The sequence below is a fragment of the Aeromonas sp. A600620 genome (genome assembly GCF_029479985.1).
Lineage (GTDB): Bacteria > Pseudomonadota > Gammaproteobacteria > Enterobacterales > Aeromonadaceae > Aeromonas > Aeromonas veronii_A.
This window is the reverse complement of sequence record NZ_JAAKXB010000016.1, coordinates 57071-112925: the sequence shown is the minus strand read 5'-3', so window position 1 is coordinate 112925 and position 55855 is coordinate 57071. Positions and strand designations below refer to the sequence as shown.

Here is a 55855-nt window from a genome sequence, read left to right as displayed (position 1 = left end):
TGCGCGACCCTTTTACTGAAAACGCGGCGTTCGATTGGCAGGCGTTTCGCAATGTAGTGGCCATCTTCACCCGCATGCTCGACAACGTGGTGGAGATCAACCAACTGCCACTGGCCAAACAGCGCGAGGAGATCACAGCCAAGCGCCGGCATGGCATGGGTTTCCTGGGTCTTGGTTCGACCCTCACCATGCTGCAGATCAAGTACGGCTCTGCGGCATCCGTAGCTTTTACCGAGCAGGTATCCCAAGAGCTGGCGATGACCGGCTGGCAGGAGTCCCTGCGTCTTGCCAAGGAGAAGGGCCCAGCCCCCATCATGGAGCAGGAGTTCGAAGTGACCGGCAAGATGCTGCGTCTGCGCCCGGAAATGGCGGCTGATGGCATCAAGGTGGGCGACAAGGTGAAGGGCAAGGTGCTGCATGCGCGTTATAGCCGCTATATGCAGCAGGTTGCCGAGGTAGATCCTGCGCTGGTCTCCGAGCTGGCGGAAGTGGGTGGGCGTTTCACCCACCACAGCAGTATTGCGCCCACCGGCACTATCTCCCTGTCACTGGCCAACAACGCCAGCAACGGCATCGAGCCGAGCTTTGCCCACCACTACAGCCGCAACGTCATCAAGCCGGGCAAGAAGAGCAAGGAGAGCGTCGATGTCTACTCCTTCGAGCTGCTGGCCTACCGCGAGCTGGTGAATCCGGCCGCCATGCCCTATGCCGATGATGAGGCGAGCAGTCTGCCGGACTATTTCATTACTGCCGATGACATCAGCCCGGCGCAGCATGTGGACATTCAGGCGGCGGCCCAGCGCTGGATTGACTCCTCCATCTCCAAGACTGCCAACGTGCCAACCGATTTCCCGTTCGAGCAGTTCAAGGACATCTACATGTATGCCTCGGACTCTGGCCTCAAGGGCTGCACCACCTTCCGCTTCAATCCGGAGGCCTTCCAGGGCGTGCTGGTGAAGGAGAAGGATCTGGAGAACACCCTGTACGATTTCACCCTAGAGGATGGCTCCATCATCTCCGTCAAGGGGAACGAAGAGATCGAATACGATGGCGAGCTGCATACGGCCGCCAACCTCTACGACGCCTTGAAAGAAGGCTATTACGGTAAATTCTGAGAACGACATTATGGTCAAGAAGATCGACAAGAAAATCGTCGCCTACAAGGTGCGTACTAAGGATGAGCCGCAAGAAGAGCTGGCCCCGCAGGATGACGTGGTGCACATGCACGAAACCGTGTTGCGTCCGGAGCGACTGATGGGCACCACCTACAAGCTGAAGACGCCGGAACATGTCTCCGAGCACTCGCTGTTCATCACCATCAACGACATCATTCTCAACGAGGGCACGGTGCACGAAACCCGCCGTCCGTTCGAGATCTTCATCAACTCAAAGAGCCTGGAACACTACCAGTGGATCGTGGCGCTGACCCGCATTATCTCCGCCGTATTCCGCAAGGGTGGGGATGTCACTTTCCTGGTGGAGGAGCTGCGCTCGGTGTTTGATCCCAAGGGCGGATACTGGAACAAGGGCAAGTACGTTCCATCGCTGATCGCCGAAATTGGCAACGTGATCGAGAGCCATCTCACCGAGATAGGCATGCTCAAGGCGCCGGGGTTGGACGAGCATCAGCAGGCGTTTCTGGCCGAGAAGCAGGCCGAGTTGAAGGCGGCTCAGGAGGCTGAAGAGCAACAGACTGGCAGTGGTTTCCCGGCCAATGCCGCGCTCTGCTACAAGTGCCACACCAAGGCGCTGGTGCTGAAGGATGGCTGCATGACCTGCCTCAACTGTGGCGACTCCAAGTGCGGCTGACAAACATGCTCAAGTAGTTGAACGATAGAAAAAAGACCGGCCACAGTGCCGGTCTTTGTATTGCTGTTTTTATGCGCAATCAAATTAGGCGGCCAAGTGATTTGTTGCGCGATAGTAAAATCGGGCGTAGCGTTGAGGGTAATAAAACTGTCACGGCCGTGTGGTTTCAATGACATCTGAGATTCACACACGTGGCCCTTCAGTGCCAAGGAGGATGCTTATGGACAATACGGACCGAAAGCTGTTTATCCTGGATACCAACGTTCTGCTTCACGAACCCCTCGCTATCTACTCCTTCAAAGAGCACGACGTGCTCATCCCCATGACGGTGCTGGAAGAGCTCGATAACATCAAGGATCGCAACAAGGATGTCAGCCGCGACGCGCGGGTGGCCATTCGTGCGCTGGAAGATGTCTTCCGCGATGCAACCCCGGATCAGATCACCCAGGGCGTGCCGCTGGCTGGCGAAGCGAGCGGCAATATCTGCATCTTCAGCGATCACCATCTGCCGCAGGATGCCGAGGTGTTTACCGACAAGGAGGCCGACAACCGCATCATCAACGCGGCCCTCTATCTGCAAAAGCACGAGTTGAAGCGTCAGGTGGTGCTGGTCACCAAAGACATCAACATGCGCCTCAAAGCCAAAGGGGCCGGGCTTGCTCACGTTGAAGATTACCGTAGTGACCAGTTGATCGATGATATCCGCCTGCTGGCCAAGGGTTTTCAGGTGGTGCCCGGCAGCTTCTGGGAGCGGGTTGGCGAGTGTGAGAGCGAGACCCACGGCCGCGACACCATCCATGTGATCGATGCCAACCTGCTGGAGGGGGTTCACGTAAACCAGTATCTGGTGGATGAAGAGAATTTCTTCGCAGCCCGGGTGCTCAGTCACGACGGCAACAAGATCCGCATCAAGGATCTGGGTCGCGAGCGACTGATGTCCCGCAAGGCGTGGGGTGTCCATCCCAAGAACGTCTATCAGGGGATGGCGCTGGATGCACTGCTCGATCCGCACATCGATCTGGTGATCCTGACCGGCCCGGCCGGTTGCGGCAAGACCTTGCTGGCAATGGCTGCTGCGCTGGAGCTGGTGATTGAGAAGGGCATTTACGAGAAGGTGATCGTCACCCGGAATACCCCGGAAATTGCTGAAAGCATCGGCTTTCTGCCCGGCACCGAAGAGGAGAAGATGATGCCCTGGTTGGCGGCGGTGACCGACACCCTGGAGGTGCTGCATAAGCAGGACGAGAACATGAGCGGCTCGCTCAGCTACATCATGGAGAAGGCCAACATCCAGTTCAAATCGGTCAACTTCATGCGCGGGCGCAGCATCCAGAACACCTTCGTGTTGCTGGATGAGTGCCAGAACCTGACCGCGTCCCAGATCAAGACCATCATCACCCGCTGCGGCGAGGGCACCAAGATCGTCTGCTCCGGTAACCTGGCCCAGATCGACTCCAACTACCTGAGCCCGGTGACCTCGGGTCTCACCTACATCGTCGAGCGCTTCAAGGATTTTGACGGCAGTGCCAACATCTTCCTCAACGGCGTGGTGCGCAGCCGACTGGCTTCGTTCGCCGAGGAAAATCTCTGATTTAACGGGAGCTCTGCATGTGAAAGGGGAAGCCATCCGGCTTCCCCTTTTTTGAGCCCGTCGCCGGTCATGAGCCCTGCGTACGACCCAGATAGCGTAGTAGCCCGGGATGATCGCTGTTTTGCAGAATATCCGGCTTTCCCTGCAGGGCGATGCGCCCCTCGTCGACAAACAGCACCTGATCGGCAATCAGCTGGGCATCTTCAGGATTGTGGGAGACCATCAGTACGGTAATGCCTTGCTCGCAGGCTAGCCTCGCCACTTCCGCCAGCATCTCCCGGCGCAGGGCGGGATCGAGGGCAGAGAAGGGCTCATCCAGCAGCAGCAGCGGTTTGCCGCGCACCAGCGCGCGAGCCAGCGCGACCCGCTGCTGCTGGCCGCCGGAGAGCTGCTCCGGCAGACGGTTTAGCATCTCGCCAAGACCAACCCGCTCGGCTGCATCGATCACCTGTGCCCGCTGGGCGGCACTCAGGCGCAGACCCGGGTGCAAGCCGATGGCGATATTGTCGAACACCGACAGGTGCAGGAACAGGTTGTGATCCTGAAACAGGGTGGTGACTGGCCGCTCGGCCGGGCCCAGCGGCAACAGATCTTCGCCATCGAAGCTGAGGCTGCCCGACTCCACCGGCACGAATCCGGCGATCATCCCGAGCAGGGTCGATTTGCCTGCGCCGCTTGGGCCAATCAGCGCGGTGATCTCCCCTTTGGGCAGCTTCGCGCTGAAGCTGACGCGCCAGTCGGGGTAGCTGGTCACCAGCGTATCAATGTTCAGCATGTTTTCCTCCAAGTCCCCGTTCCACCAGCCAGAACAGGGAGAAACAGAGTGTCAGCAGCAGCAGGGCGGTGGCGGCCGCTTCGGTCAGCCGGTAACTGCCGAGCTGCTGGTAGAGCAGCCAGGGCAGGGTGGTGAGCTCCTGGCTGCCAAACATGGCGATGGCACCAAGATCCCCCAGCGAGAGGATCATCGACAGCGCCATCGCCAGTGCCAGCGGACGGCGCAGCAGCGGCCACTCCACCAGCCGCAGGCGATGCAGGCCACGTACCCCCAGGCTGTCCGCCAGCCGGTCATACTGGCGCACCACCAGCTGCATGGGGGCGGAGAGGGTGCGAAGCACATAGGGTAGCGCCATCAGGGCGTTGACCAGCACCACCAGCCAGGGGCCGAGGGCGAACACGTCGGCAAAGGGCATAAACAGGATGAACAGGCCGGTAGAGAGCACCACTGCCGGGATCATCAGGATCACCGAGCCGCTGGCTTCCCACAGGGCGGCAGCCCGTCGCTTGCGAACCCGTACCCGCAGATGACGGCTGGTGAGCAGCAGTGCGCCACCGAGCAGGGTGGCAAGGGTGCCCGCCGCCAGCGCAATCAACAGTGACTGGCCGCTCGCCTGCCACAGCTTGCTGGACGTGAGCGCCGTCAGCAGGTCGGGTTGAAGGCCTGCCACCACGATGGCCAGCAGCGGTGGCAGAAAGATGGCGAGCCCGATGCCGAGCGAGAGGAGATCCACCACGGCCGCGCCCGGCTGATGACGGTCCGGCCGCAGACTGGGGCGATGGGGAGTCACCCGACTAGCCGGGGTAGTCTGCAGCTTGTGCTGCAGGGCGAGCAGGGCGGCGGTCAGGATGAGCTGTACCAGCGCCAGTCCGCCCGCGGTGGCGAGATCGAAGTCAAAGCGCAGCGCTTGATAGACTGCCACCTCCAGGGTGGTCGATTTCGGCCCGCCCCCCAGTGCCAGCACTGTGGTGAAGCTGGTGAAGCAGAGCATAAAGATGAGGCTGGCCAGCCCGGGCAAGATGCCGCGAATAAGCGGCCACTCCAGCAGCCGGAAGATATGGGATGAGCGCATGCCGAGCTGGCTGGCGAGGCGCCAGCTCGATTCGGGGATGCTCTCGATGCTCTGCAGGATGAGACGTGCCGCCAGCGGCATGTTGAAGAAGACATGGGCCAGCAGAATGCCGAACAGGCCGTAGAGATAGTTGCCGGGATCCAGCCCCAAGCTGCGCAGCAGTTGCGGCAGCCACCCCTGTTTGCCGTGTACCGCTACTATGCCGAAGATGGCGATGATGACCGGCAGTACCAGCGAGAGACCAAACAGCTTGATCAGCAGGGTTCGGCCAAGGAATCGCCGCCGCGCCAGCGCGCGGGCCACCGGAATGGCCAGCCCGAGACTCAGCAGGGTGGAGAGCAGTGCCTGTCCCAGACTGAAGCCCAGCACATGACGCAGATAAGGGTCTGCGAGCAGGGTGCGGGGTGCCAGCGAACCGGCCTGCCACAACAGGGCCGCGAGCGGCCCGAGGGATAACAGCAGGATCAACAGGGTGGCGGCACTGCCCGGCAGCCACCAGAGGGGACGAGCCTGTGGTTTCAGATAACGGCTCACTGGGTGACGGCTTGCAGCCACTCGCGGATCCACCCTTTGCGATTGGCGGCCACCTCATCGCTGCTGAAGGCGAGCGGCTTGGCTACGGTGATCATCTGCTCGAAGCCCTTGGGCAGCGGCGTGTCGATAACCGGATACATCCAGTTGCCGGTCGGGATTTCCTGCTGGAAGGCGGGGCTCACCATAAATTGCAGGAACTGGTCAGCCAGCTTCTCCTGTTTGGCGCTCTTCAGCTTGGCGGCCACTTCCACCTGACGGTAGTGGCCCTCTTCAAACGCCGCAGCCTGATACTGGGGCTTTTTCTCGGCAATCAGGTGATAGGCCGGAGAGGTGGTGTAGGAGAGCACCATGTCCGCTTCGCCATCGAGGAACATGCCATAGGCCTCTGACCACCCCTTGGTGACGGTGACCGTCTTCCTGGCCAGCTCGGCCCAGGCGGCAGGCGCCTTGTCGCCATAAACAGACTTCATCCACAGCATCAGCCCCTGCCCCGGGGTAGAGGTGCGGGGATCCTGATAGATCACTTTGAGGTCGGGGCGCTCCACCAGCTCTTTCAGGCTCTTGGGCGGCTGCTTGAGTTTGTCTTTGTCATAGACGAAGGCGAAGTAGCCGTAGTCGTAGGGGACGAAGGTGTCATCCTGCCAGCCGCCCGGCACCTTGATGCTTTCGAGCTTGGCGGGATGGGGGACGAACAGGCCGCTCTGCTTGGCTTCGCTGATGAGGGCATCGTCGAGCCCCAGCACCAGATCGGCCTTGCTGTGGTTGCCCTCCAGCCGCAGCCGGTTGAGGATGGCTACCCCATCTTCGAGGGGAACCAGATTGAGGGTGCAGTCGCACGCTTTCTCGAAGGCCTGTTTGATCTTGGGCCCCGGACCCCACTCGGCAGTGAAAGAGCTGTAGGTGTAGACGGTAAGGGTGTCGGCGGCGAACACATTGGCCGACAGCAGGCCGGTGGTGACCAGCAGCAGGGTCTTCATGGGTGGCACTCCCTATTACTTGTTAATAACGAGGTGCCAGCGGGTGAGGGCGCAAAAAATGAGCGCCATGCCTCAAATTCCTCCGCCAGCATTATCTGGATCAGGTACACGGGTATAATCTCAGCGGTAAACCGCACCCCGTTTGAGAAACGAACCGCATTGTATTAACGTTCTTTTGGGTAGACCAGCACAATTGTGCAATACCCATGAGATGACGCCCACCCAACAGAGGATGTTTGCGTGCTTACCAATACCAAGGAAAGGCGTGCCTTTGCGCGCATGGTCATCAATGCTCCGGTCACCGTCTATCAGCAGCAGCTGGAGCTGGAGGGGATCTGCCGGGATCTCAGTGCCAACGGCATGGGGATTGCGGTCTCTGAACACCAGCTCGACATCAATCAGCCCATCCGGATCAGTCTTGCCACCAACAACAACCTGTTGCCCCCCTTTGAAGCTCATGCGCGTATTATACGGGTACTGGAGGAGGAGAGCGGGTTGCTGCTGGCGGTAGAGTTTCTGCCTCAGGGTTAATCCTTGTTCTCCCTATCGGCAGAGGGAGTTAGCCTTTCTCCTGAACCGGCTGCACACTCAACTGCTTGCTATCGACCAGCGTTTTGCTGGTCGATGCTATTTGGCCAGCAGGCAAGGTGGCGGGACCGGTAGGTTCGAGCAGCAGGTAGTTCTGCCCCTGCCAGTTGAGGGTCACATCCCCCGGCTTGGCGGGCAGGTCAACAGCCAGCAGGGCATGGCCGGGGACGAACACCATGGCCTGTTTCAGCTCGGGAAAGAGCTGGGCCAGCATGGCGGCCATCAGGGTTACCTTGCTGTCGCAGTCACCCCGGTTCTGCTCCAGCACCTGACGGGGCGGGAGGAAGCCCTTGCCCTGTCTTCCATTCAGGCTGTCGAGCTGCTGATAGGGGATGCTCTGGATAAAGGTGAGCATATGGGCCACGGTTTTCTGGCGCGCTTCCGTTTCGGTGCTGCCCTGCTGCTTGAGTTGATCCGCCAGCGGAGCCAACCCGCTGCGACTCTCCAGCGCGATGCGCACATGATCCTGCTTCACCGCCAGCTGCCCGTCGGGGGTGTTGAAGTACTGGAAGTAGTGTTTGGTCAGCCATGCCTGCTCCTCTTTGCTCCGCTGGGACTGCAGAAAGGCCATCGCCTCGCGCGCCTTGTCCTGATTGCGGCTTTTCAGATGCAGCTCCAGCGAGGGACGGGCGAGGGTGAACTGCACCTCGGGGTAGTTCTGGCGCACCTCCCGCAGCAACACCTGCAACACCTCCTCCTGCATTCTCGCCGGGCGATAGGCGATAAGGGGCGGCAACTTGCCCTGTTCGAGCCGGTAGGTGAGCTGTTGGGGTTTACCTTCGCTATCCTGCCAGCCGACGCTGATCTGGCCGAGGCTGTTGTTGAAGCTGGTTTGGCTGGCCCCCGCAGGCAGGGCAAGCAGCAGGGCACAGAGCAGAGGAATTGCCGTCGGTCTCTTCATCATCCTTTCCTGTGGCACGGGCCAGTTCCGGTGGTCCAAAGTGGGAAGCGTCGCGGACAGTAAAACAGGGAGCCGAAGCTCCCTGTTGATTCTACTCGTTTTTTGCAACTGGCTGATTAAATCCAGCTCGGCTGCTTTGCCTCAAAGGCGCTGATGGCGGCCTCGTGCTGCAGGGTCAGGCCGATGGCATCCAAGCCGTTGAGCAGGCAATAACGGCGGAATTCGTCGATCTCGAAACCGAAGCTGAGGCTACCTGCACGTACCTGATTCGCTTCCAGATCCACTTCGATCTGGATGCCCGGCTGGGCGGCGACCAGCTGGAACAGGGCGTCGACCTCCTCCTCCTTCAGACGCACCGGCACCATGCCGTTGTTGATAGCGTTGCCGTAGAAAATATCGGCAAAGCTCGGGGCAATGATGGTTTTGAAGCCGTAGTCCGCCAGCGCCCAAGGGGCGTGCTCGCGGCTCGAGCCGCAGCCGAAGTTCTCGCGGGCCAGCAGAATGCTGGCACCGGCGAATTGCGGTTGGTTGAGCACGAACTCGGGGTTGGGCTGCTGGCCGGCATCGTCCAGGAAGCGCCAGTCGTGGAACAGGTGCTTGCCAAAACCGATGCGGTTTACTTTTTGCAAAAACTGTTTGGGAATGATGGCGTCGGTGTCGACGTTGGCGCTGTCGAGGGGGACGACGATCCCTTTATGCTGTTTGAATCCTGTCATCATTGGTTCCTCTTACAGTGCACGAATGTCGGCGAAGCGGCCGGTGACGGCGGCGGCGGCGGCCATGGCCGGGCTCACCAGATGGGTGCGGCCGGCGCGGCCCTGACGTCCTTCGAAGTTGCGGTTGCTGGTGGAGGCGCAGCGCTCCCCCGGTTGCAGCCGGTCGTTGTTCATTGCCAGACACATGGAGCAGCCGGGCAGGCGCCACTCAAAACCGGCCTCGATGAAGATCTTGTCGAGCCCCTCGGCTTCGGCTTGTGCCTTCACCTGCTCGGAGCCAGGCACCACCAGCGCCTGCACGCCAGCGGCCACCTTGCGACCGCGGGCGATGGCGGCGGCAGCACGCAGATCCTCGATGCGGCTGTTGGTGCACGATCCGATAAACACCTTGTTGATGGCGACGTCGGAGAGCTTCTGACCAGGCTGCAGATCCATGTAGGCGAGTGCCTTGCGGGCGGATTGCTGCTCCATCAGGTCGCTGAAGGATTCCGGCGCCGGAATGGGTTCATTGACGGCGATCACCTGACCCGGATTGGTGCCCCAGGTGACCTGCGGGGCGATGTCGGCGGCGTCGAGCACTACCTCGGCATCGAAGTGGGCACCTTCGTCGCTCTTGAGGCTCTGCCAGTAGGCGATGGCCTGTTCCAGCGCCTCGCCCTTGGGAGCGAACTCCTTGCCACGGATGTAGTCGATGGTGGTCTGGTCGGGGGCGATCATGCCGGCCTTGGCGCCAAGCTCGATGGCCATGTTGCACACCGTCATCCGCCCTTCCATGGTGAGGCCTTCGATGGCCTCGCCAGCGAATTCCACCACATAGCCGGTACCGCCGGCGTGGCCGACCCGGCCTATAATGGCCAGCACCACGTCCTTGGCGCTGATGCCCTCGGCCAGTTTGCCGTTAACCGAAATGCGCATGGTCTTGGCGCGGCCCTGTTTCAGGGTCTGGGTGGCCATCACATGCTCCACCTCGGAGGTGCCGATGCCGAACGCCAGCGAGCCGAAGGCGCCGTGGGTGGCAGTGTGGGAGTCACCGCAGACGATGGTAGTGCCGGGCAGGGTAATGCCGAGCTCGGGGCCCATCACATGGACGATCCCCTGATATTTGTGGTTGAGATCGTAGAGGCGAACCCCGAACTCTTTACAGTTGTCGGCCAGCGTCTCCATCTGGATGCGGGCCATCTCGCCGGAGGCGGCGATGTCCTTGGTGGTGGTGGAGACGTTGTGATCCATGGTAGCCCAAGTCAGATCCGGGCGGCGCAGCTGGCGATTCATGGCGCGCAGGCCGTCGAATGCCTGCGGGCTGGTCACTTCATGCACCAGATGGCGGTCGATGTAGATGAGGGGGGTCTCCCCTTCCACTTCCCGTACCACGTGGGCGTCGAATACTTTCTGATAGAGGGTCTTGGCCATTGCTTCTCTCTTCCTTGTTCTCTGTTATGCGGCTCAGATCCGGGCGGCGATCTGGCTACCCATCTCGGACGTGCTCTGCACCGGATGGCGGGCGCTGGCCTGATGCAGGTCGGCGGTGAAGTAACCCTCGGCCAGGGTCTGGGCCACGGCCTGCTCAATGGACTGGGCGGCAGCCTCTTGACCCAGGCTGTAGCGCAGCATCAGGGCGGCGGAGAGGATCTGGGCGATGGGGTTGGCAATCCCTTTGCCGGCGATATCCGGGGCCGAACCACCGGCCGGTTCGAACAGGCCGAAACCCGATTCGTTGAGGCTGGCGGAGGGGAGAAGTCCCATGGAGCCGGTGATCATGGCGCACTCGTCGGAGAGGATGTCACCGAACAGGTTGGAGCAGAGCAGCACGTCGAACTGGGACGGATCCTTGATGAGCTGCATAGTGGCGTTGTCGATATACATATGGTTCAGTTCGACATCGGGATAATCCTTGGCAACTTGCGTCACCACCTCACGCCACAGAATGGAGGAGGCGAGCACGTTGGCCTTGTCGATGGAGGTGACCTTGGCCTTGCGCACGCGGGCGGATTCGAAGGCTATCTTGGCGATGCGCTCGATCTCGAAGCGATGGTATACCTCGGTGTCGAATGCCTTCTCGGTGGGGCCTTCCCCTTCACGCCCCTTGGGCTGACCGAAGTAGATGCCGCCGGTCAGCTCGCGCACGCAGGCGATGTCAAAACCGCGATCGGAGATGTCGGCACGCAGCGGGGAGAACTGTTCCAGACCGGTATAGATACGGGCCGGACGCAGGTTGCAGAACAGCTTGAAGTGGGCGCGCAGGGGCAGCAGGGCGCCACGCTCAGGCTGATCGTTGGGGGGCAGATGTTCCCATTTCGGGCCGCCCACCGAGCCGAACAGCACGGCGTCGGCCGCTTCACAGCCAGCGATGGTGCTCTGCGGCAGCGGGGTGCCGTGGTTGTCGATGGCGATGCCGCCCACGTCGTGGCGATCATATTCGAAGGCAAAGCCGAACCTGGCCTGCACCTTTTCCAGCACCTTGACGGCCTCGGCCATCACTTCCGGGCCAATGCCGTCACCCGGCAATACTGCGATCCGATAACTGCTCATACTGTCTCCGTCTTGATAGTGTTATTTCGTTCCATCTGTTCGGCCACCTGATCGGCGCGCCAGATGCTGTTGATCACATGGAGCAGGGCGTGGGCCGAGGATTCGATGATGTCGGTGGCCAGCCCCATGCCGTGGAATTTGCGCCCCTTGTACTCGGCGACGATATCGACCTGACCGAGGGCATCTTCCCCTTCGCCCTTGCTCTTGAGGGCATATTTGTCGATGCGGATCTCATAGCCGGTGATGCGGTTGATGCACTGGTAGACCGCATCCACCGGACCATTGCCGGTGGCCGCTTCGCAGATCAGATCCTGCCCCACTTTCAATTTGACCGAGGCGGTGGCCAGCACCGAGCTGCCGCTCTGGACCCCGAGGTACTCCAGCTTGAAGTGCTCGGGCTCTTCGTGGATCTGGCTGAAGAAGGCGAGCGCTTCGAGGTCGTAGTCGAACACCTGCCCCTTCTTGTCGGCCAGGGTCAGGAACTTGCCGTAGAGGTGGTCGAGGTCGTAGCTGCTCTCGGCGTAGCCCATGGACTCCATCCGGTGCTTGATGACGTGACGGCCGGAGCGGGAGGTCATGTTGAGGTTGTTCTGGGTCAGGCCAATGCTCTCGGGAGTGATGATTTCGTAGGTATTTTTCGCCTTGAGCACCCCATCCTGATGGATGCCGGAGCTGTGGGAGAAGGCATTGGCCCCGACGATCGCCTTGTTGGGTTGCACCGGCATGTTGCAGAGCTGGCTGACCAGCGTGCTGGTGCGATGAATTTCGCTGTGGCGGATATTGGTTTGTACCCCGAGCAGGTCGGCGCGGGTTTTGAGGATCATCGCCACCTCTTCCAGCGAGCAGTTGCCCGCCCGTTCGCCGATGCCGTTGATGGTGCACTCGATCTGGCGGGCCCCCATCTGCACCGCGCCGATGGAGTTAGCCACCGAGAGCCCCAGATCGTCGTGGCAGTGGACCGAGATGATGGCCTTGTCGATGTTGGGCACCCGGTTGAACAGGGTGTGGATGATGCCGGAGAACTCGGTCGGTACCGTGTAGCCGACGGTGTCCGGGATATTGATGGTGCGGGCCCCCGCCTTGATGGCGGCCTCCACCATGCGGCAGAGATTATCGATCGGCGTGCGGCCCGCATCCTCGCAGGAGAACTCCACATCATCGGTGTAGCGCAGGGCGTGCTTGATGGCGCCGACCCCCATCTCCAGCACATCCTCAAAGCTCTTTTTCAGCTTGCTCTCCACATGGATGGAGGAGGTGGAGATAAAGGTGTGGATGCGAAACGCCTCGGCGACCCGCAAGGCTTCACCGGCGGCATCGATATCCTTGGGCAGGGCGCGGGCGAGGGCGCAGACCCGGCTGTTTTTGATGTGGCGGGCGATGGTTTGCACCGATTGAAAATCGCCGGGAGAAGAGACCGGGAAGCCCACCTCCATGACGTCGACACCGAGCCGCTCCAGCGCCTGGGCTATCTGCAGCTTCTCCTTGACTGTCAAACTGGCCGCCAGGGCCTGCTCACCATCACGCAAGGTGGTGTCGAATATGATGACCCGATCTGACATGTGACTTCCCTCTTCCTAAGTTCGGTAACGTGCATCCTGCGGCGGCATAAAAAAACCCGTGCAGGGTGCACGGGTTTTTGTAAATTCCGGCTATGCCTTAGCCCGGCTACAAGGATCCCGCGCGAGTTAACGCGATTAGGGAGATTAGTAGTAGCGGGGTGGCGATACGCATGACGTTGTTATTCCTTCCAGTCGATAACGCTTTTACCAATATCGAGATTTTTATGCTGTGTCAACACGGAAGGTCAGGGGCAATCTGCTGACGTATTTAATCGGATTGTAAAGGATTGCAAATTTCCTTGTCCCATATTCGGCCCATGACCGATTATCTGGTCATTCCTGCTGTGCTCTATTCTCTGCACAACCAGATCGACTTATCAGCATTGGCTGAATTATCTGAGGTGTTAAATGGAAAAACGTAGACCTGGTCGTCCGGTCGGACGTTCTGACATTCGTGACAAGTTGCTTGCTGCCGCCCGTGAGCGTTTTCTCAATACTCCCTATAGCAAGGTGACTACACGCGAAATCGCGGAGCTTGCTGGCTCCAATCTGGCAATGATCCACTACTACTTCGGCAGTAAAGAGGGTCTTTACAAAGCGGTGCTGGGCGATGTCGCCGAGCCCCTCGACCATGCCTGGCAAGATGAACACAGCAATCACAGCCTCAACGAGCTGCTCAACACCTACTATCAGGTGATGGCGCCCAACAGCGAGCTGACCTCTGCCATCTCCAGCGCATTGTCGACCGAGAAGAGCCCGGGCCGGGATTTTGTGCTGAACCGCCTGCTGGAACGTCAGTTGCCGCAGTTCGATGCCCTGCTGGAAACCATGAAGTCCAACGGTGAGCTGGGTGACAACCTGGATCCCGACATGCTGAAGATCTCCTTCCTCAGCATGATGTGGCAGCCATTCGTGATGAAAGATCTCTACGAGCAGGTGTTTGGTCTGAAAGTGGATGAGCACTTCATGGCCCGTCTGGCGGACCACAACTGCCGTCTGATGGAGACCGGTCTGCGCGGCAGCCACTGATTTTGCCGCAACATCGAGATTAAAAAGGGCCATTCGGCCCTTTTTTCATAAATCTGTTATCCCTTGTTCAACGTAACGTCATCCCGCCTTCTTACTCTGCAAGCAGAATTCAGGGAAGGAGGGGATATGAACAAGATCCAGCAATGGGACCTGCAGGTGTGCCGGGTCTGCCTGCTTCACGGCTACAACCGGCAGCAGGCGAGGGTGAGTCGTCTCATTTCCCGCACCGGTGATGGTCCGCTTTACGCCGTGCTGGCCGCCCTGCTCTGGTGGCAGGGGGAGGCAGAGCGGGAGCTGGTGCGACTGGCGCTGCTAGCCTTTGCCATCGAATTGCCCCTCTATCTGCTGCTGAAAAACAGCCTGAAACGGCAACGGCCGGTCGGCTTGCCGGTCTTTATCACTCCTTCCGATCGTTACAGTCTCCCCTCCGGCCACACCGCCGCCGCTTTTCTGATGGCCACCATACTGGCCACCGGCTTTCCGCTCTGGGCGCCCCTGCTGTTTGGCTGGGCGGCGCTGGTGGGGGCATCCCGGTTGCTGCTCGGGGTGCACTACCTGAGTGATCTGGTAGCCGGTGCCCTGCTGGGTGGCGGGTGCGCCGTGCTGGCGCTCGGCTGGAGCCACTCATGAGGATACTGTTCGGGGTGCAAGGCACCGGCAACGGCCATATCAGTCGCAGTCGCACCCTGGCTCGGGCGCTGCGCACGGCAGGGGTCGAGGTGGATTATCTCTTTAGCGGCCGCCCCGCCGACCGCTACTTCGACATGGAAGAGTTTGGCGCCTACCGCGCCTTTCCCGGCCTCACTTTTGTCAGTCACGAGGGGCGAGTTTCTCCATGGCGTACCCTGCAAGCCGCCTCGCCGCTCACCTTCTGGCGGGATCTGCGGGCTCTCGATTGCAGCGAATACGATCTGGTGGTGAGCGATTTTGAGCCGCTAACCGCCCACGCCGCCCGCCGCTATGGCAAGCCGAGCCTCACCGTCAGCCATCAGGCCAGCTTCAACTGGCCCATTCCGCGCTGGGGGGAGGATGGGGTAAGCCGTCAGCTGATGCGCCACTTTGCTCCTGTGGATCAGCCGCTCGGGCTGCACTGGTTTCACTTTGGTCACCCCTTGTTGCCGCCGGTGATCGACCCTATCGCCGCTGCGCCGGATAACGGCGAGATCCTGGTCTATCTACCGTTCGAGCAGACCGAGGCGATCGCCGCCCTGTTGTCGCGTTTTGGTCAGCAGCGCTTCGTCTGCTTTCACCCCGCCATTCGCACCCCCAGCCAATGGCGCAACCTGCGCTTCGAACCGCCGTCGCGCCACGGGTTTATCGCCGTGCTGGCCGGTTGTCGCGGCGTGATATCCAACGCGGGTTTCGAGCTGGCTTCCGAGGCGCTCACCCTCGGCAAGAAGCTGTTGGTCAAGCCCCTCGGCGGCCAGTTCGAGCAGCTGACCAATGGCAAGACCCTCGAGATGATGGGGCTGGCGACTCTGATGGATGTGCTCGATGCCAATCTGGTGCGTACCTGGCTCGACAGCGCTTCGCCAGGGGCGGTTTGCTACCCCGATGTAGCGGGGGAGCTTGCCCGCTGGCTGGCGGCGGGCGCTGACGAGAGCGTGGCCTCTCTGTCGCGGCGGCTCTGGGCGCGCACCCTGTTTCCGGAGGAGGTGAGTGATCGTCTGAGCGAGCTGGATGGCGGCGACTGTTTATCCAGTTGCTGGTTATCGCAAGTGAGCGTTGTTGACTAGACTGAAAGGCGATCCCACCAAGGAGAGGACGGAGCAAATGCGCTTTACCAATGAAAACGGCGAAGTCATGAACCTGGCTGACAATCTCACCCTGCACGAGTTGCTCGATATGGGGGTCAGCATCTCGGTCAGTGAAGAGACCGATCCGGATCAGCAGATCTGGCTGGCGGAGCCGGATCAGGAGAGCTGAGTCATCATTCGGCATCAAGCCCACCGCTGAGCGGTGGGCTTTTTTGTGGCTGTTTTTCCCCTCTGCGGAATGATCCGCTGGCCATTCCCCGACTTCCTTCCCTTTTGTCTCATGGTCGCTGCGGCAAGTCATTGAATGTTAATAGCCGGTTGAAATGTATGACTGTTATGGTCAGATAAAGCCGTGGACAAGCGTTATGAAGCGGGTTAAGTTGGTTTTTCACCCTATTTTCGGGTGAATGACGGAAAAATCCTTTTTTTCTACTGTCGACGGGGCTGAATTGGGCCGATCTGCATTCAGATAACAACAAGAAACGGATCGGGCCGTGCCGGGAAGCACGGCATCGTCGGCGGGATTCGCTAAACGGAGCAAAGCCTGGAGGGCTTTATCATGGAGATGTTATCAGGCGCCCAGATGGTGGTTAGAGCGCTGGAGGATCAGGGAGTGGAGCACGTCTTTGGCTACCCTGGTGGCTCGGTGCTCGACATCTATGACGCTCTCTTCGAAAACGGCAAGATGGAGCATGTCTTGGTGCGGCACGAGCAGGCCGCAGTGCACATGGCTGACGGTTACGCCCGTTCCACCGGCAAGGTGGGGACAGTGCTGGTTACTTCCGGCCCGGGGGCAACCAACTGCATTACCGGTATTGCTACCGCCTATATGGATTCCATTCCGCTGGTGATCCTCTCCGGTCAGGTGCCGACCAGCATGATCGGTGAGGATGCGTTTCAGGAGACCGATATGATCGGTATCTCCCGTCCGGTGGTGAAGCACAGCTTCCTGTGCAAGAAAGCCAGCGACATTCCGGCCGCCATCAAGAAGGCCTATTACATTGCCGCCAGCGGCCGCCCGGGGCCGGTGGTGGTGGATCTGCCCAAAGATGTGCAGAATCCGAAAGAGAAATTCCCCTACGAATACCCCGAGACGGTCTCCCTGCGCTCCTACAACCCGACCAAGTCGGGCCACAAGGGCCAGATCAAGCGGGCCGCCAAGCTGTTGGTGGATGCCCAGCGCCCGGTCATGTACGTGGGTGGCGGCGCCATCAACGCCAACGCGGATCATCTGGTGATCAAGCTGGCGGAGCTGCTGAACCTGCCGGTCACCACCACCCTGATGGGGTTGGGCGCCTTCCCGGGCACCCATCCGCAATCCATCGGCATGCTGGGGATGCACGGTACCTTCGAAGCCAACAAGACCATGCACAACTCGGATCTCATCTTCGCCGTGGGTGCCCGCTTCGATGACCGCGTCACCAACAACGTGGCCAAGTTCTGCCCCAATGCCACCGTGGTCCATATCGATATCGACCCCACCTCCATCTCCAAAACGGTGCAGGCCCATGTGCCTATTGTCGGCTCGGTGGAAACCGTGCTGGAGCAGATGCTGGAAGTGATCCGCGAGTGTGGCTTCGATAATGACAAGGAGGCGCTGGCGGACTGGTGGAGCCAGATCAACCAATGGCGCTCCCGTCACTGTCTGGCCTACGAAAAGTCGGCCACCCAGATCAAGCCGCAGCAGGTGATCGAGACCCTCTACAAGGTGACTCAGGGTGAGGCGTTCGTTGCCTCCGACGTGGGCCAGCACCAGATGTTTGCCGCGCTCTACTACCCGTTTGCCAAACCGCGCCAGTGGATCAACTCTGGTGGCCTCGGCACCATGGGCTTCGGTATTCCGGCCGCCATGGGGGCCCAGTTTGCCAACCCGGATGCGGTGGTCTGCTGCGTCACCGGCGATGGCTCGGTGCAGATGAATATTCAGGAGCTCTCGACCTGCATGCAGTACGGGGTGCCCATCAAGATCATCTCCATCAACAACCGTGCGCTGGGCATGGTCAAGCAGTGGCAGAAGATGTTCTACGGCGGCCGTCACAGCCACTCCTACATGGAGTCCCTGCCGGACTTCGTCAAACTGGCGGAAGCCTACGGCCACGTCGGCATCGCGGTGAGCGATCCGGCCGAGCTGGAGAGTGCCATGGAGAAGGCCTTCGCCATGAAGGATCGGCTGGTGTTCATGGATATCTCGGTCGACCCGGATGAGCACGTCTATCCGATGCAGATCAAGTTTGGCGCCATGGATGAGATGTGGCTGAGCAAGACGGAGAGGACCTGACGATGGAGCATATTATTTCGGTCGTGCTCAAGGAGCTCAAGTTTGGTTCCATCAAAGACGAGATGTGGCTGAGCAAGGCGGGAGAAATATCATGAGGCATATCATTTCGGTACTGCTGGAGAACGAATCTGGCGCCCTGAGCCGGGTGGTGGGCCTCTTCTCCCAGCGCGGCTACAACATCGAGACCCTGACGGTGGCACCGACCGAGGATCCCACTCTGTCGCGCATGACCATAGTCACCATGGGTGACGAGCGGGTGCTGGAGCAGATCCAGAAGCAACTGCACAAGCTGGTGGATGTGCTCAAAGTGTGCGATTTGAGCGAAGGGGAGCATATCGAGCGGGAGATCGCGCTAGTCAAGGCGCGCGCCGCCGGTGGGGCCCGTGACGAGCTGAAACGGCTGGCGGATATCTTCCGTGGCCAGATCGTCGACGTCACCCCCGAGCAGTACACGGTGCAGCTGGTGGGCACCAGCGAGAAGCTGGATGCCTTTATTAAGACTGCCGCCCAGACCAACGAGATCATCGAAGTGGTGCGCTCCGGCGTCTGCGGCATCTCGCGGGCGGACAAGGCGCTGCGGCCCTGATGGCTGGCGGGACAGCTGATGATGCGTCAGCTGCCGCAGAGTGAAAGGAAAGAGGGCTCTGCGGAGCCCTTTTTGTTTGGTTTTTCTTTACGAGGGGAGGGATGATGTTCGGTATTCATGATCTTGCACTGTTTATGGTCTCGGGGTTGCTGCTCAATATCATGCCGGGACCCGACTCCCTGCTGGTCATGCTGCGCAGCGGCTCGCAAGGGTGGCGTGCCGGTTCGGTCGCGACGTTGGGCATCGGCACCGGTGTCATGGTGCATGTGCTGGCGGCGGCCCTCGGTCTGTCGGCCCTGCTTAGCGCGTCGGCCGAACTGTTTGCCCTCATCAAGCTGGCTGGTGCCATCTACCTCATCTATCTGGGGTTCTCCCTGCTGCGCCAGCAGGCTACGGGTGCAATGGAGAGAGGGGCCACCCTGCCTGCCCTCTCATATGGCCAGATTTACCGGCAGGGAGTGCTGACCAATGTGCTCAACCCCAAGGTGGCGCTCTTTTTCCTCGCCTTCGTGCCCCAGTTCATCGCACCGGATGCCCCCGACAAGGCGTTCGCTTTTATCCTGCTCGGCTGCATCTTCAACCTGGGCGTTATCATCTGGTGTCACCTGCTGGTCTTTACCACCGTCTATGCCAGCCACAGGGTACGCTTGTCACAGCGTCTCGGCCGCTGGCTCAACCGGGGCATCGGCACCCTGTTTGTCGGACTCGGGATCAAGCTCGCCTGCGACTAGCGCGCGGCTTTCTGACCTGGGGCAGATTATCGTGCGCCGTGCTGTGGTATGGTCGGCAGTCAGCTGCGGGGCCAGCCCCGCTCTCTCTTTTTCAGGTCAGGCCCACTGGCCGCAGCAGCGAGATCCCTTGCCCAGATGAACATCGCCCGGCTCAAGAACTTTACCGAGATAGTGAAGAACAACTTCAACATCTCGGCGACGGCGGAGAAGCTCTACACCTCCCAGCCAACCCTCAGCAAGCAGATGAAGATGCTGGAAGATGAGCTGGGGCTCGCCCTCTTTACCCGCAAGGGGAAGAATCTGGTCGGCTTGACCAGCGCAGGCGAGCAGGTGATGGAGTTGGCCAAGGGGGTCGTGGCGCAGGTGGAGCAGATCAACCAGTTGTCGCTGGGGGAGCAGCTGGCCACCAGCGGGGTGCTGCGTATCGCCACCACCCACACCCAGGCTCGCTACAAGCTGCCAGCGGTGATTACCGAGTTCAGCCGTCGTTATCCCGATGTGGCGATCCAGCTCCATCAGGGGGCACCTGCCCAACTGGCCCAGATGGTGCAAAGCGGCGATGTGGATATGGCGATCGCCACCGAGTCCATGTATCTGTTCGACGAGCTGGCCGCGGTGCCCTGCTATCGTTGGGGGCGCAGCGTGGTGGTACCCCACGGTCATCCGCTGCTCGACTGCCAGCCGCTGTCGATGGCGGATCTGGCTCGCTATCCCCTCATCACCTATGTATTCGGCTTTACCGGCCGATCCAAGATGGACAAGGCCTTCAGCCGCCACGGCCTCTCGCCGAAAACCGTGCTGACCGCCACCGATACCGATGTGATCAAGCACTACGTCCGGCTCGGGATGGGGGTCGGGGTGATTGCCAGCGTGGCCTTCGACGAGGGGGATCGGGAGGATCTGGTGAGTCTCAATATCGACCACCTGATCGCCTCGAGCGCGACCCACATCTGCCTGCGCAAACATGCCCACCTGCGTGACTACATGTACGACTTTATCCACCTCTACGCCCCCCATATCAGCCGGGAGACGGTGCAGCTGCACCTTATCAACCAGCCGCCCGCTGCCAATATGGCGGAGTTGCCATGGCTCTAGCCGCGGGGTGTCTGCCGCGTACAGAGCAAAAATACAGAGACAAAAAAAGAGAGGCCTTGGCCTCTCTTCTGGTTTTATCGGTATGCGGGATTAAGCGCTGCGGGTCGCCAGATTGATAAAGATCTGGGCTCCGACCAGCAGGCAATCGTCATCGAGGTAGTAGGGATTCGCATGCAGGTAGTTGCAGATCCCCTTGGCCTGACAGCCGCTGCCGAGGAAGAACATGGCCCCCTTGCGGCCACGGCAGGCGTTGACCATGTAGCTGAAATCTTCGCTGCCGGTCATCGGCTGCCCCTGAGCGTTGATCCCCTCAGAGGGCAATACATCGGCGGCCGCTTGCAGCAGACGGGCGCAGGCATCGGCGTGGTTCTCGACAGCCGGATACCCGGCATAGACCATCTTGGTCTTGAAGCCGCGCAGTTCGCTCTGGGCCACAATCTCCTTGAAGCTGTTCTTCAGGATCTGGTCGGTCTCGGCATCCATGGCGCGGATGGTGCCGCGCGCCTGCACATGGTCGGCGATGGCATTGGGAATGGTGCCGCCGTTGATCATGCCGCAGCCGAATACCGCCGGACTGAACGGACTGGTGCGCTTGGCGACGATGTAGTCCATGTCCTCGATGATCCGCACCGCTTCACGGATGGCATCCAGCCCCTTGTGGGGGGTCGAGCCGTGGGCGGAGATACCGTGCACATCCAGTGTCCAGGCGGAGCCCCAGGAGGACATCACACCGTGGTTGAACTTGATGGTGCCGGTCTCCATGGCGCCGTCGTTATGGAGGGCATAGACCTCGTCCACCCCCTTCATACAGCCCAGTTCGACCATCTTCTCGGCGCCCGGCACCCGCATGTCCTCTTCCGCCATCTGGAAGATAAAGCGGACGTTGTAATGCAGGCGATCGCGGTTGGCGGCCAGAAACTTGGCTGCGGTCAAGGCGATCGCCATATGGGAGTCGTGACCGCAGTTGTGAGCCATTCCCTCGTGGGTTGACTTGAACGCAACGTCGCTCATGTCGTGCATCTCGAGGCCATCCATGTCGGCACGGAAGGCGATGGTCGGCAGCACAGGATCAACCACCAGATCGCCGTGGAAACCGGTGAAGCCCGGGTAGTCGGTGAGACGGTAGCCGAAGTTTGCCATCAGCTCGCGGCAGTAGGCCGAGGTCTTGAACTCGACACCGGAGGCCTCCGGAATGGTGTGCAGATGGTGGCGTACTTCGTGGCTGAAGTCGCGCAGGGCCAGCAGGGCCGGTTCAATGTGGATGTTGTTCATCAGATGATCCCTTGAATGGAGAAGCCGAGTTGGGCCACCAGCGAGGCGCCGAAGAAGCAGCAGGTGGAGACGATCATGAAGATCAGGATCACTTTCCAGGACATCTTCTTCAGCTCTTCCAGCTGACCGCCCACCGAGAGACCGGCGAAGGCCAGCAGCGGTACGCAGCAGGAGAGGAAGGAGATCTTGGCAACGGCGTCGATAAAGAGACCGCGCACCGGGGTCTCCGGCAGGCAGATCAGAATGCCGATGATGGTGGCATAGGCAAATGCCGGCAGGGAGGAGGGCAGGTAGCGCTTGGCAATCAGCGAGGCGAACACCACCAGCGACATGGCGATAAAGCTGTCACCCATCAGCCAGAGCGGAGTGCCGGTGGTCAGGGTCTGGGTAAACATGGCCAGCAGGATCGCCAGAAAGACGAACCGCATATCCATTACGATGCTTTTCATGCTTTCTCTCCTTTGGCAGTCAGGGTATAGATTTTTTCAGCGAGCGGCAGACCCAGATAGGTAAGGGAGAGGGCGCCGAGGGCAGACGAGAGCAGGTTCGAGGCTGCCGCGATACTCAGCACCTGCTGAGCCAGCGCTTCGTCGAGACCGTTGATCAGGGCGCCGGAGGCGGCACTCAGCATGGAGCCTGAGCCCACGCCGGAGCCGGCAGCCAGCGCCAGCGGGTGCAGGCCGGTGAGCGGGGCGATACTGCCCAGTACGCTGAACCAGAGGGTGCCGATAACGGAGCCGCACAGGTAGATAGCCAGCACGCCGATGTACTCCTGAGAGCCGGTGCCGAACTTGCCCTGAATTACCGCGACTGACGGCTCACGGCTGATGGAGGAGCAGGCCCCGATGGCGCGGCGGCCAAAGCCGAACTTCACCGCCAGCGGGATGGCGATCAGGATCGGCAGCAGGTTGCCAATCTCCTGCAGGAACAGCGGTACGCCGACGCTCAGGATCATCTTCAGGTTGGGGATGATCATCCCCGCGTACTGGGTACCCAGGATCAGCAGGCTGAAGCCCACCATCTTGCCGCAGAAGCCCTCTTCTTTCTCGGTGAAGAGACTCTTCCAGCCGGGGATGCGATCCTTGACCGGTTTGGCGGAGACAATCATGCCGATGATGACGGCAAAGAGCATTGGCAGGATCGGGATGATGGCGATGCCGATCCTGATCTCCTGCTTGCCTATCAGGTACTGGGCCACAAAGATCAGCATGGCGGTTGCCAATATGCTGACCGTGACCGTCTTGAGGGGGCTGGTTTGCTGCATAGTCTTTTCTCTTGTTATTCCCATGTGTGGCCATCGTCAGGATTGTCCAGACCGATGATGGGGGCATCATAGGGAGCTAAGAGGGGCAGGTATGTGACCTTCATCAAGCTGGCCATATGGCATTTTTTCATGGGGTATGCCCTTTAACCCTCTGGATACCAAGGGTTAAAGGCCGTTAACAGAACGTCAGCATTGGCAGGACAAGATAAGCAAACAGGAGGGAAATGGTGACACCGCCCCGCAGGGCGGTGACGCGGATCAGACGGGCGTTTTGAGCCGAGCACTGCGCAGCAGCAGGGGGAGCTGGTAGAGCACCAGTGCGCCGAGCACCAATCCGGCACCGGCCAGTTTGGCGCCGCCGAGGGGTTCGTTGTAGAAGAGGGTGCTCAGCAGCAGAGTCCAGACCGGTTCCAGCAGCATCATCAGGGCTGCGTGGGCGGTAGTCATCTTGCTCAATGCGTGGGTGAGCAGCCAGTAGCGCAATGTGGTGGCGATCAAGACGCTCGCTGCAAACCAGCCCCAGATGCCGTGGCTGACTCCAGCCTCTGGCCACTGCTCGGTCAGCAGGGAGAGCAGGGTGCCGAGCAGGCCGGTCATCGCCAGCTGGATGCAGGTGAGCCAGGTGGGGGCAATGGATTGGGCGAAGTGGCGATGGACGGCAAGCTGGATGCCGAGGGTGGTGGCTGCCGCCAGAAACCAGAACAGCGAGAGCGACACGCCCCAGTGGGTACTGCTGGAGAGCAGCAGCAAACCGGCGATGGCGATGGGCAGGGTGAGCCAGTAGTGGCGGCCGGGCTTGGCTCGAAAGGCTCCCCAGGCGGCCAGCGGGGCCATCAGGGTGGCGACGCTCATGATAAAGGCGCCGCTGCCCAGTGCATCGCTCTGGCTGATGGCGGTGACCCACAGCAGCAGGCTGGCACCGAGCAATGTGCCGCAGCCGGCGGCGCGCGCCAGCTGGGCTCGGGTCGGCGGCGGTTCACGCAGCCAGGCGAGGGGGAGCAGCAGCAGGGCGGCCAGCAGGAAGCGGCTACCAATAAAGGCGGCAGGGGGCAGTTCGCGGATCGCCTCTTTCGAGAAGAGCCAGCCAGCAGCGGCCAGCAGGGTGACCAGTACCATCAGCAGCAGGGGAGTGCGGTTCATCGGGGTCGTCATGGTGAAATGGAGGGAAGAGCATAAAGGAAAGGCGCCAGGTATTGCTACCTGGCGCCTTTCGCATCTGCCTTGAACCGCCGTCGCGGCTCGCGGCCAGCAATCAGTTCATGCCGTAACGCTTGAGCTTCTTGCGCAGGGTGCCACGGTTGATACCCATCATCACGGCAGCGCGAGTCTGGTTACCACGGGTGTACTGCATGATCACGTCCAGCATCGGCGCTTCGACTTCGGAGAGAACCATATCGTACAGATCAATCACTTCCTGACCGTTCAACTGGGCCAGGTAGTTACGCAGGGCCTGTTGCACAGAGTCACGCAGGGGGCGCTGGGTCGGCTCGGCAGCGTGATTGTGAGTAGTTGTTACCAATGCATCAGAAGTCAGGGTTTGTTCGAACATATTCGGTCGGCTCTTTAGTTATCTTGTTAACCTAATCCATCGAAATACGCTTCGAGTGCCTCAAGTTGCGCGTCTGCGCAATCCAGGGCATTGAAGTGCTTACGGAATTCTCGGCCCGTCTCTTCTTCATCCAGATACCAGCCCACGTGTTTACGGGCTATGCGCGCTCCCAGATATGCACCATAAAACCGGTGCAGGTTGGTTACATGCTCGTTCATCAGGGTGCGAACCTCTTCCCTCTCGGGAGGCGGCAGCTTGGTGCCCGTCTCAAGAAAATGACGGATTTCCCGGAAAATCCAGGGTCGTCCTTGCGCAGCTCGGCCGATCATCACGGCGTCTACACCGGTATAGTCGAGGACATACCGGGCTTTCTCCGGGCTGTTGATGTCACCATTGGCGACAACAGGAATCGATACGGCCTGCTTAATCGCCCTGATCGTGTCGTACTCCGCTTCGCCCTTGTAGAGGCATGCACGGGTACGACCATGCACGGCAAGGGCCGCGATACCGCAATCTTCGGCGATTCGGGCGATCTCCACGCCATTGCGGTTATCCGGATCCCATCCTGTGCGGATCTTCAAGGTGACAGGCACCTCCACTGCATCCACCACGGCCCGGCAAATTGCTTTGACCTGATCGGGGGCACGCAGCAGGGCAGAACCTGCCAACTTCTTATTCACTTTTTTTGCCGGACATCCCATGTTGATGTCGACGATCTGTGCGCCCTGCTCCACGTTGTAGCGGGCAGCAAACGCCATCATCTCGGGGTCGGCTCCGGCAATCTGGACCGATCGCAATCCGCCTTCTGCAGAGTGATCCATCCTCATCCGGGTTTTCTGGGTATCCCAGACATCCGGGTTGGCCAGCAGCATCTCGGAAACGGCCATGCCAGCCCCCAATCGCAAACAAAGTTCACGGAATGGTCGGTCAGTTACACCGGCCATGGGAGCCACAATCAAGGGAGTTTCAAGCGTGTGGGGACCTATCTGCATTCCACGGTTACCATCGGCTTAGGGCGGCGTATATTACGCATTTTTTAGGCAGGAGAAAAGGTTAGTATTTGAGCGTCAGCCATTTTTTTCTGAAAAAAACGTCGCGCCAAGGCTTGCAAATTCTGGAGTTATTGAAAAACGGCCAGATTGCCGGAGAGTGAGCGCTGTACCATTCGGGTCGGACGCCTGCATAATTGTCAGTCCACTTGCAGGCCCGCTTTGCGTTATGATAGCTGGCTTAAATCGAGCAAATGCTCCAAACATTTATGCAACAAAAGCGGATTGGGGATCTATGACGTCAAGGTTCATTAAATCACTCTGGCCGTGTCTGATGGGGGCCGTGCTGGGGTCGGCGCAGGCGCAAACCATCAGTTTTGGCGAAGCCTGGACCCGGGTCATCCAGCAGGATGAAGGGCTGGCTGCCGAGCAGGCCGGGGTCGATCGGGCCAAGCAGCTGCGCGAGGCGGCCAAGGATATGTATCTGCCCAAGGTGGATCTGGGGGCCAGCTATACCCATCTTGATCAGCCGATTGAACTTGATGCCCTCGATCTCAATCCGCTGGCCAAGCAGAAAGATCTGATCCTGGCACTCGGCAGCCTGTTCGGGGTCGGAGCCAACGCATTTGTCACCCCCCTGACCAAACAGAATGTGGTGACCAGCTCGGTCAAGATGCTCTGGCCGCTGTTTGCCGGTGGTCGCATCGATGCGGCGCAGGATATCCGCCAGGCGCAGGTGAGCGAGGCGCAACAGCTGCTGGTGCTCAAGGAGCAGTCCACTTTCGAGAGCCTCTCCCAGACCTATTTCGGCGTGGTGCTGGCTGCTCAGGTGGTGCAGACCAAACAGGAGATCGAAGAGGGGCTGGCCCACCATCTGGATCATGCCAAGAAGCTAGAAGCGCAGGGCCAGATAGCCAGGGTGGAGCGTCTCTCCGCCCAGTCGGCCTATGACAGAGCGCGCATCGATACCCAGAAGGCGCGCCGCAGCCTCGAGATCGCCGAACTGGCCCTCGGCCGCATGCTGAAGTTGCCAAATGCCCAGCCGGGCAGCGGCCTGTTCGTCAACAAGGAGCTGCCGCGCCTCGAGGGGTTGGTGAGCCAGACCCTGGAGGTGCACCCCGGTCTCAAGCTGCTCATTGCCAAGAAGGAGCAGGCTAAGGGGATGATCCGGGTCGAGCAGGGCAAATATGCCCCCGAGGTGTTCCTGTTCGGCAACTACAACCTCTATGAAGATGATTCGCTCGCCTCCAAGACCGCGCCGGACTGGCTGGTGGGGGTGGGTGTCAGCATGCCGCTGGTGAGTCGCGATGGCCGTTCCGAGACGGTGCAGGCAGCCAAGAGCGCCGAGCTGCAGGTCAATCTGCTGCAGGCCAAGACTCGCGATGATCTGAAGCTGCTGGTGGAGAAGACCTGGCGCGAAGCAGCGCAGGGGCTGGAGGAGTATCAATCCCTCTCTTCCACCCAGGCGTTGGCAGAGGAGAACGTGCTACTGCGGGACAAGGCCTTCGGGCAGGGACTCTCTACCTCCCTTGATGTGGTGGATGCCCAGAACCAGCTGGCGGGGGTGAAGACTCAGCGCGCGGCGGCGGCCTATCAATATGTAGTGTCGCTGGCCCGCCTGCTGGCGCTCTCCGGCCAGATGAACAGTTTCAATCAATATCAGCACGGTCAGGTGATCGAGGTGAACTCATGATCGCACTCCAGTCCGTGCCTTTTTCTATCTCTGTTTCGACCGCCAAGGGTCGCCCGTTTGTCGAGGTGAAGTGATGAGCCATCCCCCCATCAAAAAGAAGATGAGCCAGGGTAAACCGCTGTTGTTGCCGCTGGTGCTGGTGATCCTGGTGGTCTGGCTCGGCTGGCGCTTCTGGCTCGCCTATCAGCCCGAGCCGGTGCATCTGCAAGGGCAGATTGAAGCGCAGCAATATTCGGTCTCCTCCAAGGTGCCGGGCCGCATCGACGAGGTGCTGGTTAAAAAGGGCGATCAGCTGACCAAGGATCAGCTGGTCTTTACCCTGGCGAGCCCCGAGATCGAAGCCAAGCTGAGCCAGGCCAAGGCCGGTGAGGCCGCAGCGGGTGCGCTGGCGCAAGAGGCGGAGAAGGGGGCCCGTGCCCAACAGATCGCCGCTGCCAAGGATCAGTGGCAAAAAGCCAAGGCTGCCGCCCAGCTGCGTGGCAAGACCTATGAGCGGGTTGCCAGCCTGCACCGCGACGGCGTAATGCCGCTGCAAAAACGCGATGAGGCCTGGACCGCATGGCAAGCCGCCCGCTACAGCGAAGGGATGGCGTGGCAGCAGTACCAGATGGCGCTGGAAGGGGCGCGGGAAGAGACCAAGATCGCCGCCCGCGAGAAGGCCAAAATGGCGGCGGGTTCCGTGGCTGAGGTAGAGGCCTATCTGGCCGACACCCGCATCACCAGTCCCCACAATGGTGAAGTGAGTCAGGTGCTGCTGCGTAGCGGCGAGCTGGCGCCGCAAGGCTTCCCTGTGGTGACGCTGCTCGACATGAGCGATGCCTGGGCCCAGTTCCACATCCGTGAAGATCTGTTGCCCCGTTTCACCGTGGATACCGAGTTTGATGCCCGCATCCCGGGCCTTGGCGACCAGATGGTGCGCTTCAAGGTGACCCATGTGGCCGTGATGGGGGATTTTGCCACCTGGCGCGCCACCGATACCCGTCAGGGTTTCGATATGAAGAGCTTCCAGGTGGAGGCTCGCCCGCTGCAACCGGTTGAGGGGCTGCGGGTTGGCATGAGTGTGCTGGTTGAACTCTGATGGGACGTGAATTTCGGCTGCTGTGGCAGGATCCGTTCAGCCGTGCCCTGATGAGCTGGGTGCCGCTGCTGCTGATGGGGATCCTCTGCTGGATCTTCTCGGCTGGATTGGCCCGCGACCTCAAGGTGGGGCTGGTGGATCTCGACCACAGCGTGCTGTCGCGCCAGCTCGCTTTCTCGCTGGATGGCTCGGCCGGGCTCAAGGTGGTGCAACAGTTTGACTCCATCGATGCCGGAGCCCGAGCCCTGCGCGGTGGCGATATCTATGCGCTGGTGGTGATCCCCAACCATCTGGAGCGGGATGCCCGTCAGGGCACCCAGCCGCAGGTGACGGTGTTCAACAACGGCCAGTTTATCCTCATCGCCAAGCTGGTCAACTCTGCGCTGGCACAGGTGGTAGGTACCCTCAATGGTCAGGTAGGCGTGCTGGAGGCGATGGCCGATGGCAAGGCGCTGCCCGGTGCGCTCGGGCAGTCGGTGCCCATCAGCAGTCAGGTCACTGCGCTCTACAACCTCAACTCCAGCTACGCCCAGTTTCTGCTGAGCGCCATTCTGCCCGCGGTGTGGCAGATCCTGGTGGTGCTGTTCGGCCTCAATGCGCTGGCCCGTACCGATCGGCTGGGGCTGGACTGGACCACTCGCGGTGTCTGGTTTGGCCTCTGGCGCACCCTGCTGCCCCACGTGCTGATTGGCTGGGGCTGGGGCATTGTCTGGACGCTGCTGCTGTTCAAGGGCTTCTCCTACCCCATGCACGGTAGCTGGCTGGTATTGCTGGTGGGGCTGGGGCTCGCCTCGGCCGCCTGCGTCACCATGGGGGCCTTCTTTTACGGCATCATCCGGGATCCGGCCCGCGCCCTGTCGCTGGCGGGGGCTTACACTGCGCCCGGTTTTGCCTTTATGGGCGTCACCTTTCCGGTGAGTGCCATGGGGGATTTCGCCCGCTTCTGGCGCAGCCTGTTGCCGGTCTCTCACTATGTCGAGCTGCAGATTGGTCAGAGCAACTACGGTCTGCCCCTCGCATCGGCGCTGCCGCAACTGGGGGCGCTGCTGCTGTTTCTGCTCCCCTTGCTGCTGGTGGTGCGCCGTTACAAGCAGCAGGCCGAGCTGGCCCGTCAATCAGCCGCAGTGGCAGTCGCCGAAAAGGAGCCTGAGTGATGCTGGGATTTGTCGATCTGTTGCGCCTCGAGTTGCGCACCCTGCTGGCGGATCGCGCCATCATGCTGACCCTGTTTGGCGGGGTGTTCTTCTACTCCTTCCTCTACCCCCAACCCTATCTGCATCAGTTGCCGCGGGAAGAGGCGGTGGTGGTGGTCAACGAAGATGGCAGTCAGCTATCGCGCCAGCTGGAATTTATGGCCGATGCTACGCCACAGGTGAAGCTGGTCGCGCGGGCCAATTCGCTGGATGAAGCGCGGCAGCTGATGATGGCCGGGAAGGCGAGCGGGATCCTGCACATCCCCAACCACTTCTATCGGGACCTGATGCTGGGCAAGAGCGTCACCCTGAGTTATGCCGGTGATGCCTCCTACTTTCTGGTCTACGGCACCATTGCCGAAGGACTGGCGCAGGCCGGCGGCACTCTCGCCGCGCAGGTGAAGGTGGCGCGGCTGCTGAGCCACGGCGAGGCGCTGCCACAAGCGGCCATGGGCTGGAATGCGGTGGCCCTCAACGTGGTGCCGGTCTTCAACCCCACCATGGGCTACGTCAACTACGTAGTACCGGCGGTGTTCGTGCTGATCCTCCATCAGGTGTTGCTGATGGGGGCGGGGATCCTGGGGGCGACCCAGAACCAGCGCAGTTGTCGCGGTGAGCATGGTTACTGGCAAAGCGCGCCGGTGTTGCCGCTGCTGCTGGCCAGAACCTTGGTGCTGGCGGGGTTGTTCCTGCTGCCGGTGAGCTACTTCCTCGGCTTCTGCTTCGATCACTACAATATCGCTCGTCATGCCGACCCGGTGCAGCTTTGGCTGTTCGCCCTGCCGTTCCTGCTGGCGACCTGCTGGTTCGGGATTGTACTGGGAGCGACCTTTACCCGGCGGGATCTGCCCACTCAGGTGGTGCTGATCTCCTCCCTGCCGCTGGTCTTTCTGGCGGGCTTTATCTGGCCGCTCGAGCTGATCCCGGCGCCCCTCAACTGGCTGGCTCAGTGGGTGCCCACTATCCCCGGTATAGAGGGTTTTCTGCGCCTCAACCAGATGGGGGCCGACTTCGCGCAGGTCTCCCGTTACTGGTGGCAGCTGTGGGGACTGGCGCTGCTCTACGGCGTGCTGGCTTGCCTGCTGCTGCGTTGGCGGCAGCAGTCGCTGCCGGTTGCTCGCCCGTCAGTCGTACAGAGTGAGACGACCGCCGATTAAGCGGGATAGGGCAAGCGCCCGTGAGATAGCGTGTGCGGTAAAGCGAAAACGGTCAGCCCTTGGGCTGACCGTTTTGTTATGTGGTGGGGTTAAGCGGTTTTACTGCTGCTTTAGCCACGCTGGAGCGTGGGATCCCCGATGGCGTAGATCTGCCCCACTGCCGTCTCATCCGCCAGCAGGCGCAGCCCTTGGGCGGCCACATCGGCGCGGCGTACCAGTCCGTGCACCTCCTTGTTCTGACTCAGTTCGGCGCGGCCGGTGGCATCGCCATCCTGCAGGCCCGCCGGGCGCAGAATGGTCCATGCAAGGGCGCTGGTCTGCAGCCAGCTCTCCGCCAGACTCTTGAGACGCACCTCGTGACCGAAGGCGGCGCGTGCCCGCTCCGGCAGATATTGCCAGCTGTCGCCACAGCCAAGGGAGGTGACCAGCAGCAGCCGTTTCAGGTCTGCCTGCTCCATGGCATCGATTACATGGCGATTGCCCTGATAGTCCACCGGCGCGGCCTGACGGAAGCTGCCGAGGGTAGAGACGACCTGTGCATCTTGCCCCGCACGGGCACATGCCTGCTGTACCGCAGCCGGATCCAGCGCATCCCCTTCGATCACTTCAACTCCCAGCGCCCCCAGTTCCATGGCCATCTCGGGGCTGCGCACCAGCGCAACGACCCGGTGACCCTGGCTCAGGGCGTGATGAGTAAAGGCGCGGCCCAGCCCGCGGCTGGCTCCGAAAATCAGTGTGGTTGGCATAGATGAGCTCCCTTGGCAAAAGGGGCTAGCCTAGTGGCTTGTTCGCCTGCTGTAAATGAGAGTTGTTTCTATTTGTGAGCTGGCAGGGAGGAGAGAGTGCGAGCCGCCAGCGACTCGCACTCTTTGGGAGGGATCAGCCGTTGTAGTTGCCGATGCTGGGGCGACGGCTTGGGCCACTCAGGTGGATATCCACCGGATTGAATGCCTTGATCGCCTCATAGCTGAAATCACCGATCGCCTGATGCAGGGTCTGGGGCGTGTGGTTGGTGATGATGATGACGCTCTTTGACAGGTTGCGACGACGGCGCAGCAGGTGGCCGAGGAAGCTGGACTGGCTCTCCGCCATTTTGGCGCGGTTGGCCGATACCTCATCGATGATCAGCAGATCCACCTCTTCCAGCGCGCGGCGGTACTGGTTGCGCTCGTCCTGATCGGGGATGACGTTGAAGAACAGCCGATCGACGATGGAGGCCCACTGCTGGAAGATCACCGATTTCTGGTGACGGGCGATCAGCTCATGCGCTACCGCTCCCGCCAGGGTCGACTTGCCGGTGCCGTAGTCGCCGTAGATCAGCATGCAGCCGCCACCGCTCTTCTCCCAGTGCTCGAAACCGCTGATAAAGTAACGGGCGGTTTCGATGGGGTATTGCAGCGCCGGATCTGTGGCATCCATCTTGTCAAATACCCAGTCGGGGTTGAGGTCGGCTTGGGCGATCAGCTTCTGGATCCGCTCCTGACGGGCCGCCTTCTGCAGCTCGCGCACCTCGGCGTTGGCCTTGGCGTCGTACTCCTTGCGCAGGGTCTCGTAGTCATACTGGCCGCCACCGGTCTCTTGTTGCAGGCGACGAATGCGCTCCAGCAGGCCACCCACATGGCGGCTCAATTCCGGGTCGTGAATGCGGTGATCCTGCTTGGCCTTGGCGATCTTCTGGCGCTTGGCTTCGATCTCTTCCAGCTCCTGGCGCAGGGGATCTTGCGGGTCAGTCATGGAATGCTCCTTCTGCTCGATCAGGGATGGGTAGACAAGGGGTTGATTCTGCCTGCAGGCGGGGGCCGCTATCAATCATTATCCGGCTCCTGCTGCGCAGCGGGTTCTTGCGTCTGCTGTTGGGCCAGTCGCTTGGCCTCTTCAATCATCTGTTGGGCCCGTTTGCTGGGGCCCGACTCTGCCGGGGCCGGCGTCACCTGTTGGTAGCCCTGCACCTCCATCGGCTTGCGACGGGTATAGCGGCGGGTCTTGAGGGCGCGAATAAACTTGAGCATCCATTGATGCTGGGAGTCGAACACCTCGGGGCGCCCCAGCCAGTAGGCGATAAATTCTCCCAGATCCTCTTCGCTATAGCTGGCATCGATCACTCCGCACAGGCGGGCGAGGGCGGGCAGCTCCTCGTCCGGTCGCCATTGCAGATGCATCTGGAAGGGGCGCTCCGGCAGCGGGCTGCGCAACTTCTGGGTCAGCAATGGCAATTGGAACGGGCACTGATGGTAGTGCTCACTCTCGGGCTGGGTCTCGACTTGCAGCAGGCCCGCCTCCATCAGTTCATCGAACAGTTCGGTGAGCTGGCGGGCATTGACCTGAAACGAAAAGCCGCAGGGATCACCCGGATCGACCACTGCCAGCGCCCGACCCAGCTCGGGATAGTTGAGCCGGGCCGCCTGATTTTCCAGCACCAGTCGGCGCAGCTGCAGGGTATAGAGACTGCGAGCCGGATGGGACAATCTTGGGTGGGCAAGGGCGCTGTATTCGGCTGGGGTCATGGTCTTCTTCACGAGCTGGAGTGGGGGGCATTATCCCCTATGGTGCTCTCCTGCACAATTCGTCACACTGCAAGTGAGTGCCCTGCATGGTCGGGTGGTGAAAATTGAGCGTACCGCGGAGCGTTGAGCAGGGAGAGCGGGATTGTGTCGATAATCCAGCAGCTTGCACTATTTTGGTATGCAGATTAGCCAATCCGGCTATTTGTGACGCAAGGCACGCGGCATTTCTGCTGATTTAGACTAGTCTTATTACTTAAATAAACAATTGACTCATAAGGTTTTTGTCAACATGCCAAAACCCGGACTGCGGATCCTGGTGGTGGAAGACGAAGCAGTTTTTCGCCATTCGTTAGTGAGTTACCTCGCGCGGGACGGGGCAACGGTGTTTCAGGCTGAGGATGGAATTGAAGGGTTGTCAGCTGCAGCGATTTATCATCCCGACGTGGTACTGTGCGATCTCAATATGCCCAATATGGATGGCCGCGAGGTAATCGCCTGTCTCTCTGCGCGCTATCCCCATATTCCGGTTATCGTCATTTCGGCCCAGAGCTCCATGGAGGCGGTCGCCAGTGCCTTGCGTGCCGGTGCTCGGGACTACCTGCTCAAGCCCCTCGAGAACTTCGCACTGGTCGATCGCAGTATCGACCAGTGCCTGAATGGGAGTTCCACGCGAGCTCAGCAGCTCGAATTGATGGCGCATATGGATTACTTCAGTGCGCATGATCGGGCTGCCAGCCGTTTGCTCGCCGGGCTGAAGCCACCGGGATTGCAGGAGTGGGGCCCCTGGCAGGTCACGTTCAAGGGGCTTGGGCACCTCTTCATTCCCGATACCTTCAAGGTGGAAGACAAGCTGCTGGTGCTGGTGATGGAGATGCCCATCATGGGGACGGATGCAGGATTTTGCGGGGCGCTGGTGCGCTCTCTGATGAACGTGCCCTATCGCCAGTTTCAGCAGAACGAGAGCCGTTTGCTGAGCCAACCGCACCGGTTGCTCGACTACCTAAACCATCAGTTGATGGAGTCCGGGTTGCGCCACGCTTTTGCCATGGCTGCTCTGCTGTTTGATCAGCACGATGGGCTGGTATTTGCCAATGCCGGGCTCACTTCCCCCCACTGGTTGATGCGCTCGGGTGGATTACCGCTTGGTCTGATGCGCAACAGCCACTACGCTCTGCACAAACGCAGCTGGCATGAACCATTCGATCTGCAGTTTCGCAGCGACAGCGGTAGTGCGCTCAATGTGCAGGTGCGTCATCACTGAGGCTGCTTGACTAGAGACCAAAACAGACAAGGCGCCCGATGGGCGCCCTGTCTGTTGTCTACAATCCTGACCGTTTAGACGGTGGCGGAGTGTAGTTTCTTCTCTTGAGCTTGCGGCTCTTTGGCCGGGCCTTCGGCACCGTGCATCCAGTAAACCAGACGATTAGCCATGGTCAGCAGCAACAGGGCGCTCAGCACCGCAGCCAGGGCGATGCCACCGAAGATGGCGATCGGGCCGGCTTCACCAACAATGGAGCCGATAAAGCCCGCAGCATAGTTGGCGATGGCGATAAAGCCCATCCAGGCACCCATCATGAGGGAAGCCAGACGCAGCGGAGCCAGTTTGGTCACCATGGAGAGGCCGATCGGGGAGAGGCAGAGCTCGCCCAGGGTGTGGAACAGGTATGCGCCAACCAGCCAGAACATGGAGGTCTTGACGGTGTTGTCACCACCCTGCTGTAGCACGGCACCCACCATGAACAGGAAGCCGATAGCCAGGAACAGCAGACCCATGGCGAATTTCACCGGAGAGTTCGGCTCTTTCTTGCCGAGCTTGATCCAGATGGCCGCAACGACCGGTGCCAGAGTGATGATGAAGAAGGGGTTCAGGGACTGGAACCAGGCAGTCGGCACTTCGAAGCTGCCGATCATGCGGTCGGTATACTCCTGGGTGTAGAGGTTCATCAGACCACCGGCCTGCTCGAAGCCGGCCCAGAAGATGATGGTGAACAGACCCAGTACCAGAATAACCTTGATGCGATCCACTTCCTGCTTGGTCAGCGGTGCTTTCTGCTCGGTAGTACGCAGGGCGGCTGCGCGCTGGGCGGCAGTGACACGACCGATGTCACCCAGGAAACGTTGGGCCATGGTGGCCTGGATCACCAGAGAGAGCAGCATGCCGATACCGGCGCCGACGAAGGCTGCTTGCCAGCCGTAGGCGGTGGCGGCAGCACCACAGATCACACCTGCCAGCAGGGAACCCAGGTTGATGCCCATGTAGAAGATGGTGAAAGCACCATCACGGCGGTGATCGCCCTCTTCATAGAGGTCACCCACCATGGTGGAGATGTTCGGTTTGAACAGGCCGTTACCCACGATCAGCAACGCGAGGCCCGTGTAGAACATGGTGTTGACCATATCCGGGAACATGGCGTGGGGCAGTGCCAGAGTGAACTGACCTGCGGCCATCAGCACGGCACCGATCAGGATGGCGCGACGTTGACCCAGGAAGGTGTCAGCCAGCCAGCCGCCGATCAGCGGAGTGATATAAACCAGACCGGTATAGATACCGTAGAGTTTGAGGGCATCTGCCTGACTCCAGCCCAGACCGCCGTTGGCAGTCAGGTCGGTCAGATAGAGCACCAGTACGGCACGCATGCCGTAATAGGAGAATCTCTCCCACAGTTCGGTACTAAAGAGCAAAAAAAGCCCTTTAGGGTGACCTAAAAAGGTCCCTTTTGACGGGTTATTCATTGGAACTTCCACCTGTGTCTTATATTTTTTTGAGTTTTTTATGCAAGGGCGAGAAACACGCCTCAACCCTTATAGAACATGCGTGAATAAATTACAACATTATGATTTGCTGAGAGTTTATTTACTCTTGATTGATTTTTTGTTGCGCAAATGAAAAAGGAGCATCATTTGATGCTCCTCGAATACCTCTACAAAAAACAGATTTTTTAGCGATTACAACTGTTTGACGAACTGCTTCAGCCAACCGATGAACTCGCCGTTCAGCTCACGATGGCGTACGGCATATTCCACATTGGCTTTCATATAGCCGAGTTTGCTGCCGCAATCGTGGCTCTTGCCCTTCATGAAGTAGGCGTTGACCTGCTCCTGCTCCATCAGCATGGCGATGGCGTCAGTCAGCTGGATCTCGTCACCGGCACCGGCCGGGGTCTTCTCCAGCAGCGGCCAGATATTGGAGGAGAGGACGTAACGACCCACCACCGCCAGATTGGAGGGGGCTTCGTCACGGGGCGGCTTCTCGACAATGGCCTGCATTGGCAGGGACATCCCCTCGCTCAGGGCCTCGCCCTTGATGTCGGCGATGCCGTACTTGTCCACTTCGCTTTCGGGAACCGCTTCCACCATGATCTGGCTGATCTGGTTCTCTTCGAACATATGCACCATCTCGGCCAGGTTGTCTTTTTTCGGGTCGCTGGCCACTTCATCAATCAGCACATCAGGCAGCAGCACGGCGAAGGGGTTGTCACCGATCAGCGGGCGGGCACAGAGGACCGCGTGGCCCAGCCCTTTGGCCTCCCCTTGGCGGACGTGCATAATGGTGACGTCTTTCGGGCAGATCTGTTGCACCTCTTCCAGCAGCTGACGCTTGACTCGCTTCTCGAGGGTCGCTTCCAGTTCGAAACTCTTGTCGAAGTGGTTTTCGATGGAGTTCTTGCTCGAGTGGGTGACCAGCACGATCTCTTTGATACCGGCGGCGATGGCTTCGCGCACTACGTACTGGATCAGCGGTTTGTCGACCACCGGCAGCATCTCTTTCGGGATGGCCTTGGTGGCTGGCAGCATACGGGTACCCAGACCGGCTACCGGGAGCACGGCCTTGCGAACTGTCAGAGGAGTCTTTTTCATGGAAAACTATCCAGCGGGATTAAAGTGCGGCCATGATACTCCAAGAAAAATGGGGCAGCCACAGGCTACCCCATTCGTATATGCAGAGCTCGGACGTTATTTGACGATGATCATGTCACGGTTGGCTTCCAGCGTGGCAGGGCCAATTCCATTGACATCTGCCAGCTGATCGACCGAGGTGAACTTTCCCTGTTTCTCCCGATAGTCGACGATGGCTTGTGCCTTCTTGTCGCCAATCCCTTTCAGGCTGGTGAGTTCGGCAAGGGTGGCCGTATTGATATTCAGCTTGCCGGCTTCCTTGGCGACCTCGGCTGTGGTGGTTTGCTTCGGCGCTGCTTTATCAGCGGCCAACACAGGTTGGCTGAACAGGGGCAAGCAGGCTAACAGCATGATTGCAGAGAGCTTCTTCATCAGCATTTCCATTCCTCCATGATGTTGGATTTTGCCGAGTAGGCAGTTTGAGAAATAGCGTATCGAACGGGTCTTTTTCACTGCTATTTCTAACAGGTCAAATTCTCATGCCGATGGTGGCGGATTTGCTATAAGCGCTTAGCCATGAATGCCGCCGTATAGCCAACCTTATGATCTGGAATGTATTTCAGATGCATCTTTGATTTGACGAGCAAACTTCTCCGAGATGCTCTGCTCAAACCGTTGTGGAGGTGCCGGATGGAATTATTCTGCGCAACAAAGTGCGGATGGCATGTTTCACTGGTCTTCAAAGAGAGAACCAATAAAAAAGGCTGCTCACCTGGGGTGAGCAGCCTTTGTGATCGGTTTTTTCAGGCGGATGCTGATTAGGCTTGTTCGTCAGCCTGAGCAGCCTGGATACCGGTCAGGGCGATGGTGTAGACGATGTCGTCAACCAGGGCACCACGGGAGAGGTCGTTGACCGGCTTGCGCATGCCTTGCAGCATCGGGCCGATGGAGACCAGGTCAGCAGAACGCTGCACCGCTTTGTAAGTGGTGTTACCTGTGTTCAGGTCAGGGAAGACGAACACGGTAGCTTTACCGGCAACCGGTGAGTTCGGTGCCTTGGACTTGGCTACGTTCTCCATGATGGCCGCATCGTACTGCAGCGGGCCGTCGATGATGAGGTCGGGGCGCTTGGCCTTGGCCAGCTCGGTCGCTTCACGCACTTTCTCTACATCGGCACCGGCGCCGGAGGTGCCGGTAGAGTAGGAGATCATGGCGACGCGCGGCTCGATGCCGAACGCGGCTGCGGAGTCGGCGGACTGGATGGCGATCTCGGCCAGCTGCTCGGCAGTCGGGTCCGGGTTGATCGCGCAGTCACCGTAGACCAGCACCTGGTCAGGCAGCAGCATGAAGAAGATGGAGGAGATCAGTGAAGAGCCCGGAGCGGTCTTGATGATCTGCATTGGCGGACGGATGGTGTTGGCAGTGGTGTGCACCGCGCCGGATACCAGGCCGTCAACTTCATTGCGCTCCAGCATCATGGTACCCAGTACCACGTTGTCTTCAAGCTGCTCGCGGGCAACCACTTCGGTCATGCCCTTGTTCTTGCGCAGCTCGACCAGACGCGGCACATAGCGCTCGCGCACAACGGCCGGATCGATGATTTCGACGCGATCGGTCAGTACCACACCCTGCTGTTCGGCAACGCGACGGATCTCTTCCGGGTTACCCAGCAGCACCGGACGGGCAATGCCACGCTCGGCACAGATGGCGGCAGCCTTGATGGTGCGCGGCTCGTCACCTTCCGGCAGCACGACACGCTTGTTGGCCTGACGGGCCAGCTCGGTCAGCTGATAACGGAATGCCGGCGGGCTCAGACGACGGGAACGGGTAGAGCTGACGGTCAGTGACTCGATCCAGTGTTTGTCGATGTGGCCAGCGACGTAGTCCTGTACCAGCTCGATACGCTCGCGGTCATCTTCCGGAATATCGACGTTGAAGTTCTGCAGGCTTACGGCGGTCTGCCAGGTGTTGGTACCGGTCATCATGATCGGCAGGCCGGTGGCCATGGCCTGTTGGCACAGCGCCATTACCTGCGGCTCCGGATGATAGTTACCGGTCAGCAGCAGGGCGCCCAGCTTGACGCCGTTCATGGCGGAGAGGCAGGCGGAGACGATGACGTCAGAGCGGTCGCCGGAGGTCACCAGCAGGCTGCCCGGACGGAAGTGCTCAACCATGTTGTGGATGGAGCGGGCACAGAAGGTCACGGTCTGCAAACGGCGGCTGTCCAGCTCGCCTTTGTGCAGGATCTTGGCGGCCAGATGCTTGGCAAGATCCTTGGCGCGCGGGGCGATCAGCTGGGTGTTCCAGGGGATGCAACCCAGGATGCGCAGCGGGCTCTTGCCAAACACTTGCAGCACTTCCAGGTTGTGAGCCGCGTCAGAAGCGTGGTGATGGGCCTCGAACATCTCGGTCAGGTCAGGGCGGGTTACGCCATGCTCGTCAACCGGCGCGCCCACCTTGTTGATCACGCAACCAACGATGCGGGGGTTGTTGACACCACCGAAGTTGGAGCAGGCCAGCTCAATGCGCTCTTTCAGCTTCTGGCTGGAGTCATGGCCCGGGTGGGTCACGAATACCATGTCAGCGTCCAGCGCCTTGGCGACGTCGTAGTTCAGCTTGTTGGCAAAGGGCTGCTTGTCGGTCGGCACCATACCTTCGACAACCAGCACTTCGGCACCACTGGATTTCACGTGCTCTTCGAAGCGGGCAACGATCTCTTCCAGCAGGATATCGGTGTTGCTGGAGCTGATCATGTTCTCGGCGTAGGAGAGGGTGAAGGGCTCGGGCGGGTTGATGTTGGCAGCTGCGCGGATAACGGCGGTTGAGCGCTCTGCGCCGGTTTCACCCGGACGCGGCTGGGCAACCGGTTTGAAGAAGCTGACATTGACACCGTGACGCTCCATGGCGCGAACAACGCCAAGACTCACGGAAGTTACGCCGACACCAGTGCCGACCGGGATAAGCATAATAGTGCGTGCCACTTTATACCCCTTGTTCATTTTTTGGGATCAGGAAAAGGCCGCCCTGTGGGCGGCCTCGAGTTACTGCGTCAATTAAGCGCCGACCAGTTCCAGCGCGTCGTGGGCGATAACCCACTCTTCGTTGGTCGGGATAACCAGGGCCTTGGTAGAACCAGCCTTGGTGATCTCGCCACCCTTGCCGAAACGAGCCTTCAGGTTGGCGTCGTGATCGACGTCAAAGCCCAGCAGACCCAGCTTGTTCAGGGTGATTTCACGGATCGGGGCGGAGTTTTCACCGATACCACCGGTGAAAACAACGGCGTCCAGACGACCGTCCATGGCGGCAGCGTAGGCGCCGATGTACTTGGCCAGGCGATAGCAGTAAACGTCCATAGCACGCTTGGCTTCTTCTTTGCTGTCGTAGTTGTCTTCAACAAAACGGCAGTCGGAGGTTACTTCGGTCAGACCCTGCAGGCCGGACTCTTTGGTCAGCATGGTGTTGATATCGGCCACGCTCATGCCCAGCTTGTCGTGCAGGAAGAAGATGATGGCCGGGTCCAGATCGCCGGAGCGGGTACCCATCACCAGACCTTCCAGCGGGGTCAGACCCATGGAGGTATCAACGGATTTGCCGTTCTTGATGGCGCAGACGGAACCGCCGTTGCCCAGGTGGCAGTTGATGATGTTCAGCTCTTCAACCGGCTTGTTCAGCTGCTTGGCAGCTTCCAGGCTGATGTAGTAGTGGCTGGTTCCGTGAGCGCCGTAGCGACGGATGCCGTTCTCTTTGTAGAGTTTGTACGGCAGGGCGTACAGGAAGGCTTCTTCTGGCATGGTCTGGTGGAACGCGGTATCGAATACGGCCACGTTCTTGTCAGCCAGCGCCGGGAATACGCGGCGAGCTTCACGGATACCGATCAGGTGAGCCGGGTTGTGCAGCGGTGCGTACGGAACAGCAGCTTCGATGCCGGCGATCACGTCTTCGCAGATGACCACGGAAGAGGTGAAACGCTCGCCACCGTGAACAACACGGTGACCGATGGCGATCAGGTTCTTGGACAGTTCCGGATTGAGCGGCAGGATCTTGTTGACGATGAAGTCCAGCGCTTCCTGGTGAGCGGCACCCGCGCCCAGATCGGCACTGCCTTTCTCGCCATTCAGTTTCCACTTGATGCGGGCGTCGTCGAGGTTGAAGCACTCGGCCAGGCCGGACAGCAGGTCATCACCGGTGGTTGCGTCAATGACGGCAAACTTCAGGGAAGAGCTGCCACAGTTAAGAACAAGAACCAGCTTACTCATGAATAAATCCTATCGCAGATTGGGTTGTGTAGGCGGATGCGTTGGACGCGGTGCGGCCAAAAACTTTCAACTTATCCTTATGAGGGTTGGCAATCTGTTGCTTGCCCCTTGTATAGTGATACAAGACCCGAAATCCAGACGTCCCTGACAGGTCAATAGCAAGAAGCTTTTGACGCAAAAATGGGCGTACAAAGGATAACCCGATTGTTGAAAAATAACAAAGTCATCCTCAACCTTTGTTACTTTGCATCAAATTTTGTCGAGGTTTTGCCGTTAGTACGTTCAAAAAGCGCTCGGAGGTAGTATGAGCATGAACATTTTTGGAACTAAGTTACAGCAAGGCCGCCATTATATGACGCTTTGGCCGCGCCGTCCCGAGCTCAATTCGATGTTTCCTGAAAATCGGGTGATCAAGGCAACCGAGTTCGCCCTCAAGGTGATCCCCGCGCTGGCGGTGCTGAGCGTGATGCTGCAGTTCCAGTTTGGCGAGCTGCACTACTGGCCCTCCGTTATCACCTCCGTGCTGTTTCTGCTCAGTTTGCCGCTGCAGGGTTACTACTGGCTCGGCCAGCGTGCCGACACCCGCTTGCCCCCGTCGCTGGCGAGCTGGTATCGGGAGATCAACGGCAAGATGAACGAGCAGGGGGGCCGCCGCCAGCTGGTTTCCCAGCCGCGCTATGAAGAGCTGGCCGATACCCTCAAGGCCGCCTTCCAGCAGCTCGATAAATCCTTTCTCTACGAATAACCCGTTTCAGATGCAAAAAGGCGCCAGTGGCGCCTTTTTTGTTGCGGTTGGTATGCGGATCAGGCCGCCAGCACCTTGCGGATCTCCTGGATGGAGAGCTTGTACTGACGTGGACACTGACGCCACACCTGCAGCATCCGCTGGTATTTGTCGCGCATGGCGATGTCGCTGGAGAGCTCGTCGCACGGGCACTTGAGCTCGGGGAAGCGCTTGTCCACCTCCAGCAGGAAGCAGACGTAGTCAGCCAGCTCACGCTCCTGGCTGCGGCTGTAGCCGTTGAACTCCAGCCGACTGGCGTTGATCTCGCCCTGATCGGCTGCATCCAGATTGCCCCATGAGATGGCCAGTGCGTGGTGCAGCTCCAGGGTGTCGATCACCTCTTGGCAGGTTGCCAGATCCAGATGGCCGAAGCTCTTCTCCAGCTCGAGGATCTGCAGGCAGTAGCCGCGCTCGATGATGGTGCTGGCGCGCTGGTAGACGTCCGCTTTCTCCGGATTGAGTTTCGCCAGAATTTCGTACTGGTTGCTCAGGATCAAACGTTCTGTGTTGCTCATGTTCATGGGATATCTCGCTGGAAGATGATTCTGGGGTCACGTTAACCCATATATAAAATGAATTTTTTGATCTGGGCGGGGGAGTTGGTGAGAAAAATCCGCTGGCAAGGGGCGGCTGACCAGACAAAAAAGGCCTGCATGGCAGGCCTTTCAATGACGCAGGGGAGGATTATCCCTTGAGGAAATCCAGTACCACCTGATGGTGATCGCTGGTTTTGAACTTGTCGAAGTGGTGGGCAATCTTGCCCTCTTCATCGATCAGGAAGCTCTGACGGTGAATGCCGTCATACTCCTTGCCCATGAACTTCTTCGGGCCCCAGACGCCAAAGGCATCGGCGACGGCGTGGTCTTCATCGGCCAGCAGGGTGAAGTTGAGCTGGTCCCGCTCTTCGAACTTTTTCAGCCGTTTGGCCGGATCCGGGCTGATGCCAAGCACCACCACATTGAGGGCGGCCAACTCGGCGTTCACATCGCGCAGGCTGCAGGCCTGGGTAGTGCAGCCGGGGGTCATCGCCTTGGGGTAGAAATAGACCAGCACCTTCTTGCCGCGCAGGCCAGCGAGGCTGACCTGATTGCCATTCTGGTCGGGCAGGGAGAAATCGGGGGCGGGGCTGCCAGCTTGTAGTGGTTGCATGGTGTCTCCTCGGGTAAAACGCCCTCAGGCGTGTTTGCGATTGACGGTAAACTCGAACGATTCGGCACCCAGTTGACGACAGAATTCGGCGAAGGCGGTTTGCGAACCTTCCACTTCACCCTCTCTGGCCAGATTGAGCTGAAAACTGATCTTCAGCAGGTTGAACGGCTGCTGCTCCAGGGTCATGGATTGCATCGCCTGAATGTTCCAGCCATGTTCGCTGAAGAACTGGGTGCACTGGCTTACGATGCCGGGCTCGTCGCGGATCAACAGGTCGGCGCTGGCGCGGACGTCATACTGCAGGGACTGGTGGCGCTCGGTGCGTTTCATCATGGTGATGAGATCCCACTCCTGGCTACGCAGGGGCAGGCTGATTTCGAGTTGCATCATGCTGTTCCAGTCGCCCGAGAGCAGCATGATAAAGGTAAATTCATTGCCGAAGATGCCAAGGCGGCTGTCTACAATGTTGCAACCACAGCCACTGACGTGGCGGGTCACTTCATTGACGATGCCAGGCCTGTCCGTGCCGATGGCCGTTACGACCAGGTAGTGAGTCATAAATCTTCTCTCGTCCGTTATTTCGTTGCGAAAGCCGCGCTGGCAAGCCAACCCTCCGGCCCTGATGACCACTCCCTGAGGGACGCTGCCGACTTTCGTCCATTACTTTTTGTTCCGGATGGTATCACGGCTTGCCCCCTCTCTCCCTTGTTTTTCAAAGGGGTCAGCTTTACCATTACGCCCCTGAAAATCGGGAGAAAAGTCCATGTTACGCGGTAGTATTGTTGCGCTCGTTACCCCCATGCTGGCTTCAGGTGAAGTCGATTGGGCCAGTCTGGCCAAACTGGTCGACTATCATGTCAGCGCCGGGACCTGCGCCATTGTTGCGGTTGGGACCACAGGGGAATCGGTGACCCTGAGCGAGCAGGAGCATATCGCCGTCGTTGAAAAGACCGTTGAGTATGCCGCCGGACGCATTCCCGTCATCGCCGGTTGCGGCTCCAACAATACTGCCCATGCCATTGAATTGACCAAGCGACTGGCCAAAACCGGCGTGGTGGCGGGCCTCTCGGTGACTCCTTACTACAACAAGCCCACTCAGGAAGGTCTCTATCGCCACTATTGTGCGATCGCCGAGGCTAGTGGTCTGCCCCAAATTCTTTATAATGTGCCCGGTCGCACCTGTTGCGATCTCAAACCGGAGACCGTGGCCCGTCTGGCCAAGGTTCCCGGCATTATCGGTTTGAAAGAGGCAACCGGCGATTTGAGCCGCACCCCGCGGCTGCGCGAGCTGTGCGGGCCGGAGTTTGCTCTCTACAGTGGCGACGATGCCACTGGTTGTGATTTTATGCTGCAAGGTGGCGATGGCGTGATTTCGGTCACCACCAACATTGCAGCGGCCCAGATGGCCGACATGTGTCGTGCTGCGCTGGCCGGTGATGCCGGACAGGCGCATGACATCAACAATCTCTTGATGCCGTTGCACAAGACTCTGTTCTGCGAACCGAGCCCCACCCCGGTGAAATGGGCCTGTGCCCAACTGGGGTTGATTGCAACAGCCACCTTGCGCCTGCCGCTGGTTGACCTCACTCCCGAGGGCGAACAGCTGATGGCGCGAGCACTGACCACAGCGGAGTTGATGGCGAGTGTTTAAATCTAATGGAAAGGGAAATAGAGCCCGTCTGGTGCTGAGCGTTGCGACTGTGGCCGTCTTGGCCGGTTGCAGCACCCCCCAGGATCGCAAAATGGCCAACCGCGACTTCGGTTATGAAGATGCCCGCCTCGAGGGCCGCGCGTTCTTGATCCCCGCAGGATTGAGTGCCCCCACCTTCAACAGCCAGTACGATATTCCGCCGCTTCCTGAGAGCAGCCGTGAAGGTGCCCTCGGCGCCCAGGTCGATGTGCGCCCACCCGCTCAGCTGCTGACCGTGGTACCGGGCAGTCAGGTGGTGCAGAGCGCAACCGAACCGACCGTTGCTTTCTATGCCCTCAGCACCAGCCAGAGCGTGGAGCGCGATACCTGGTCGTTCCTGATGAACTTCCTGGCCAAATACAAGGTCACCACCGAGAAGCTGGATCAGCAGGATGGCGTATTGCAGACCGGCTGGTTTGACAACACGGTCGCTCTCGATGGCTGGGGTGAAGATGACGAAGACTTCAAAATCCGTCAGCGTTACCAGTTCACCGTGCGCAACGATGCCCAGCGCCACGCTGTCAATATGTCGGTCCGGGTACTGGATCACGAAGAGACCATCGACGGCGAGACCAGCAACAAGCTGACCCCTGCCGATGCCCAGCGCTATGCCGCGCGAGTGCTGAACCAGTTCTCTCTCTATTACGACAGCCAGCTGAAAGCCCGCGAGCAGCACAAGTCCAACGATGGCATGGGTCTGCAACTGGGTCTGGACAACAACGAACTGAGCGCCTGGATTGCCGAAGGCTCCTTTGATCAGGTGTGGCGTCGCCTCAACCAGGTACTGCCTGCTTACGGTTTCACCATCAAGGATACCCAGCAGTCACTGGGCTGGATCGACGTCGAGTACGAAGAGCCGGGTGCCGAGTTCTGGAAGGCGAAAGGGAGCGAGCCGTTCAAACTGGAGGAGGAGAAATACCGCTTCCAGCTTGGCGAAATGGCGGGAGGCAAGACCTCCATCACCCTGTTCGACAAGGACAAGAAGCCGGTATCGTCCGGGGTTATTTCCCAGATGTATATCAGCCTGTCCGAGGCGTTCGCCAAGGGGCTGGCCGATCAGGCAGCAGCAAAAGCAGAATAAATTCAGGGGCCTTGTGCCCCTGTTTTGTTATCAAAATCCCCCTGAAAACGCGGGGATTCCGAGCGGTTTTCGATGATGCGAGCCCCCTTGCCAGCCCGTTGCAAACAGAGCGCGCAGGTGAGGGACTCGCGATGTTTACCCCCCCACAAACAGGAAGTGTTATTAGCCATGAGTCTTGCAGATCAAGTATTGGCGGTGAATGACGATTTGCCGATCCGTACCGATAAACCTGTCCATTCCGGCAAAGTGCGCAGCGTCTACTGGTTGACCCCCGAAGACAGTGCCCGGCTCATAAAAGAGAAAGGCTATGATGTGCCGGCCGATGCGCCCCTCGCCCTCATGGTGATCAGCGATCGCATCTCGGCCTTCGATTGCATTTGGCAAGGTGAGGATGGCCTGAACGGCGTACCGGGCAAAGGGGCGGCGCTCAACGCCATCTCCAGCCACTGGTTCAAGCTGTTCAAGGAGAAGGGACTGGCCGACAGCCACATTCTGGATATTCCGCACCCTTTCGTCTGGATCGTGCAAAAAGCCCGTCCGGTGATGATCGAGGCGATTGCCCGCCAGTACATCACCGGCTCCATGTGGCGTGCCTACAAGGATGGCGAGCGCGAGTTCTGCGGCATCACCTTGCCGGAAGGGCTGAAAAAGGATCAGAAGCTGCCGGAGATCCTCATCACTCCGTCCACCAAGGGCGTGCTGAAAGGGCTGGATGGCGTGCCGGAAGCCGATGACGTCAACGTCTCCCGTGCCGATATCGAGCGCCATTATAAGGGCTTCAACTTCAGCAAGCCGGCCGACATCGACCGCTACGAAGTGCTGCTCAAAGAGGGCTTCAACGTCATCAGCGACGCGCTGGTCGGGCTGGATCAGATCTTCGTCGATACCAAGTTCGAGTTTGGTTATGTCCACGATGCGGCAGGCAACGAGAAGCTGATCTACATGGACGAAGTGGGCACCCCCGACAGCTCCCGTATCTGGGATGGCGCCGCCCTGCGCGACGGCCAGATCGTCGAGAAGTCTAAAGAGGGTTTCCGTCAGTGGCTGCTCAACCACTTCCCGGATCCGGACATCCTGCTCAACAAGAACCGCATGCCGGAACGTTTTGCCCTGGCCCGCGACAACAAGCTGCCGACCGAAGTGATGATGGATATCTCCAACACCTACGTCGGGATCGCCGAGAAGATTATCGGCCACAAGCTGGCGCGTTCTGCCAATCCCAAGCAGGAGATCATCGAGGTGCTGCGCGATCAGTACGGTCTGATCGACTAAGGGTTGCGCTCTTTTTTTGTCGCCAACAAACAAACGTTTGCTGATGGTGAAGGAGAGAGGCAGATAAACAGACGGGCCCCGCTATGGGGCCCATTTTTATTGCTGGTCTGGCGGCAAGCGAGCGGCGATTAGCCGTTGACCCTGAACACCTGGCCGGTCTGGATGCCCAGCACCGACTTCTTGTAGGCCTGCGCTACCTTGGCGGCGGGTACCGGTACGAAGCCCGGGAAGAAGTCAGCGTATTTGTCCATCGACTCCGCCAGCACGGTGGGGCTCACCACATTGATGCGCAGGCCGCGGGGTAACTCGCAGGCGGCCGCTTTCACAAAGTGATCGATAGCGCCGTTGACTGTGCTGGCGCTCACGCCCCAGTTGATCGGCTCCTCGCTCAGAATACCGCTGATCAAAGTGATGGAGCCCTTGTCAGTCAGATAGGGAATGGCGGCGCGGGTCAGGTTGATCTGGCCCATCAGCTTGCTCTCCAGTCCCACCTGCCACTGTTCGTCGGTCATCTCGGTCAGGCCGTTGAAGGCCACGCTGCCGCTGGCGACAACCAGTGCATCAAACTGGCCCAGCTTGGCGAACAGCGCCTTGATGGAGGCGGGATCGCGCATGTCGACCGTGGCATCGCCACGACTGTGGCCGACCCGGATCACCTGATGATCTTTGGCAAGCAGTTCACTGACTGCGGAACCGACGGTGCCGGAGGCACCCACAATCACAATTTTCATCTGCATCACTCCTGGTTGGAATGTATCGATTCTAGCGCAACAGAAAATGTGAAAAAGCGCGTAAAATAAACCCATTGTTTCCATATTGGAGCTAATGATGGATATCGCCCATCTGGCCAGCTTTTATGAGGTGGTGCTGCGCGGCAGTTTCTCGGCTGCGGCCGATACGCTGGGGGTCAGCAAGGGGATGCTGAGCCGCCACGTCAGCGCGCTGGAGTCCTCCCTCAATGCGCAACTGTTGCAGCGCACCACCCGCCGCCTCAGTCTGACCGAGGCGGGCAAGACCCTCTACCAGCAGGTGGGGGAGATCTTCGCGCTGGTTCGGCAGGCGGAGCAGGATATTCAGGCGCTGACCGAAGAGGATAGCGGAAGACTGCGTTTTACCTGCCCGGTCAGTACCGGCGATCGCATGGTGAGTGAGCTGCTGACCAGTTTTGCCGCGCTCTGCCCGGGGGTGGAGGTGGAGCTCAATTTCACCAACCAGATGGTCGACATGAGCCAGGGGGAGAACGACATCGCCCTGCGCGCCATGAACGAGGTGCCGGACAATCTGGTCGCACTTCCTATTGGCCGACTTAAGGATGTAGTGGTGGCCAGCCCCGCACTTGTAGCGAGAGAGGGGCGTCCAGCCACTCCCTATGAGCTGAGCGGGCGCAGCTGCCTGTTGCAGGGGCACAATCCGGCCTGGGAGCAGTGGCACTTTATCCGTGAAGGGGAAGAGGCCCACATTCTGGTGCAGGGCAAGGTGCGGGCCAACCATTACAGCACAGTGTTGCAACTGGCGCGTGCCGGTATGGGCTATGCCAAGTGCCCGCTGATGCTGGTGGAATCGCTGCTGACGGCAGGGGAGCTGGTGACCGTGCTAGATGAGTGGCAGAGCGGGCTGCATCAGCTTCATGTGCTGCATGCCCAGCAGCGGCGGGTGCCACGCAAGATCCGGCTGTTCAAGCAGGTGCTTGCCCAGTGGTTTGCCGAGCGACCCCACTACCTGCTCTGAGCGGCGTTATTTTTCTGTCATCTTCGGCTGCTACCCTGCGCCCATCATCGGCATCAGGAAGATCAGCGGGAATGAAGAGTAATAGAGGGTTGACCGGTTTTGTGCTGCTCTGTGCAGTGTTGGGGGCTGGCAGTGTGCAGGCCATGGTGGACGTGAAGGTTCCGGAGAATTTCCGCATTCTCGCGGTGAGCAACGGCACCTTGCTGGATGAGCAGCATGCCACCCTGGCGGATGGTGAGCAGCAACTGCTGGTGCGCTTCGAGGGGGTGATCCCCAGCCGCAGCAGCAGCGAGAATGATCGGCAGGTACGCTCCGAGCCGCAGGTGGTGCGCTATCAGGGCAGCAATCAGCATTTGCAGCTGACGGCCAGCGTACCGGGAGACGAGCGGGGGATGCAGGCCTATGCCAAGGCTCCTGTGGTAGCGCTGCAGGAGAATGGCCGCGCGCTTGCCATCCAGCAGGACGCACTGGTGACCAGCGGCATGCTGCTTGGGGTGGATTGGAACGGCAAACTGGCTGAATACAACCGCAGCGGCGGCAAGGCGGCGCTGGCGGCTGGCGCCGTTGCTACGCAGCCAACGGCCACGGCCGCTGGTGGGGCTCAACCCGTTGTGGCAGCCAGCGAGCTGGAAGGGCAGTTGCAGCAGCTGTTCCTCCAGGCAGACCCAGCCCTGCGCAAGCGCTTTATCGGTTGGGCCGTGCCACAGCTTTAAGTTTTCTGCCCGTTGCAGTAACGTGGACACTCCTTTTTTCAGGCGCTCTGTTCATCGTACTCAACGAGGTTTTCATGTTTGAATTGCATTCACGCCTGCAGGCAGATACCCGGTGGCTCGGGGATCTGCCCTTCTGCCGTGTCTTGCTGGCAAAAGACAGCCAGTATCCCTGGCTCATCCTGGTACCGCGAGTAGCCAACCTGCGGGAAATTCACCATCTGGCGCCGGAGCAGCAGCAACAGCTGATGCAGGAGTCCTGCGCCGTCGCCGCCCTGATGGAGCAGGCCCTCAGCCCGGACAAGATCAACATAGGGGCGCTGGGCAATCTGGTGCCACAGCTGCACATTCACCATGTCGCACGTTTCGCCACCGATGCTGCCTGGCCAGGCCCCATCTGGGGGGCTCATCCGATCGTGCCTTATGAGCCACAGGTGCTGGCGCAGCAGGCCGACAGATGGCGTGCCCGGCTCGCCAAGCTGAGCGGTTTTACCCCTGCGGCTGCTGATAACGGCGTCAACTGAGAGGCGTGTCGCTATTTCAGTCTTCGGGCCGCGCCATCTGTTAGAGTTATGGTATAGATAAGCCCATTCTCGATGTTCAGGAAGGTCCCATGATAGTGACAAGAGCCGATGATGACGTCGTGTTGACGACTGAGGATGTACTGCTCAGCCTGTGCAACTCGGTGACCGATGTGTTGAGTGCCGCGACCATGAGTCAGGTGCGGTTTTCCGGCATGGTGCAGCGGATCAGCAAGACCTGCCTCAAGCCGGATATCGGCTGCTTCGTGCTGTTCGATGGCGGTTTTTCCGGTCTGGTGGTGATCAACTTCTCCGCCGCTGCCGCCATGGAGTTGTACGAGAGCTACATGCTGAGCATGGGGCTCTCCAAGGAGGATCTCGCCATCTCCCATACCTCTGACGAGGTGAGCAACGTGATGGGCGAACTGATGAACCAGATCGTCGGTAGCTTTACCGTCAAGGTGGGCCGGGATTTGCAGACTCACATTACCCAGAACCAGCCGAAGATGCTGGCCCTCAACAAGCAGGTGATGCTGAGCGTCGATACCAATCTTGACAGTCCGGAGTCCCGCCGCGTCACTTTCTTCACCGCCCGTAACAACATCTTTTATCTGGAGCTGGCGATGGACAAGACCGAGTTCATCCGCATTCACAATGAGGGGATGGAGCACGAGGAGCTGGATCCTGACGCCCTGATCGCCCAAGCCAAGCAGGATGCCGCCAAGCCGGCCCCGGCAGCCGCTGCGCCAGCCAGTAATGATCACGATGATCTGCTCGACTCTTTGGGTATTTGAGGCAAATGCCGGATAGCAACAAGGCCACCTTCGGGTGGCCTTGTTGTATCGGTGCGCACAACCGTTATTAGAAGTTGTAGAGCAGGCCGGTGTTGAACATCACCGATTCAGAATCGTAGAAGTTGATGTCGGAATCGGACTTGGCGTAGCCAGCGGTAAAGGTTGCCGAGAGCGGTGCAATACCGAACAGGCGGTGCCAGAAGAAGGTACCGGTCAGGGCAAACTCGTCGGAGTCGGCTTTTTTGTTACCAAAGTCAGGGATTGGGTTGGCTTCATCATATTTGGTCTGACCCAGATAGAGGTTGCTGACGAAGGACCACTGGGATGCCCGCTTGCCGTAGGTCAACTGGAGGCCGTTGCTCTTGTAGCTCTGGGCGCTGCCGTCCAGGTCAGCCTGACGGTGGATGAAAGCCGGCTCCAGCACCTGACCGGCTGCCAGCTGCCATTTGTAGGAGAGGTCGAGGGCGTGGATCTTGCCGTTGCGATCCAGCTTGGCCGCCGTGTCGGCACCATACTGGCTGCCACTGCGCTCTTCATCGACTTCGATGTTGCGGGTGGTCAGGCTGCCGAAGAAGTTGCTGCCCCAGATATTGTCCCAGGCGAAGCGCACCCCTTTTGACTTGATATCGGTCGACTGGCGATCGACGCTTACGGCGAAGGGATCGCTCCACTGCTCGGTTGGCATGGCATTGAAGACCACGGAGCCGGCCACTGTGCCCTTGTTGCTCATCTCCTGGCGGATACCGAGTTGCTGGGTGAAGTCGAAACGGATGGCATCCTGGATCAGGTTACCGAGGAAGACCTGGGTGCGGGTATCGGCAAAGGTGTAACGGATATCTGCGTTGAGCAGCGGGGCGACGGCGGAGCTGCTCTCTGCACTGCCCAGTCCGCTCAGTCGACGATTTTCGTCGTCACCGCTGTAAAAGTTGGATTCGTAATTGATGACGTTGACGCCGCCAAGCAGGAAACCGGACCAGCCCGATTCGTTGGGAATGGTTCCCAAATCCGCATATGCACTATTTGCGACCAGCAGGCCCAGACCAAGCAGGGTAGTGTTGCGCATCAGATAACTCCTAAATTAAACGCGTTTAAATTACCAGGTGGGCGATTATAGGGGGCCACCCTTAATGGCAACTGACAGAATTTCATCAAATATCCTAACTCACTCATTTCACTAGGCGAATCGTTAATTAATTGTGCGAGATAAGAAGAGTTCAATTCTCTGTGCTGGTATTCTGTTCGCGGATATGGGGGAGAAAATAACAAGATGAAGCAGATTAAATCCTGGGCACAATATTACGTCGATCTGATGACCAAGCTGGGACTGGTGCGCTTCAGCATGTTTCTGGCGGCTGGCATCATAGTGCTGGCTGTCGCCATCCAGATGGGGGTGACCCTGTTCCTGCGCGGCAATATTGATGTGATCGACTTCGTGCGCTCGGTCTTCTTTGGCCTGCTGGTGACCCCCTGGGCGGTCTATTTCCTCTCCATCGTGGTGGATCAGCTGGAGGATTCCCGTCAGCGATTGAGCCGGATGGTGCGCAAGCTGCAGGATATGCGCGAGCGGGATCTGGAGCTCAACAGTCAGTTGCAGGAGAACATCAGTCGCCTCAATGCCCAGATTGCCGAGACCAACCGGGCCGAGGCACTGCGTCTGCAGGCCATCGAGGATCTCGAGAACGAGGTGTTCCAGCGGGAGAAAGCCCAGCTTCATCTGGGGGAGCGTACCGCTCTGCTGCGCTCTTTTATCGACTGTTCCCCGGATCTGGTCTACTACCGCAATGAGGATGAGCAGTTCTCCGGTTGCAACCGCGCCATGGAGGAGCTGACCGGCAAGGCGGAGAGCGAGCTGATTGGCCTCACACCTTTCGATGTCTACAAGCAGGAGATTGCCAACAAGGTGGTGGAGACCGACAAGCAGGTCTTTGCCAGCAATGAGCCCCTCACCTATGAACAGTGGCTGGAGTATCCCGATGGCCGCAAGGCCTACTTCGAGCTGCGCAAAGTGCCCTTCTTCGATCGCTTCGGCAAGCGGCTGGGCCTGCTCGGCTTTGGCCGCGACATCACCGAGCGCAAGCAGTATCAGGACAAACTGGAGAAGGCGAGCCGCGACAAGACTACCTTTATCTCCACCATCAGCCACGAGCTGCGCACCCCGCTCAACGGCATCGTGGGCTTAAGCCGGATGCTGATGGATACCCCCCTCGATCCCAAGCAGCACCAGCAGCTCAAGACCATTCACCTGAGTGCGGTGACCCTTGGCAATATCTTCAACGACATCATCGATTTGGACAAACTCGATCGGCGTCGCCTCGAAATTGCGCCGACCCGCATCGATCTGCCTGCCTTCCTCGACGAGCTGGAGACCCTGTCGCGCATTCAGGCGGAGCAGAAGGGGCTATATCTGCATTTCGATCGCGATGGCGACATGCCGCAATTCGTGATAGCCGACGGTACCCGTCTGCGTCAGGTGCTGTGGAATCTGGTGGGCAATGCGGTCAAGTTTACCGACGAGGGGGGCGTCACCGTGCGCTGCCTCTCTCATCCTGCCGACGAGCCGGGCAAGCTGGCCCTGCACTTCGAGGTGGAGGATACCGGCATCGGCATCCCGCGCGCCCAGCAGGAGAAGATCTTCGCCATGTACTATCAGGTGCAGGGCAAGAAACACGCCACCGGCACCGGTATTGGCCTCGCGGTCTCCCGTCAGCTGGTGCAGGCGATGGGCGGCCAGCTCTATGTGGACAGTGAGCCGGGCGAAGGCTCCTGCTTCACCGCCGAGCTGGAGGTAGCTTGCGCCGAGCCAGTGCCGCAGGAGCAGGAGGAGGAGATGCCCTCCCTCGATATCCTGCTGGTGGAAGATGTGGAGCTCAACGTGACGGTGGCCTGCGCCCTGCTGGGCAAACTGGGTCATCAGGTGCAGGTGGCACGGGATGGCACCCAGGCGCTGGCGATGGCCAATCCGGATGATTTCGACCTCATTCTGCTCGATATCCAGCTGCCGGACATGACCGGCTTCGATGTGGCGAAAACCCTGCTGGAGCGTTATGGCGACAGCCTGCCGCCCATGGTGGCACTAACGGCCAACTCTACCGGCGATCGCCAGTATTATCTGGAGCGCGGGATGCGGGATGTGATCAACAAACCGCTTGGCTCGAAGGCTGTGCGGGAGGTGATTGGCCATCTGTTTGCCGGTCTGGCCGAGGATGAAGCGGACGAGCAAGCTGATGCGGGCAATCAGGATGCCCTGCTGGATATTCCCTTCCTCACTGATTATGCCGATACGGTGGGCAAGCCGGTGCTGCTCTCCAGCGTCGAGCTGTTCGAGAAGATGATGCCGGACTACATGGCGGTGCTCGACTCCAACATGATCGCCCGGGATCAGGCGGGGGTGGTGGAGGAGGCGCATAAGATAAAAGGGGCGGCAGGCTCCATTGGCCTGCGTCGTTTGCAGCAGACGGCTCAGCTGATCCAGAGCCCGGATCATCCCGCCTGGTGGGAGAACGTGGAAGACTGGATTGAGACGTTGCGCCGGGAATATCCGGGCGATATCGCCCGGCTGCGGCGCTGGTTGCTGTCTTGAGGCTGGAGGTTGTCTTGAGTCTGATGGAAGTGGCTGGCAAGGAGCTGCAAGATGTATAGCCGTTTGATTACCCCTGCGCGCATCCACCCTTGGGGGGACGAGGATTTGCTGGAGGCGACCGAGCAGGATCGCGCCCGTATCGTGCAGGCGGCGCCAGTGCGCCGGTTGCAGCAGAAGACCCAGGTCTTTCCGCTCGATGTGAAGGCCTCGGTGCGCAGTCGCCTCACCCACTCGCTGGAGGTGCAGGAGACCGGTCGCCAGATCAGCCGCCGTATTCTGGCCGCCTTGCCAGCCGGGATGGTCTGCGAAGGGGCCTTTATCAATCTGGTGGAGATGTCCTGCCTGCTTCATGACGTGGGCAACCCGCCGTTTGGCCACTTTGGCGAGCAGGTGATGAGCCAGTGGCTCGGCGAGATGCTCGATCCCCTCTATCAGCAGGCGCTGGCGCAGCCCCCCTCGACCCAGTGGGCTGAGCTGCGTCAGGATCTGCAACTGTTTGATGGCAACGCCCAGAGCTTGCGGCTGGTGCACAGTCTGCACGAGCTCAATCTGACGCTCGGGCAACTGGCGGCGCTCTGCAAATACCCGCAGCAGCCTCAACCCGGGGTGAGCTATGGCCAACATCATGGCTGGAGCAGCAAACGGGGCATCTTCTTTAGCGAGCAGCCGCTCTACCGTGCCCTCGGCCAGAGTCTGGGATTGGCCCCAGGATGCCGTCATCCGCTGGTCTATATCATGGAGGCGGCCGATGATATCTCCTACTGCATCGCCGATCTGGAAGATGCGGTAGATCGGAGGATCCTGACTCTGGGTGAACTGCTGGCGGCACTGCGAGCTGCTGACCAGAGTGACTACATGGGCACCTTGCTGGATGACGCGCTTGCCAGTGGTCGGGGCTTTTTCCCCCATTTTCGCCAGCAACTTACCCGGGATCTGGTTGCGCTGGCGGCGCAGAGCTATGTCAGCGAACATCAGGCCATTTTGCAGGGCTCCTATCCGCAAGCACTGCTGCATGGTCAGGCGCCGGCGGCGCGGGTGCTCGATATCCTCAAGCAGGTGGCCCGCGAGCTGGTCTTTATGCGCCCCGAAGTGGAAGCGCTTGAGCTGGAGGGGTATGCGGCGCTGCGCGGGGTGCTGACCAGTTATGCCTGTCTATTGGCGCTGCCAGCGCCACAGTTTGCTCGCCTGCTGGCCGGGGAGGGGAGTCAGGCGCTGTTCTTTGCGCGC

At 59.7% G+C, this 55855-nt stretch carries 54 protein-coding genes and 1 riboswitch (2 of these 55 cut by a window edge); of the genes, 27 read left to right on the top strand and 27 right to left on the bottom strand.

Annotated elements, in window-relative coordinates; all coding sequences use genetic code 11:
* From G5533_RS17860 to G5533_RS17850, 3 genes are all read left to right on the top strand, one after another.
* Positions 1 to 1115: the 3' portion of an adenosylcobalamin-dependent ribonucleoside-diphosphate reductase gene (locus tag G5533_RS17860; protein ID WP_441255162.1), read on the top strand. It extends 1033 nt beyond the left edge of the window; 1115 of the gene's 2148 nt are visible here — the last part of the coding sequence; its start codon lies beyond the left edge, outside the window; it ends in the stop codon at positions 1113 to 1115.
* A gap of 10 nt (positions 1116 to 1125) precedes the next feature.
* Positions 1126 to 1809 (top strand): TSCPD domain-containing protein, encoded by a 684-nt coding sequence (locus tag G5533_RS17855; protein ID WP_201906604.1) that lies wholly within the window; start codon positions 1126 to 1128, stop codon positions 1807 to 1809.
* 220 nt (positions 1810 to 2029) lie between these two features.
* Positions 2030 to 3400, top strand: coding sequence for a PhoH family protein (locus tag G5533_RS17850; RefSeq protein WP_005358170.1), 1371 nt, complete (start codon positions 2030 to 2032; stop codon positions 3398 to 3400).
* Positions 3401 to 3467: 67 nt separating this feature from the next.
* On the opposite strand, the gene thiQ is transcribed toward G5533_RS17850, so the two are convergent.
* From thiQ to thiB, 3 genes are read right to left on the bottom strand one after another with little or no spacing between them, the layout of a single operon-like run.
* Positions 3468 to 4175 carry a thiamine ABC transporter ATP-binding protein gene (thiQ, locus tag G5533_RS17845; RefSeq protein WP_441255160.1) on the bottom strand — a complete coding sequence of 236 codons (708 nt, stop codon included), beginning with the start codon at positions 4173 to 4175 and terminating at the stop codon, positions 3468 to 3470.
* Positions 4162 to 5781 carry a thiamine/thiamine pyrophosphate ABC transporter permease gene (gene thiP / locus G5533_RS17840; protein WP_441255169.1) on the bottom strand — a complete coding sequence of 540 codons (1620 nt, stop codon included), beginning with the start codon at positions 5779 to 5781 and terminating at the stop codon, positions 4162 to 4164. The genes thiQ and thiP overlap by 14 nt, the downstream gene beginning before the upstream one ends.
* Positions 5778 to 6758, bottom strand: a complete 981-nt coding sequence (gene thiB, locus G5533_RS17835) for a thiamine ABC transporter substrate binding subunit (RefSeq protein ID WP_216980146.1) — start codon at positions 6756 to 6758, stop codon at positions 5778 to 5780. Before thiB ends, thiP begins: the two co-directional genes overlap by 4 nt.
* A gap of 60 nt (positions 6759 to 6818) precedes the next feature.
* A riboswitch (TPP riboswitch) is annotated at positions 6819 to 6909 on the bottom strand.
* Between the two features lie 89 nt (positions 6910 to 6998).
* Here thiB and G5533_RS17830 point away from each other — a divergent pair.
* Positions 6999 to 7289 (top strand): PilZ domain-containing protein, encoded by a 291-nt coding sequence (locus tag G5533_RS17830; protein ID WP_216952900.1) that lies wholly within the window; start codon positions 6999 to 7001, stop codon positions 7287 to 7289.
* A 28-nt stretch (positions 7290 to 7317) separates the two neighbouring features.
* Here the strand turns inward: G5533_RS17830 and G5533_RS17825 are convergent, their stop codons facing one another.
* The 5 genes from G5533_RS17825 to leuA all read right to left on the bottom strand — a co-directional run bounded on the left by G5533_RS17825 (position 7318) and on the right by leuA (position 13051).
* A complete protein-coding gene (locus G5533_RS17825) occupies positions 7318 to 8247 on the bottom strand; it encodes a transglutaminase domain-containing protein (RefSeq protein ID WP_421273620.1) in 930 nt (309 codons plus the stop codon).
* A gap of 116 nt (positions 8248 to 8363) precedes the next feature.
* Positions 8364 to 8963 carry a 3-isopropylmalate dehydratase small subunit gene (leuD, locus tag G5533_RS17820; protein ID WP_021231980.1) on the bottom strand — a complete coding sequence of 200 codons (600 nt, stop codon included), beginning with the start codon at positions 8961 to 8963 and terminating at the stop codon, positions 8364 to 8366.
* A gap of 12 nt (positions 8964 to 8975) precedes the next feature.
* Entirely contained in the window at positions 8976 to 10373 is a 1398-nt protein-coding gene (leuC, locus tag G5533_RS17815; protein ID WP_421255712.1) for a 3-isopropylmalate dehydratase large subunit, read from the bottom strand.
* Between the two features lie 33 nt (positions 10374 to 10406).
* Positions 10407 to 11492 (bottom strand): 3-isopropylmalate dehydrogenase, encoded by a 1086-nt coding sequence (gene leuB / locus G5533_RS17810; RefSeq protein WP_421255711.1) that lies wholly within the window; start codon positions 11490 to 11492, stop codon positions 10407 to 10409.
* The gene (gene leuA, locus G5533_RS17805) at positions 11489 to 13051 is read right to left on the bottom strand and encodes a 2-isopropylmalate synthase (protein WP_005339151.1); all 1563 of its coding nucleotides are present in this window, start codon (positions 13049 to 13051) and stop codon (positions 11489 to 11491) included. The genes leuB and leuA overlap by 4 nt, the downstream gene beginning before the upstream one ends.
* 408 nt (positions 13052 to 13459) lie before the next feature.
* On the opposite strand from leuA, the gene G5533_RS17800 reads away from it, so the two are divergent.
* The 8 genes from G5533_RS17800 to G5533_RS17765 all read left to right on the top strand — a co-directional run bounded on the left by G5533_RS17800 (position 13460) and on the right by G5533_RS17765 (position 20527).
* Positions 13460 to 14080 carry a TetR/AcrR family transcriptional regulator gene (locus tag G5533_RS17800; protein ID WP_005349170.1) on the top strand — a complete coding sequence of 207 codons (621 nt, stop codon included), beginning with the start codon at positions 13460 to 13462 and terminating at the stop codon, positions 14078 to 14080.
* Between the two features lie 126 nt (positions 14081 to 14206).
* Entirely contained in the window at positions 14207 to 14710 is a 504-nt protein-coding gene (locus G5533_RS17795; RefSeq protein WP_005339149.1) for a phosphatase PAP2 family protein, read from the top strand.
* The gene (locus tag G5533_RS17790) at positions 14707 to 15816 is read left to right on the top strand and encodes an MJ1255/VC2487 family glycosyltransferase (protein WP_005358199.1); all 1110 of its coding nucleotides are present in this window, start codon (positions 14707 to 14709) and stop codon (positions 15814 to 15816) included. The genes G5533_RS17795 and G5533_RS17790 overlap by 4 nt, the downstream gene beginning before the upstream one ends.
* Before the next feature lie 37 nt (positions 15817 to 15853).
* A complete protein-coding gene (locus G5533_RS17785; RefSeq protein WP_201952724.1) occupies positions 15854 to 16006 on the top strand; it encodes a hypothetical protein in 153 nt (50 codons plus the stop codon).
* A gap of 390 nt (positions 16007 to 16396) precedes the next feature.
* Positions 16397 to 18115 (top strand): acetolactate synthase 3 large subunit, encoded by a 1719-nt coding sequence (locus tag G5533_RS17780; RefSeq protein WP_043852148.1) that lies wholly within the window; start codon positions 16397 to 16399, stop codon positions 18113 to 18115.
* Between the two features lie 91 nt (positions 18116 to 18206).
* A complete protein-coding gene (ilvN, locus tag G5533_RS17775; protein WP_005311605.1) occupies positions 18207 to 18701 on the top strand; it encodes an acetolactate synthase small subunit in 495 nt (164 codons plus the stop codon).
* Positions 18702 to 18805: 104 nt separating this feature from the next.
* Complete coding sequence (locus G5533_RS17770; RefSeq protein WP_441255167.1) at positions 18806 to 19432, top strand: LysE family translocator; 627 nt, start codon at positions 18806 to 18808, stop codon at positions 19430 to 19432.
* 135 nt (positions 19433 to 19567) lie between these two features.
* A complete protein-coding gene (locus G5533_RS17765; RefSeq protein ID WP_421255710.1) occupies positions 19568 to 20527 on the top strand; it encodes a LysR substrate-binding domain-containing protein in 960 nt (319 codons plus the stop codon).
* A gap of 90 nt (positions 20528 to 20617) precedes the next feature.
* Here G5533_RS17765 and G5533_RS17760 read toward each other — a convergent pair whose 3' ends face one another.
* The 6 genes from G5533_RS17760 to dusB form a co-directional block, all read right to left on the bottom strand.
* The gene (locus G5533_RS17760; protein WP_421203467.1) at positions 20618 to 21799 is read right to left on the bottom strand and encodes a M20 metallopeptidase family protein; all 1182 of its coding nucleotides are present in this window, start codon (positions 21797 to 21799) and stop codon (positions 20618 to 20620) included.
* Positions 21799 to 22248, bottom strand: a complete 450-nt coding sequence (locus tag G5533_RS17755; protein WP_033114935.1) for a hypothetical protein — start codon at positions 22246 to 22248, stop codon at positions 21799 to 21801. The genes G5533_RS17760 and G5533_RS17755 overlap by 1 nt, the downstream gene beginning before the upstream one ends.
* Complete coding sequence (locus tag G5533_RS17750; protein ID WP_441255156.1) at positions 22245 to 23063, bottom strand: DUF3100 domain-containing protein; 819 nt, start codon at positions 23061 to 23063, stop codon at positions 22245 to 22247. The genes G5533_RS17755 and G5533_RS17750 overlap by 4 nt, the downstream gene beginning before the upstream one ends.
* A gap of 258 nt (positions 23064 to 23321) precedes the next feature.
* Positions 23322 to 24203 carry a DMT family transporter gene (locus tag G5533_RS17745; protein ID WP_441255154.1) on the bottom strand — a complete coding sequence of 294 codons (882 nt, stop codon included), beginning with the start codon at positions 24201 to 24203 and terminating at the stop codon, positions 23322 to 23324.
* Positions 24204 to 24315: 112 nt separating this feature from the next.
* Entirely contained in the window at positions 24316 to 24612 is a 297-nt protein-coding gene (fis, locus tag G5533_RS17740; protein ID WP_005309538.1) for a DNA-binding transcriptional regulator Fis, read from the bottom strand.
* Positions 24613 to 24638: 26 nt separating this feature from the next.
* Positions 24639 to 25604, bottom strand: a complete 966-nt coding sequence (gene dusB, locus G5533_RS17735; RefSeq protein ID WP_019445016.1) for a tRNA dihydrouridine synthase DusB — start codon at positions 25602 to 25604, stop codon at positions 24639 to 24641.
* Between the two features lie 292 nt (positions 25605 to 25896).
* Between dusB and G5533_RS17730 the strand changes: the two genes are divergently transcribed.
* From G5533_RS17730 to G5533_RS17715, 4 genes are all read left to right on the top strand, one after another.
* A complete protein-coding gene (locus G5533_RS17730) occupies positions 25897 to 27294 on the top strand; it encodes a TolC family protein (protein WP_368176298.1) in 1398 nt (465 codons plus the stop codon).
* A gap of 73 nt (positions 27295 to 27367) precedes the next feature.
* On the top strand, positions 27368 to 28372 hold the full coding sequence (locus tag G5533_RS17725; RefSeq protein ID WP_368176299.1) for an HlyD family secretion protein: 1005 nt from the start codon (positions 27368 to 27370) through the stop codon (positions 28370 to 28372).
* Positions 28372 to 29526 (top strand): ABC transporter permease, encoded by a 1155-nt coding sequence (locus G5533_RS17720; protein ID WP_441255152.1) that lies wholly within the window; start codon positions 28372 to 28374, stop codon positions 29524 to 29526. Before G5533_RS17725 ends, G5533_RS17720 begins: the two co-directional genes overlap by 1 nt.
* Positions 29526 to 30722 (top strand): ABC transporter permease, encoded by a 1197-nt coding sequence (locus G5533_RS17715; protein WP_441255150.1) that lies wholly within the window; start codon positions 29526 to 29528, stop codon positions 30720 to 30722. The genes G5533_RS17720 and G5533_RS17715 overlap by 1 nt, the downstream gene beginning before the upstream one ends.
* A gap of 110 nt (positions 30723 to 30832) precedes the next feature.
* Here the strand turns inward: G5533_RS17715 and G5533_RS17710 are convergent, their stop codons facing one another.
* The 3 genes from G5533_RS17710 to G5533_RS17700 all read right to left on the bottom strand — a co-directional run bounded on the left by G5533_RS17710 (position 30833) and on the right by G5533_RS17700 (position 33226).
* On the bottom strand, positions 30833 to 31468 hold the full coding sequence (locus G5533_RS17710) for an NAD(P)-dependent oxidoreductase (RefSeq protein WP_421311820.1): 636 nt from the start codon (positions 31466 to 31468) through the stop codon (positions 30833 to 30835).
* A gap of 133 nt (positions 31469 to 31601) precedes the next feature.
* Entirely contained in the window at positions 31602 to 32456 is an 855-nt protein-coding gene (locus G5533_RS17705) for a DnaA ATPase domain-containing protein (RefSeq protein ID WP_019445022.1), read from the bottom strand.
* 71 nt (positions 32457 to 32527) lie between these two features.
* Positions 32528 to 33226: a DnaT-like ssDNA-binding domain-containing protein gene (locus G5533_RS17700; RefSeq protein WP_421206037.1), complete on the bottom strand. Its 699-nt coding sequence runs from the start codon at positions 33224 to 33226 to the stop codon at positions 32528 to 32530.
* 289 nt (positions 33227 to 33515) lie between these two features.
* On the opposite strand from G5533_RS17700, the gene G5533_RS17695 reads away from it, so the two are divergent.
* Entirely contained in the window at positions 33516 to 34487 is a 972-nt protein-coding gene (locus G5533_RS17695) for a response regulator (protein WP_421206036.1), read from the top strand.
* A 74-nt stretch (positions 34488 to 34561) separates the two neighbouring features.
* Here G5533_RS17695 and G5533_RS17690 read toward each other — a convergent pair whose 3' ends face one another.
* The 5 genes from G5533_RS17690 to G5533_RS17670 all read right to left on the bottom strand — a co-directional run bounded on the left by G5533_RS17690 (position 34562) and on the right by G5533_RS17670 (position 41319).
* On the bottom strand, positions 34562 to 35959 hold the full coding sequence (locus G5533_RS17690; RefSeq protein WP_227341975.1) for a peptide MFS transporter: 1398 nt from the start codon (positions 35957 to 35959) through the stop codon (positions 34562 to 34564).
* A 213-nt stretch (positions 35960 to 36172) separates the two neighbouring features.
* Positions 36173 to 37084 carry a UTP--glucose-1-phosphate uridylyltransferase GalU gene (gene galU / locus G5533_RS17685; RefSeq protein ID WP_227341976.1) on the bottom strand — a complete coding sequence of 304 codons (912 nt, stop codon included), beginning with the start codon at positions 37082 to 37084 and terminating at the stop codon, positions 36173 to 36175.
* A gap of 96 nt (positions 37085 to 37180) precedes the next feature.
* Positions 37181 to 37501 carry a ComEA family DNA-binding protein gene (locus tag G5533_RS17680; RefSeq protein WP_021231962.1) on the bottom strand — a complete coding sequence of 107 codons (321 nt, stop codon included), beginning with the start codon at positions 37499 to 37501 and terminating at the stop codon, positions 37181 to 37183.
* A gap of 380 nt (positions 37502 to 37881) precedes the next feature.
* On the bottom strand, positions 37882 to 40062 hold the full coding sequence (pta, locus tag G5533_RS17675; protein ID WP_005339119.1) for a phosphate acetyltransferase: 2181 nt from the start codon (positions 40060 to 40062) through the stop codon (positions 37882 to 37884).
* Positions 40063 to 40116: 54 nt separating this feature from the next.
* Positions 40117 to 41319, bottom strand: a complete 1203-nt coding sequence (locus tag G5533_RS17670; RefSeq protein WP_005349210.1) for an acetate kinase — start codon at positions 41317 to 41319, stop codon at positions 40117 to 40119.
* A gap of 304 nt (positions 41320 to 41623) precedes the next feature.
* Here G5533_RS17670 and yfbV point away from each other — a divergent pair, with 304 nt between their 5' ends.
* On the top strand, positions 41624 to 42064 hold the full coding sequence (gene yfbV, locus G5533_RS17665) for a terminus macrodomain insulation protein YfbV (RefSeq protein ID WP_005339116.1): 441 nt from the start codon (positions 41624 to 41626) through the stop codon (positions 42062 to 42064).
* A 59-nt stretch (positions 42065 to 42123) separates the two neighbouring features.
* On the opposite strand, the gene G5533_RS17660 is transcribed toward yfbV, so the two are convergent.
* The 3 genes from G5533_RS17660 to G5533_RS17650 all read right to left on the bottom strand — a co-directional run bounded on the left by G5533_RS17660 (position 42124) and on the right by G5533_RS17650 (position 43810).
* Positions 42124 to 42624 carry a YfbU family protein gene (locus G5533_RS17660; RefSeq protein WP_005341125.1) on the bottom strand — a complete coding sequence of 167 codons (501 nt, stop codon included), beginning with the start codon at positions 42622 to 42624 and terminating at the stop codon, positions 42124 to 42126.
* A gap of 163 nt (positions 42625 to 42787) precedes the next feature.
* Complete coding sequence (bcp, locus tag G5533_RS17655; RefSeq protein WP_005358255.1) at positions 42788 to 43252, bottom strand: thioredoxin-dependent thiol peroxidase; 465 nt, start codon at positions 43250 to 43252, stop codon at positions 42788 to 42790.
* Positions 43253 to 43276: 24 nt separating this feature from the next.
* Positions 43277 to 43810, bottom strand: coding sequence for a glycine cleavage system protein R (locus G5533_RS17650; RefSeq protein ID WP_216949630.1), 534 nt, complete (start codon positions 43808 to 43810; stop codon positions 43277 to 43279).
* A gap of 205 nt (positions 43811 to 44015) precedes the next feature.
* On the opposite strand from G5533_RS17650, the gene dapA reads away from it, so the two are divergent.
* From dapA to G5533_RS17635, 3 genes are all read left to right on the top strand, one after another.
* On the top strand, positions 44016 to 44903 hold the full coding sequence (gene dapA, locus G5533_RS17645) for a 4-hydroxy-tetrahydrodipicolinate synthase (protein ID WP_227341977.1): 888 nt from the start codon (positions 44016 to 44018) through the stop codon (positions 44901 to 44903).
* On the top strand, positions 44896 to 46023 hold the full coding sequence (gene bamC / locus G5533_RS17640; RefSeq protein WP_005349235.1) for an outer membrane protein assembly factor BamC: 1128 nt from the start codon (positions 44896 to 44898) through the stop codon (positions 46021 to 46023). Before dapA ends, bamC begins: the two co-directional genes overlap by 8 nt.
* A gap of 168 nt (positions 46024 to 46191) precedes the next feature.
* Positions 46192 to 47295, top strand: a complete 1104-nt coding sequence (locus tag G5533_RS17635; protein ID WP_216952911.1) for a phosphoribosylaminoimidazolesuccinocarboxamide synthase — start codon at positions 46192 to 46194, stop codon at positions 47293 to 47295.
* 128 nt (positions 47296 to 47423) lie between these two features.
* Here the strand turns inward: G5533_RS17635 and G5533_RS17630 are convergent, their stop codons facing one another.
* A complete protein-coding gene (locus G5533_RS17630; RefSeq protein ID WP_064338734.1) occupies positions 47424 to 48026 on the bottom strand; it encodes a short chain dehydrogenase in 603 nt (200 codons plus the stop codon).
* Positions 48027 to 48123: 97 nt separating this feature from the next.
* On the opposite strand from G5533_RS17630, the gene G5533_RS17625 reads away from it, so the two are divergent.
* The 4 genes from G5533_RS17625 (at position 48124) to G5533_RS17610 (ending at position 51048) form a co-directional block, all read left to right on the top strand.
* Positions 48124 to 49023 carry a LysR family transcriptional regulator gene (locus G5533_RS17625; RefSeq protein WP_227342988.1) on the top strand — a complete coding sequence of 300 codons (900 nt, stop codon included), beginning with the start codon at positions 48124 to 48126 and terminating at the stop codon, positions 49021 to 49023.
* A gap of 71 nt (positions 49024 to 49094) precedes the next feature.
* Entirely contained in the window at positions 49095 to 49736 is a 642-nt protein-coding gene (locus tag G5533_RS17620; protein WP_227341978.1) for a DUF2057 domain-containing protein, read from the top strand.
* A 74-nt stretch (positions 49737 to 49810) separates the two neighbouring features.
* Positions 49811 to 50257 (top strand): HIT domain-containing protein, encoded by a 447-nt coding sequence (locus tag G5533_RS17615; protein ID WP_421231624.1) that lies wholly within the window; start codon positions 49811 to 49813, stop codon positions 50255 to 50257.
* Positions 50258 to 50346: 89 nt separating this feature from the next.
* Positions 50347 to 51048, top strand: a complete 702-nt coding sequence (locus G5533_RS17610) for a DUF3334 family protein (RefSeq protein WP_227341980.1) — start codon at positions 50347 to 50349, stop codon at positions 51046 to 51048.
* A gap of 67 nt (positions 51049 to 51115) precedes the next feature.
* Here G5533_RS17610 and G5533_RS17605 read toward each other — a convergent pair whose 3' ends face one another.
* Positions 51116 to 52111 (bottom strand): DUF2860 family protein, encoded by a 996-nt coding sequence (locus tag G5533_RS17605; protein ID WP_216952915.1) that lies wholly within the window; start codon positions 52109 to 52111, stop codon positions 51116 to 51118.
* A gap of 204 nt (positions 52112 to 52315) precedes the next feature.
* Here G5533_RS17605 and arcB point away from each other — a divergent pair, with 204 nt between their 5' ends.
* Entirely contained in the window at positions 52316 to 54628 is a 2313-nt protein-coding gene (gene arcB / locus G5533_RS17600; protein WP_216952916.1) for an aerobic respiration two-component sensor histidine kinase ArcB, read from the top strand.
* Positions 54629 to 54679: 51 nt separating this feature from the next.
* Positions 54680 to 55855 carry the 5' portion of a dGTPase gene (gene dgt / locus G5533_RS17595; protein ID WP_216952917.1) on the top strand. 189 nt of this gene lie beyond the right edge of the window, so the window shows 1176 of its 1365 coding nt (coding positions 1-1176); the start codon lies at positions 54680 to 54682; its stop codon lies beyond the right edge, outside the window.

Excerpts from the sequence above, each read along its gene's own strand:
- G5533_RS17855 (WP_201906604.1), top strand. The coding sequence starts at position 1,126 with ATGGTCAAGAAGATCGACAAGAAAATCGTCGCCTACAAGGTGCGTACT.
- G5533_RS17850 (WP_005358170.1), top strand. The coding sequence starts at position 2,030 with ATGGACAATACGGACCGAAAGCTGTTTATCCTGGATACCAACGTTCTG.
- thiQ (WP_441255160.1), bottom strand. The coding sequence starts at position 4,175 with ATGCTGAACATTGATACGCTGGTGACCAGCTACCCCGACTGGCGCGTC.
- thiB (WP_216980146.1), bottom strand. The coding sequence starts at position 6,758 with ATGAAGACCCTGCTGCTGGTCACCACCGGCCTGCTGTCGGCCAATGTG.
- G5533_RS17825 (WP_421273620.1), bottom strand. The coding sequence starts at position 8,247 with ATGAAGAGACCGACGGCAATTCCTCTGCTCTGTGCCCTGCTGCTTGCC.
- leuD (WP_021231980.1), bottom strand. The coding sequence starts at position 8,963 with ATGACAGGATTCAAACAGCATAAAGGGATCGTCGTCCCCCTCGACAGC.
- leuC (WP_421255712.1), bottom strand. The coding sequence starts at position 10,373 with ATGGCCAAGACCCTCTATCAGAAAGTATTCGACGCCCACGTGGTACGG.
- leuB (WP_421255711.1), bottom strand. The coding sequence starts at position 11,492 with ATGAGCAGTTATCGGATCGCAGTATTGCCGGGTGACGGCATTGGCCCG.
- leuA (WP_005339151.1), bottom strand. The coding sequence starts at position 13,051 with ATGTCAGATCGGGTCATCATATTCGACACCACCTTGCGTGATGGTGAG.
- G5533_RS17800 (WP_005349170.1), top strand. The coding sequence starts at position 13,460 with ATGGAAAAACGTAGACCTGGTCGTCCGGTCGGACGTTCTGACATTCGT.
- G5533_RS17795 (WP_005339149.1), top strand. The coding sequence starts at position 14,207 with ATGAACAAGATCCAGCAATGGGACCTGCAGGTGTGCCGGGTCTGCCTG.
- G5533_RS17790 (WP_005358199.1), top strand. The coding sequence starts at position 14,707 with ATGAGGATACTGTTCGGGGTGCAAGGCACCGGCAACGGCCATATCAGT.
- G5533_RS17785 (WP_201952724.1), top strand. The coding sequence starts at position 15,854 with ATGCGCTTTACCAATGAAAACGGCGAAGTCATGAACCTGGCTGACAAT.
- G5533_RS17780 (WP_043852148.1), top strand. The coding sequence starts at position 16,397 with ATGGAGATGTTATCAGGCGCCCAGATGGTGGTTAGAGCGCTGGAGGAT.
- ilvN (WP_005311605.1), top strand. The coding sequence starts at position 18,207 with ATGAGGCATATCATTTCGGTACTGCTGGAGAACGAATCTGGCGCCCTG.
- G5533_RS17770 (WP_441255167.1), top strand. The coding sequence starts at position 18,806 with ATGTTCGGTATTCATGATCTTGCACTGTTTATGGTCTCGGGGTTGCTG.
- G5533_RS17765 (WP_421255710.1), top strand. The coding sequence starts at position 19,568 with ATGAACATCGCCCGGCTCAAGAACTTTACCGAGATAGTGAAGAACAAC.
- G5533_RS17760 (WP_421203467.1), bottom strand. The coding sequence starts at position 21,799 with ATGAACAACATCCACATTGAACCGGCCCTGCTGGCCCTGCGCGACTTC.
- G5533_RS17755 (WP_033114935.1), bottom strand. The coding sequence starts at position 22,248 with ATGAAAAGCATCGTAATGGATATGCGGTTCGTCTTTCTGGCGATCCTG.
- G5533_RS17750 (WP_441255156.1), bottom strand. The coding sequence starts at position 23,063 with ATGCAGCAAACCAGCCCCCTCAAGACGGTCACGGTCAGCATATTGGCA.
- G5533_RS17745 (WP_441255154.1), bottom strand. The coding sequence starts at position 24,203 with ATGAACCGCACTCCCCTGCTGCTGATGGTACTGGTCACCCTGCTGGCC.
- fis (WP_005309538.1), bottom strand. The coding sequence starts at position 24,612 with ATGTTCGAACAAACCCTGACTTCTGATGCATTGGTAACAACTACTCAC.
- dusB (WP_019445016.1), bottom strand. The coding sequence starts at position 25,604 with ATGCAGATAGGTCCCCACACGCTTGAAACTCCCTTGATTGTGGCTCCC.
- G5533_RS17730 (WP_368176298.1), top strand. The coding sequence starts at position 25,897 with ATGACGTCAAGGTTCATTAAATCACTCTGGCCGTGTCTGATGGGGGCC.
- G5533_RS17725 (WP_368176299.1), top strand. The coding sequence starts at position 27,368 with ATGAGCCATCCCCCCATCAAAAAGAAGATGAGCCAGGGTAAACCGCTG.
- G5533_RS17720 (WP_441255152.1), top strand. The coding sequence starts at position 28,372 with ATGGGACGTGAATTTCGGCTGCTGTGGCAGGATCCGTTCAGCCGTGCC.
- G5533_RS17715 (WP_441255150.1), top strand. The coding sequence starts at position 29,526 with ATGCTGGGATTTGTCGATCTGTTGCGCCTCGAGTTGCGCACCCTGCTG.
- G5533_RS17710 (WP_421311820.1), bottom strand. The coding sequence starts at position 31,468 with ATGCCAACCACACTGATTTTCGGAGCCAGCCGCGGGCTGGGCCGCGCC.
- G5533_RS17705 (WP_019445022.1), bottom strand. The coding sequence starts at position 32,456 with ATGACTGACCCGCAAGATCCCCTGCGCCAGGAGCTGGAAGAGATCGAA.
- G5533_RS17700 (WP_421206037.1), bottom strand. The coding sequence starts at position 33,226 with ATGACCCCAGCCGAATACAGCGCCCTTGCCCACCCAAGATTGTCCCAT.
- G5533_RS17695 (WP_421206036.1), top strand. The coding sequence starts at position 33,516 with ATGCCAAAACCCGGACTGCGGATCCTGGTGGTGGAAGACGAAGCAGTT.
- G5533_RS17690 (WP_227341975.1), bottom strand. The coding sequence starts at position 35,959 with ATGAATAACCCGTCAAAAGGGACCTTTTTAGGTCACCCTAAAGGGCTT.
- galU (WP_227341976.1), bottom strand. The coding sequence starts at position 37,084 with ATGAAAAAGACTCCTCTGACAGTTCGCAAGGCCGTGCTCCCGGTAGCC.
- G5533_RS17680 (WP_021231962.1), bottom strand. The coding sequence starts at position 37,501 with ATGCTGATGAAGAAGCTCTCTGCAATCATGCTGTTAGCCTGCTTGCCC.
- pta (WP_005339119.1), bottom strand. The coding sequence starts at position 40,062 with ATGAACAAGGGGTATAAAGTGGCACGCACTATTATGCTTATCCCGGTC.
- G5533_RS17670 (WP_005349210.1), bottom strand. The coding sequence starts at position 41,319 with ATGAGTAAGCTGGTTCTTGTTCTTAACTGTGGCAGCTCTTCCCTGAAG.
- yfbV (WP_005339116.1), top strand. The coding sequence starts at position 41,624 with ATGAGCATGAACATTTTTGGAACTAAGTTACAGCAAGGCCGCCATTAT.
- G5533_RS17660 (WP_005341125.1), bottom strand. The coding sequence starts at position 42,624 with ATGAACATGAGCAACACAGAACGTTTGATCCTGAGCAACCAGTACGAA.
- bcp (WP_005358255.1), bottom strand. The coding sequence starts at position 43,252 with ATGCAACCACTACAAGCTGGCAGCCCCGCCCCCGATTTCTCCCTGCCC.
- G5533_RS17650 (WP_216949630.1), bottom strand. The coding sequence starts at position 43,810 with ATGACTCACTACCTGGTCGTAACGGCCATCGGCACGGACAGGCCTGGC.
- dapA (WP_227341977.1), top strand. The coding sequence starts at position 44,016 with ATGTTACGCGGTAGTATTGTTGCGCTCGTTACCCCCATGCTGGCTTCA.
- G5533_RS17635 (WP_216952911.1), top strand. The coding sequence starts at position 46,192 with ATGAGTCTTGCAGATCAAGTATTGGCGGTGAATGACGATTTGCCGATC.
- G5533_RS17630 (WP_064338734.1), bottom strand. The coding sequence starts at position 48,026 with ATGAAAATTGTGATTGTGGGTGCCTCCGGCACCGTCGGTTCCGCAGTC.
- G5533_RS17625 (WP_227342988.1), top strand. The coding sequence starts at position 48,124 with ATGGATATCGCCCATCTGGCCAGCTTTTATGAGGTGGTGCTGCGCGGC.
- G5533_RS17620 (WP_227341978.1), top strand. The coding sequence starts at position 49,095 with ATGAAGAGTAATAGAGGGTTGACCGGTTTTGTGCTGCTCTGTGCAGTG.
- G5533_RS17615 (WP_421231624.1), top strand. The coding sequence starts at position 49,811 with ATGTTTGAATTGCATTCACGCCTGCAGGCAGATACCCGGTGGCTCGGG.
- G5533_RS17610 (WP_227341980.1), top strand. The coding sequence starts at position 50,347 with ATGATAGTGACAAGAGCCGATGATGACGTCGTGTTGACGACTGAGGAT.
- G5533_RS17605 (WP_216952915.1), bottom strand. The coding sequence starts at position 52,111 with ATGCGCAACACTACCCTGCTTGGTCTGGGCCTGCTGGTCGCAAATAGT.
- arcB (WP_216952916.1), top strand. The coding sequence starts at position 52,316 with ATGAAGCAGATTAAATCCTGGGCACAATATTACGTCGATCTGATGACC.